Origin of the sequence: Paraburkholderia sediminicola, assembly GCF_902859805.1 — a bacterium.
Classification (GTDB): Bacteria; Pseudomonadota; Gammaproteobacteria; order Burkholderiales; family Burkholderiaceae; genus Paraburkholderia; species Paraburkholderia sediminicola.
Window position 1 is genome coordinate 1,665,093 of record NZ_CADIKC010000001.1, and the last position, 57,671, is coordinate 1,722,763.

Genomic DNA, 57,671 nt, shown 5'->3' on the forward strand with positions numbered 1-57,671 from the left:
GTCGTGGAAGCGGTCTGCGCCCGTGGTGGTTGCTTCGCGCGGCAGATTGTAGTTTTTGTTCGCCCAGTGAACCGTGACGATCTGATCGCGCTTCATGTCGCCCTTCAGGTCGAATGCCAGACCTTCGTTGCACGACCACTTTTCCGAACCTTCCGGCACCGGATCGACCTTCGCTTCCTTGGCCGGATTCGGTTTGCGCTTGATCAGGCGCTTCGGTTGCGGCTTCTTCGGCACGGCCTTGGCAGCCGGCGTGGTGGTGGTTTGTGCAGCGGCGTCCGTCGCAACGGTCAGCATCGTCGTGGACAAAGCGCCGATTACGGCGGCGATCAACAGCTTATTCATGGAGGAGAACCTTTCTATCTAGTTTCAGTTGAACAGTACGCGGGCTACCGGTCCTGGCAACCGCGAGGGTTGAACTGCACGCGCTTCGAAAGCGCACAGCGACCGCTATTTTCTCCTATTTAGCGCCACGAACTTCAAATTCTCTGGACCGGTGTAATTCGCACTCGGACGGATGATCTTGTTGTCGATCCGCTGCTCGATGATGTGCGCGCTCCAGCCTGCCGTACGGGCGATCACGAACAGCGGCGTGAACATCGCGGTGGGCACGCCCATCATGTGATACGAAACCGCGCTGAACCAGTCGAGATTTGGAAACATCTTTTTCACATCTGCCATCACTGTTTCAAGTCGCTCGGCGATATTGAACAGTTTCAGGTTGCCCGCTTCCTTCGACAGCTTCTTCGCGACTTCCTTGATGACCTTGTTGCGCGGGTCGGAGATCGTGTACACCGGGTGACCGAAACCGATCACCACTTCCTTGTTCTCGACGCGCTTGCGGATATCGGCTTCGGCCTCATCCGGTGTCTGATAGCGCGACTGGATCTCGAACGCGACTTCGTTGGCGCCGCCGTGCTTCGGGCCGCGCAGCGCGCCGATTGCACCGGTGATCGCCGAGTAGATGTCCGAGCCCGTGCCCGCGATCACGCGGCCGGTGAAGGTCGACGCGTTGAATTCATGCTCGGCATACAGGTTCAGCGACACATGCATTGCGTCGACCCATGCCTTCGACGGTTCCACACCGTGCAGCAGATGCAGGAAGTGGCCGCCGATCGAGTCGTCGTCGGTTTCGACTTCGATGCGCTTGCCGTTGTGCGAGTAGTGGTACCAGTACAGCAGCATCGAGCCGAGCGAGGCCATCAGCTTGTCGGCGATGTCGCGTGCGCCCGGCAGGTTGTGATCGTCTTTCTCGGGCAGCACGGTGCCGAGCACCGACACGCCGGTGCGCATCACATCCATCGGATGAGCGGCGGCCGGAATCCATTCCAGCGCGGCTTTGACGTTCGCGGGCAAACCGCGCAGCGCCTTGAGTTTGGTCTTGTAGGCGGTGAGTTCAGCCTGCGTCGGCAGCTTTTCGTGGACCAGCAGATAAGCAATCTCTTCGAATTCGCATGCCCCGGCGATGTCGAGAATGTCGTAGCCGCGGTAGTGCAGGTCGTTGCCGGTCTTGCCGACCGTGCAAAGCGCGGTGTTGCCAGCCGTCACGCCGGACAGGGCGACGGATTTCTTCGGTTTGAAGCCGCTTTTAGATTCGTTCTCGCCTTGTGCACCGGCGGTTTGCGTCGTCTCGCTCATCTCCCGCAATCTCCTTTGTGCCTGCTCATTGTTTCCGGTTGAACCACGCTTTCGACGTCTGTTTCCTGCTGTGCGAGACGCTGCTCTGATTCGCCTGCACGACGCCACGCGAGCGCGCCTACCGTCGCTGCCATGCCGGCTGCTGCATCGGCCATCGTGCTCATCATGCGGCTTGCCCGTTAGCGCCCACTTTCGTGAAGAGCGGCGCGGCGTCTTGCGGGACGGCGCGACCCGTGGATTGCGCGCGACGCAGCACCGACCAGTAATAGCGATAGCTCGCCCGGTCGTGCAGCGTGTCGTGATAGCGCGTCGGCCCCCATTGCGCCGATTGCGCAGCCAGCAGAATTTCGGTAGCAGTGACGATTTCTTCGTCGCGCGGAGCAAATGCAGCGACGATCGCTTCGATCTGCGCCGGATGGATACTCCACATGCGCGTGTAGCCACACTCGTTGCGGGCACGGGCGGCGTCGTTTGCAACCACGCTCATGTCGCGCACTTCGGTGCTGACGTTATGCGACGGCACCTTGCCGTACGCATGGCACGCCGCCGAAATCTCGAGTTTCGCGCGCCGTACCAGCGGATGATCGAACTGACCGGGCGAGCGCATGGCGGTATCGGGAATCGCGCCGTCGTGCGCGGAAACGAAGTCCATCAGACCGAAGCTCAGCGCTTCCACACCAGGCAGTGCGGCCAGATCGAACACGCGTGTCAACGCGCCGTGCGTTTCGACCAGCAATTGCACCGGCACCGGCTGCGCGATGCCGAGTTCACGCCGCGTAGCCTCGATGAACGCGACCATTTCGGCGGCATCGGGAACGTTGCGGATCTTCGGCAGGGTGATGTAAGCAGGCGCGCGCTTTGCAGCGCGCAGAATGAGACGGACGTCGTCACGCCAGTGCGCGTGGTCGAAGTCGTGAATCCGTACGCCGACACGGCCGAAGCGGTCATGCTCGCTGCCCAGCAGCGACGCGACCAGCTCCGCGTGTTCTGCTTCCCGGCCCACCTGCGCGCCGTCTTCGCAATCGAGCGTGATGTCGAACACCGGGCCGAGTTGCTGCTGCAATGCCAGTGATTTCAGCATCAGCTTCTCGCTGCCGGCGTAGTGATCGCAGGCAGGCAGCACAGCGGGCGGCACTTCGCCGTCAAACAGCACTTCGGCGGGGGTGAGGGCGCGCATCTTCGGCGTCAGGATTCTGGGTGGTCGGGTGGGTAAATCGGATTCGGACGCGCTCTGCTCGGCGATCAGCCAGCCATGACGCAAAGCGCGTTCGAATCAGAGGCGAATACTGGCACGACAAATTGCGAAGTGAACCGCAATTTCGTAGGACGTACCTGCATTCGCACGTAAAAAACCGGAACCCGCCGCTGTAATGCTTCGGAGTTCCGGTTCGTCTGCATCAGGCGCTTAGCCGAGCAGATGTTGAACGCCTTCGCGCTCTTCGAGCAGCTCGTTCAGCGTGCCGTCCATCTTTTCGCGCGAGAACGCGTCGATTGCCAGACCTTCAACGCGCTTGTACTCGCCGTTTTCGCAGGTAACCGGCACACCGTAGATGATGTCTTCCGGAATGCCGTACGAACCGTCCGACGGGATACCCATGGTGACCCACTTGCCGTTCGTGCCGAGCACCCAGTCACGCACGTGGTCGATTGCAGCGTTGGCTGCCGACGCTGCCGACGACAGGCCGCGCGCTTCGATAATCGCTGCGCCGCGCTTGCCGACGGTCGGGATGAACGTGTTGCGGTTCCATTCTTCGTCGTTGATCAGCTTGGTCAGGTCTTGACCTTCAGCCGTTGCAACGCGGAAGTCCGGGTACATGGTCGGCGAGTGGTTGCCCCACACAGCCAGCTTCTCGATCGAAGCGACCGGCTTGCCCGACTTGGCAGCCAGTTGCGACAGTGCACGGTTGTGGTCCAGACGCAGCATGGCGGTGAAGTTCTTCTTCGGCAGATCCGGCGCCGACTTCATGGCGATGTAAGCGTTGGTGTTGGCCGGGTTGCCGACCACCAGCACCTTCACGTCGCGGCTCGCGACTTCGTTCAGCGCCTTGCCCTGAACCGTGAAGATTTCGGCGTTTGCCGACAGCAGGTCTTTACGCTCCATGCCTTTCGAACGCGGACGTGCGCCGACCAGCAGGGCCACGTCTGCATCCTTGAATGCAACCTTCGGGTCGTCAGTGATCACGACGCCCGACAGCAGCGGGAATGCGCAATCATCCAGTTCCATCACGACGCCTTTGACGGCGCCTTGCGCTTGCGGCAGGTCGAGCAGTTGCAGGATAACCGGCTGGTCCTTACCGAGCAGATCGCCATTGGCGATGCGGAACAGTAGGGAGTAAGCGATTTGACCTGCGGCGCCGGTGACGGCAACGCGCTTTGCGGGCTTAGCCATTGAGAAATCTCCAGGACGATGCGTTAGACGCTAGGGAAAACGCCATTCTATATGCGCGTTCAGCGAAGCGTTGTGAAACACGGCGGAATTCACTGTTCGCGTACGGCCTCGGAATGTGCCGAGGCTGTGCGGCGCGCTGCGGCAAGACCGCCATGCCGGAAACCTGTACTACTAGCGGGGAGCGGGGCATGTTGGCGCCGGGTAGCCGCTGCACGATGCGGGCTCCTGCAAACAGCGCGTTTCGGCAAGCGTCTGACCAACGAATGGCGGCGAATCGAAACCTGGACTGCGTGGGAACAGCATGGCGCAGAGTGGCTGCCGGTGCGCTGCGGCGCTGTATTGCATCGTGCAAAACAGCCGCCGAAAAACCCGCAAACCCTTGCTCGACAAGGAGTGTAGGAGCCGTCAGACACAAAGTCAACATTATCTTATGTCTTATATAAGACATATCTGTTGCGGGGAAAACCCTAGACGCGGCCCGGCCCTTTATGATGAAATGCGCGGATGACTTCGAACCAGGCGAACACCGCGAATCCGAACGGCCATGGGGCCACGGGCGAGGGTGTATCCGCTGCCACGCCCGCTACGTCGCCCACTTTCAGCCCCTTGTATCAGCAGATCAAGGGCTTGATTACGCAGAGCCTCGAAACCGGCGAATGGAAACCTGGCGAGATCATTCCTAGTGAAGTCGAATTGGCGGCCAGATTCAAGGTCAGTCAGGGAACCGTGCGCAAAGCGATCGACGAGCTTGCCGCCGACAACCTGCTGGTGCGCCGCCAGGGCAAGGGTACGTTTGTTGCAACGCACAATGAAGACCGTGCCCAGTTTCGCTTCCTCAGATTACTGGCCGATGACGGCGCGGAACACCCGCACGTCAGCCGCCTGCTTGAATGTCGGCGTTTGCGCGCTTCGGCGGACATCGCCCGGCAACTCGATCTGAAACCCGCCGATCCGGTGGTGTTGATCAAGCGCTTGCTGCAGTTCGACGGTGAAGTCACCGTACTCGACGAAATCTGGTTGCCCGGCGCGGTGTTTCGCGGGCTCACGCTCGAGCGGCTGTCGGAGTATAAAGGTCCCCTCTACGCAATGTTCGAGACGGAATTCGGCACACGCATGATCCGCGCAACGGAGAAGATCCGGGCGGTCGCGGCTGATCCGGCGGTCGCCGATCTGCTGCATGTGCCGGCGGGTTTTCCGCTGCTTTCGGTCGAACGCGTCTCCTATACATATGGAGACCGGCCGGTTGAGGTGCGCCGTGGTTGGTATGTCACAACCGGGTATTACTATCAGAACGATCTGAGTTGAATCGGGACGAAAAAGGGCGTTGCGTCCCACACGCACGCCTGTTTGAAGGTGCCTTTATCGCGCACGCTGTAACGGACCGGGAGTGGTTTTCGCTGCAGCGCGATATAAAAAGGCGCTAAAATTGCGGATTAGTGTGACTACATAGTAGGGGTCTAGCATGGCTGAAGCCGTAAAAAAACCGAGGCCGGAATTCCGGAACATCGGTATCGGGCAGATTTTGACGGCATACCGTCTACCGCTAGCGGGGCGAGTGTCGATCTTGCACCGCTTGAGCGGTGGTCTGCTTTTTGTTTTTCTTCCGTTCCTGCTGTACCTCTTTGATCAGAGCCTGACTTCCGAACTCAGTTTCGAAGTCTTCAAGGGCTTCCTCTCCAACATCATCGTCAAGCTCATCACGCTCGTTCTCGCGTGGGCCTTCCTGTTCCACTTCTGCGCCGGTGTTCGTCACCTGTTCATGGATACGAGCCACGGCCTCACGACCAAAGAGAAGGGCAAGCAAACCTCCATCGTGGTGCTGGTCGTTTCGTCGCTTCTGACGATTGCTTTCGCGCTCAAACTCTTCGGAGCATTCTAAAAAAATGGCAGCTAATAACCGAATCGGTCCGAAGCGTCTCGTCGTCGGCGCACATTACGGCCTGCGCGACTGGCTCGCCCAGCGCATTACCGCCTGCATCATGGCCGTGTACACGGTGATCCTGCTCGCATGGTTCTTCGGCGCGCGCGATTTCTCGTATGACGGCTGGGCCTCGATCTTTGCAACGCAATGGATGAAGCTCGCCACGTTTGTCACGCTGCTGTCGCTGTTCTATCACGCGTGGGTTGGTATCCGCGACATCTGGATGGACTATGTGAAGCCCGTTGGCACGCGCCTGTTTCTTCAAGCGCTGACGATCGTCTGGCTGCTCGCATGTGCGGGCTACGCTGCGCAGATTCTCTGGAGAGTGTAAAAGAATGGCTGCAATCAAGAATTCTCTGCCGCGTCGCAAGTTTGACGTGGTTATCGTCGGCGCAGGCGGCTCGGGGATGCGCGCTTCGCTGCAACTCGCGCGCGCCGGTCTGTCGGTTTGCGTGCTGTCCAAGGTGTTCCCGACACGTTCGCACACGGTCGCTGCCCAAGGCGGCATCGGCGCCTCGCTCGGCAACATGAGCGAAGACAATTGGCACTACCACTTCTACGACACGATCAAGGGTTCCGACTGGCTCGGCGACCAGGACGCGATCGAGTTCATGTGCCGTGAAGCACCGAACGCCGTGTACGAGCTCGAACACTTCGGCATGCCGTTCGACCGCAACGCTGACGGCACGATTTATCAACGCCCGTTCGGCGGTCACACCGCCAACTACGGCGAAAAGCCGGTGCAACGCGCTTGCGCGGCCGCTGACCGTACCGGTCATGCACTGCTGCATACGCTGTACCAGCAAAACGTGGCTGCCAAGACGCAGTTCTTCGTCGAATGGATGGCGCTGGATCTGATCCGCGACGCCGACGGCGACGTGCTCGGCGTGACCGCGCTGGAAATGGAAACCGGCGACGTTTATATCCTCGAAGGCAAGACCACGCTGTTCGCTACGGGCGGCGCGGGCCGGATCTTCGCAGCATCTACGAACGCGTTCATCAACACCGGTGACGGCCTGGGCATGGCTGCGCGTTCGGGTATCGCACTGCAAGACATGGAATTCTGGCAATTCCACCCCACCGGCGTGGCCGGCGCGGGCGTGCTGATTACCGAAGGCGTGCGCGGTGAAGGCGGCATTCTGCGTAACTCGAACGGCGAGCGTTTCATGGAACGCTACGCGCCGACGCTGAAGGATCTGGCGCCGCGCGACTTCGTTTCGCGTTCGATGGACCAGGAAATCAAGGAAGGCCGTGGCGTGGGTCCGAACAAGGATCACGTGCTGCTCGACCTGTCGCACATCGGCGCTGAGACGATCATGAAGCGTCTGCCGTCGATCCGCGAAATCGCGATGAAGTTCGCGAACGTCGACTGTATTAAAGAGCCGATTCCGGTTGTGCCGACCATCCACTATCAGATGGGTGGCATCCCGACGAACATCAACGGCCAGGTCGTTGGCACGTCGCGTGATCACAAGGAAGTCGTCAACGGTTTCTACGCAGTAGGCGAATGCTCGTGCGTGTCGGTGCACGGTGCAAACCGTCTCGGCACGAACTCGCTGCTCGACCTGGTGGTGTTCGGCCGCGCGGCCGGCAACCACATCGTCAAGCACGTGAAGGACATCAAGGAACACAAGCCGCTGCCGGCCGACGCAGGCGACTTCTCGCTGGCGCGTCTGAACAAGCTGGACAAGTCCACGTCGGGCGAATACTCGCAAACCGTCGCGGCCGACATCCGTTCCACGATGCAGGCGCACGCCGGCGTGTTCCGTACATCGAAGCTGCTGGCCGAAGGTGTCGAGCGGATTCGCGAAGTGGCTGACCGTGTCGACAACATCTATCTGAAAGACAAGTCGAAGGTGTTCAACACGGCGCGTATCGAAGCGCTGGAAGTGGAGAACCTGATCGAAGTGGCCCGTGCCACGATGGTTTCCGCCGATGCCCGCAAGGAAAGCCGCGGTGCGCACGCGCAAAACGACTTCGAACATCGCGACGACGAAAACTGGCTGCGCCATACGCTGTGGTTCAGCGAAGGCGATCGCCTCGACTACAAGCCGGTTCAGATGCAACCGCTGACCGTCGAATCGGTGCCGCCGAAAGCGCGTACCTTCTAAGGCACAAGTCAAAGGAATTCAGAAATGGCCAAGCGTACATTTGAAATTTACCGCTACGATCCGGACAAGGACGCAGCGCCGCGCATGCAAACGTACGAGATCGAAATCGACTCGCACGAACGCATGCTGCTCGACGCGCTGCTCAAGCTGAAAGCGATGGACGAAACCTTGTCGTTCCGCCGTTCGTGCCGCGAAGGCGTGTGCGGTTCGGACGCGATGAACATCAACGGCAAGAATGGTCTGGCCTGCTTGCAGAACATGAATGACCTGCCGCAGAAGATCGTGCTGCGTCCGCTGCCGGGCTTGCCCGTCGTGCGCGACCTGATCTGCGATTTCACGCAGTTCTTCAACCAGTATCATTCGATCAAGCCGTACCTGATCAACGATACGCCGCCGCCGGAAAAGGAACGTCTGCAGTCGCCGGAAGAGCGCGACGAGCTTGACGGTCTGTACGAATGTATTCTGTGCGCTAGCTGCTCCACGTCGTGCCCGAGCTTCTGGTGGAATCCGGACAAGTTCGTCGGCCCGGCTGGCCTGTTGCAAGCCTATCGTTTCATCGCGGATAGCCGCGACGAAGCGACGGGTGAGCGCCTCGACAACCTGGAAGATCCGTACCGTTTGTTCCGTTGCCATACCATCATGAATTGCGTCGACGTCTGCCCGAAGGGTTTGAACCCGACCAAGGCGATTGGCAAGATCAAGGAATTGATGGTTCGCCGCGCAGTCTAGGATGAACGAAACATCGCATCAGTCCGACCCTCTCCGCCGCGCGCGCCTTCGCTGGCGTGCGCGGCGGGGCCTGCTGGAAAACGATCTGATCTTTGAACGTTTTTTCAGCCGATATGAGCATGACCTCAGCGATGCCGATGTAGGCGCTCTTACGCGCCTGCTCGAGCTGAGCGATAACGACCTGATGGACTTGCTGCTCGTTCGCAAGGAACCGGAAGGCGAACTTGCCGACCCGGATGTGATCCGGGTGCTGGAGCTGTTGCGGAATGCTTGAGCACCGCTAACGTCTTGAGCGCCGCTTGTCCGTTGTTCCCAGGCGTGCAAATTATCGAAACCCTGTTTCCATACTTCGATTGAGGATGTGCTATGACCCCGTCAGATGTTAAAGCCACGCTATCGTTCAGCGACAATTCGCCGAGCGTTGAAATGCCGATTTACAAGGGCACTCTCGGCCCGGACGTGATCGACATCCGCAAACTGTACGGCCAGACCGGCAAGTTCACGTACGACCCGGGCTTTATGTCGACGGCGGCGTGCAATTCGGCGATCACCTACATCGACGGCGACAAGGGCGAGCTGCTGTATCGCGGCTACCCGATCGACAACCTCGCGCAAAATGCCGACTTCCTCGAAACCTGCTATCTGCTGCTGAAGGGCGAACTGCCGAACGCGCAGCAGAAAGACGAGTTCGTGAACACCGTCACGAAGCACACGATGGTGCATGAGCAAATGCACTTCTTCTTCCGTGGCTTCCGTCGCGACGCGCACCCGATGGCGATTCTGGTCGCTGCAGTCGGCGCGCTGTCGGCGTTCTATCACGACTCGCTCGACATCAACAATCCGCGTCACCGTGAAGTGTCGGCCATTCGCATGATCGCGAAGCTGCCTACGCTCGTCGCGATGGCGTACAAGTACAGCATCGGTCAGCCGTTTGCGTACCCGAAGAACGACCTGTCGTACAGCGCGAACTTCATGCATATGATGTTCTCGAACCCGTGCGAAGAGTACAAGGTCAACGACGTGCTGGTGCGCGCACTGGACCGTATCCTGATCCTGCACGCTGACCACGAACAGAATGCGTCGACCTCGACGGTTCGTCTGGCGGGTTCGTCGGGCGCTAACCCGTTCGCATGTATCGCAGCGGGTATCGCTTGTCTGTGGGGCCCGGCGCACGGCGGTGCGAACGAAGCCGCACTGAATATGCTGGAAGAAATTGGCTCGGTCGACAACATTCCTGAGTTCATCAAGCAGGTGAAGGACAAGAACTCGGGCGTGAAGCTGATGGGCTTCGGTCACCGCGTCTACAAGAACTACGATCCGCGTGCCAAGCTGATGCGCGAAACCTGCCACGAAGTGCTGGAAGAGCTGGGCCTGCACGACGACCCGCTGTTCAAGCTGGCCATGGCGCTGGAAAAGATCGCGCTGGAAGACGAATACTTCGTGTCGCGCAAGCTGTACCCGAACGTCGACTTCTACTCGGGTATCGTTCAGCGCGCGCTCGGCATCCCGACGTCGATGTTCACGTGTATCTTCGCGATGGCGCGTACGGTCGGCTGGATTGCACAGTGGAACGAAATGATCGCCGATCCGGAACAGAAGATTGGCCGTCCGCGTCAGCTGTTCATCGGCGATACGCAACGTGAAGCGAAGCCGATTGCGCAACGCTAAGCGGTAGTCTTGCCGCGCGTTTCATCGCCCAAAGGGCCGTGAAATGCGTGAGACCGGATGAATGAAAAACGCCCCAACGGGTTGACCGTTGGGGCGTTTTCTTTTGACTGCGTGCAACTGCGTGTCGCAAATGGGGTTCGATTTCAATCGCTGAGGCCGAGTGCGCGCGTGGCTGCGCCTCCTGGTGCATGAAACGCCAGATCGCGGAAGCACCTGAGCGTGGCTGACGTTGCATCGCGCACGCCGTGCAATCCCTTGCCGGGTAACACCCATACAGGTATCGTCACTACCACCCAACTCCCTGTTTTTTATCGGTTTTTTGCATGATTCATGGGCCCTAAGCGGGGTTCTGCGTGGCATAATCGACCGACACAGTCAGCCCGCAGTCATTACTACCCCGCATACCATGGCACAGACTCTCTACGACAAATTGTGGAACACACACGTGGTCCACACGGAAGAAGACGGTACGACGATTCTCTATATCGACCGTCACCTGCTGCACGAAGTCACCAGCCCTCAGGCGTTCGAAGGCCTGAAGCTGGCTGAGCGTCCGGTGTGGCGTATCAGCGCGAATCTGGCAGTGTCGGACCACAACGTCCCCACCACGGATCGCAGCCACGGCATCGCCGATCCGGTCTCCAAGCTGCAAGTCGACACGCTCGACACGAACTGCGACGCCTATGGCATCACGCAGTTCAAGATGAACGATCTCCGTCAGGGCATCGTGCACATCATCGGGCCGGAGCAAGGCGCTACGCTGCCGGGCATGACCATTGTCTGCGGCGACTCGCACACGTCCACGCACGGCGCGTTCGGCGCGCTGGCGCACGGCATCGGCACCTCGGAAGTCGAACACGTGCTGGCCACGCAAACGCTCTTGCAGAAGAAGAGCAAGAACATGCTGGTGAAGGTCGAAGGTCCGTTGCCGCGCGGTTGTACCGCGAAAGACATCGTGCTCGCGATCATCGGCAAGATCGGCACGGCAGGCGGCACGGGCTATGCGATCGAATTCGGCGGTTCGACGATTCGCGCGCTGTCCATGGAAGGCCGTATGACGGTCTGCAACATGGCGATCGAAGCAGGCGCGCGCGCCGGCATGGTCGCTGTGGACGACACCACCATCGAATATCTGAAGGGCCGTCCGTTCTCGCCGGCAGGCGTCGAATGGGATCACGCGGTCGAGTACTGGAAGCAGTTCAAGTCGGACGAAGGCGCGCAGTTCGATCGAGTGGTCGAACTGAACGCTGCCGAAATCGTGCCGCAAGTCACGTGGGGCACGTCGCCGGAAATGGTCACCGCCGTGGACGGCCGCGTGCCGGATCCGGAGCGCGAAAAGGATCCGGTCAAGCGCGATGCAATGGAGCGCGCGCTGAAGTACATGGCGCTCGAACCGAATGCGCCGATCGAATCCATCAAGCCGGATAAAATCTTCATCGGGTCGTGCACCAACGCGCGCATTGAAGACATTCGCGCTGCCGCATACGTCGTGAAGAAGCTCGGCCGCCGCGTCGCGCCGAACATCCGTCTGGCCATGGTCGTGCCGGGTTCGGGTCTGGTAAAGGCGCAGGCGGAACGCGAAGGCCTCGACAAGGTCTTTACGGATGCCGGTTTCGAATGGCGTGAGCCCGGTTGCTCGATGTGTCTCGCCATGAACGCCGACCGGTTGGATCCGGGCGAGCGTTGCGCGTCCACGTCGAATCGTAATTTCGAAGGTCGTCAGGGCGCCGGTGGCCGTACCCACCTCGTGAGCCCCGCGATGGCTGCCGCAGCGGCTATCGAAGGGCATTTCGTCGATATTCGCAAGCTTGGATAAACACGCATGATGAAGAACATGAATCGCACCACTCTTTTGCGGCGTTTCGCACTTGGTACGTTGGCTGGGCTATTGCTCGGTCTGGCCGGCTGCAACACGGTGCACGGATTTGGCGAGGACATGTCGCACCTCGGCAATTCGATCAGCAATCACGCTGACAAATAAGCGGTTTTTGATTTTTGCCGGCGATGCGCCGGGCGGCTTTCCGGCCGTCACGCGCATCGCCCGGTCTTGAAACAGGCGCAAGCGTCATGGATAAATTCATCGTACACACCGGCGTCGTGGCGCCGCTCGATCGCGAGAACGTCGACACGGACGCGATCATTCCGAAGCAGTTCCTGAAGTCGATCAAGCGCACGGGCTTCGGCCCGAACGCGTTCGACGAATGGCGCTACCTGGACCACGGCGAGCCGGGTCAGGATAATTCGAAGCGTCCGCTGAATCCCGATTTCGTGCTGAATCAGCCGCGCTATCAGGGCGCTTCGGTGCTATTGGCGCGCAAGAACTTCGGTTGCGGCAGCTCGCGTGAGCACGCGCCGTGGGCGCTGCAGCAATATGGTTTCCGCGCGATCATTGCGTCGAGCTTCGCTGATATCTTCTACAACAACTGCTTCAAGAACGGCCTTCTGCCGATCGTGCTGACCGAACAGCAAGTCGACCACCTGTTCAACGAAACGTACGCATTCAATGGCTTCCAGTTGACCATCGACCTGGACGCGCAAGTCGTACGCACAACGGATGGCGCAGCCGCGTATCCGTTCGAAGTCGCGGGCTTCCGCAAGTACTGTCTGCTGAATGGCTTCGACGATATCGGCCTCACGCTGCGTCACGCTGACAAGATTCGCCAGTTCGAAGCCGAGCGGATCGCGAAGCAGCCGTGGCTGAATCACCGCATCGTCGGGTAAGGCCTGATAGGCCCGAGAGCCCGGTGGCTCGCTGATTCACGCTTAGAAAAGTCTCGAAGAAAATCATCAAGGAAACTCGCATGAAGATCGCAGTCTTGCCGGGCGACGGCATCGGTCCCGAAATCGTCAAGGAAGCCGTCAAGGTACTGAACGTACTCGGCGAAAAGTTCGAACTCGAAGAAGCGCCGGTTGGCGGCGCGGGTTACGAAGCGAAGGGCCATCCGCTGCCCGATTCGACGCTGGCGCTGGCGAAAGAAGCCGATGCGATCCTGTTCGGCGCCGTTGGCGACTGGAAATACGACTCACTCGAACGCGCGCTGCGCCCGGAGCAGGCGATTCTCGGTCTGCGCAAGCATCTGCAACTGTTCGCGAACTTCCGTCCGGCGATCTGCTATCCGCAACTCACGGGCGCTTCGTCGTTGAAGGAAGAGATCGTTTCGGGTCTCGACATTCTGATCGTGCGCGAACTGAACGGCGACATTTACTTCGGCGCGCCGCGCGGCGTGCGTTCATCGCCGGATGGACTGTTCGAAGGCGCAAAGGAAGGCTTTGACACGATGCGTTATTCGGAACCCGAAGTGCGCCGTATTGCGCACGTCGCGTTTCAGGCAGCGCAAAAACGTCAGAAGAAACTGACGAGCGTGGACAAGGCCAACGTGCTCGAAACCTCGCAGTTCTGGCGCGACGTGATGATCGACGTGTCGAAGGAATACGCGGACGTCGAGTTGTCGCATATGTACGTCGATAACGCGGCGATGCAGTTGGTGAAGGCGCCTAAGGCGTTCGACGTGGTTGTGACCGGCAACATGTTCGGCGACATTCTGTCGGATGAAGCCGCGATGCTGACGGGCTCGATCGGTATGCTGCCGTCTGCCTCGCTCGACAAGAACAACAAGGGCTTGTACGAGCCGTCGCACGGTTCCGCGCCGGATATCGCCGGTAAGGGCGTGGCGAATCCGCTGGCCACGATTCTGTCGGCCGCAATGATGCTGCGTTATTCGCTGAACAAGGCGGAGCAGGCGGATCGTATCGAAGGCGCGGTGAAGAAGGTGCTGGAACAGGGCCTTCGCACGGGCGATATCCTGACGCCGGGTTGCAAGCAGGTCGGCACCGTGGCGATGGGCGACGCAGTGGTTGCTGCGCTGTAAAGCTCGTTGAAACAGCAAGTGGTAACGGTGACAGTTAGGTCGTCAAACGGCCTTTAAAGCGCGAATTGGCCTCGAAACAGGCTGATTCGCGCGTAATACGGGCGATAGCGGCGTTCGACGACGTCGTCAGATTCCGGTTTTCGTGTATATTGTAGCGATGGCGCACACAGCTCAAATCTCCTCGATTTCCAAACTGCACGGCAAAACAGCCCGTGTGGTCGAGTTCGCCATTACCACCACCAAAACGATTACCCCGAAAACGATCACGAAACGCTGATCGTCCGTCGTGCCCGCTCATCTTCCCCGCGCGGTCACTGCGGGCAAAGATGCGGGGAAGTTTCCATTCGAAGGGTATGAAGTCATGAACGTAGGTCTCGTAGGTTGGCGCGGTATGGTCGGCAGCGTCCTGATGCAACGTATGCAGCAGGAAGGCGATTTCGACTTGATCGAACCGGTGTTTTTCAGCACCAGCAACGCGGGCGGCAACGCGCCGTCGTTCGCCAAAAACGAGACCAAGCTCAAAGATGCGACAAGCATCGACGACCTGAAGAAGTGCGAAGCGATCATCTCCTGCCAGGGCGGCGATTACACGAATGAGGTGTTCCCGAAGCTGCGCGCAGCGGGCTGGAACGGCTACTGGATCGACGCGGCTTCGTCGCTGCGCATGAAGGATGATGCGGTCATCATTCTCGATCCGGTCAACCTCGACGTGATCAAGAACGCGCTGGTCAAGGGCCAGAAGAATTTCATCGGCGGCAATTGCACAGTCAGCCTGATGCTGATGGCGCTGGGCGGCCTGTTCCGCGAAAACCTCGTCGACTGGATGACGGCCATGACGTATCAGGCCGCTTCGGGCGCGGGCGCGCAAAACATGCGCGAACTGCTGCAGCAAATGGGCACGCTGTACGGCGCGGCCAAGGAAGACCTGGCGGATCCGTCGTCGGCGATTCTCGACATCGACCGCCGTGTGCTGAGCGCAATGAACAGCGATCGCATGCCGACCGACAACTTCGGTGTGCCGCTCGCGGGCTCGCTGATTCCGTGGATCGACAAGGATCTCGGCAACGGCATGTCGAAGGAAGAGTGGAAGGGCGGCGCGGAAACCAACAAGATCCTGGGCAAGCCGGCAATGGGCACGCCGGGTTCGATCCCGGTAGATGGCCTCTGCGTGCGGATTGGCGCAATGCGCTGCCACTCGCAAGCGCTGACCATCAAGCTGAACAAGGACGTGCCGCTGGACGAAGTGAACAGCATCCTCGCGTCGGGCAACGACTGGGTCAAGGTTGTGCCGAACGAGCGCGAAGCTTCGATGCGCGATCTGTGCCCGGCCGTGGTGACGGGTACGCTGACGGTGCCGGTCGGCCGTGTGCGCAAACTGGCGATGGGCGGCGAATATCTGTCGGCCTTCACGGTCGGCGATCAGCTGCTGTGGGGCGCGGCAGAACCGCTGCGTCGCATGCTTCGCATTGTGCTCGACAAGTAAAGTAAACTACGCGCTCACGACGCGAAGAAAACTCAAAAAGCGTCGCGCTTGCGCGGCGCTTTTTTCATTGTGTGCTCCGATTATCTTGTCTCTTTTCAACCGCAAAAAAGGGCTGCGCGCTGACGCGCCTGGAGTCCCGATGAACCTTCGACTCTCTTCCCTTCGGGCTATGTCTATGCATCAAGGTATGGGCCGGCTGACGGCCGTGGCCGCTTTGGCGTTCGCGCTGGCGGGCGCCGGCGTGGGTAGCGCGGTGGCAGCGCCGGGCGACGCCGCGAGCGCGCCCGAGGGCGCTTCCGCTTCTTACGCCGCCGGGAGCCAATATACGGTGCGGCCCGGGCAGTCGCTGAACGACGTGGCGATTGCCGTCACGCAATCGCACGACAAAGGGACGCTCGCACGCGCTTCGCGCGCGCTGTTCGAGGCGAATCCGAATGCCTTCATGAGTCATGATCCGAGCCGGATGCGCGTCGGCGCGCTGTTGACGGTCCCGGCACTGGATGCGACCGGCGCTCCGGCGGCTTCTGCGCCGGTTGCGGGGTCTGCGTCTGCTGCGCCATCGGCTGCTACGGCTGCGCCGGCTTCCGCGCCCAATGCGGCGGCGGCTGGTGCTGCTGTCGGCGCCGCGAGCGCCGTGGCGCAGGTCAACGCCGCTGCAGCGAGCGCGGCAAGCGCTGCGGCTCAGGCTGCCATGCCTGCGGTTTCAGGGACGGCCAGCTCGACGGCTGAAGCAAGTCCGGCGACGCCGGGTAGCTCGGTAGCGGCCGGTGCGGCCCCCGTAGCAGGGTCGCAGGCCGTGCCGGCCAGCGGCGCACACGTCTGGTCGGGCGCGATCCAGCCCTCGGCCAGCGAAACTGCCGAAGGGACGTCGGCGGCTGCTTCAGCAGCAGCGACGGCCACCGCACAACCGGCATCGCAACCGCGTGCGCAAGTCTCCAGCTTGCAGCAGCTGCTTGCGCTGAAAAACCGCGTGCTGATGGAACTGCAGAAACATGGCATCGGTGGTACGCCGGCTGCGCCGGTCTCGCCTGCTGCAAACGGTGCGCAACCGGCCGCCGGCGTTTCGTCCGCGGCGGCCGTTTCCGGTCATGGCAGCGCGCCGATTTCCACGTCGACTGACACCGGTATCTCGCAGACGAATTTGAGCATCGCGGCGGCGATTGGCGCGGCGTTGGTCGTGTTGCTGGCTGCGCTGCGCCTGAGTCGACGTAAGCGCACCGCTGTTGCCACGACAGGCGGCTCGCTAGCGGAGGACGCAGCGGCGGCTTCAGCGCGAGCGGCTGCGTCGCAGGATGATTCGACGCGCGAAGAAGCGTCGGACGTAAGCGGCGAAGCGGCAGCAGGGCATACGGCGGCGTTCGCGCCGACTGACCACGAGAGCGCTGGGGATGAAGCGTCAGCGCGAGAAGTGGCGGAACGCGTGGCGGCAGAGCGCGAAGCGGAAATTCGCGCGGCGGCGGCGCGGGAAGCGGCGGTGCATGGGGCAGCAGAGCGAGAAACTGCAGAGCGCCAGGCGGCGGAACGTGCAGAAGCGGAACGTGCTGCGGAGGAAAAGGCAGAAGCCGAACGCGCAGCTGCGTCACAGGCTGCTGCTGAGCGCGCCGAAGCCGAACGCGCGCAGGCCGACCAAGCCGCGGCTGAGCGTGCGGCAGAAGATCACGACGCGGCACAACGCATCGCGGCAGAACATGAAGCCGCTGCCAACCAGCGTCATACAGGCTTGCCCGCACAAGACCACGACGCGTTCCAACACGCATCGCAGGAAATTCACCCGACGCCCGCGCCGTTCGAAGCTACGCAGCTGGCCCAGGACACCGAATCGATCGGCCAAAGCGGTTCTACAACCGAACCTCTTCCCTCGGCCCATCACGAAAACCTTGACGGGGCGACCACGGCTGCAAGCCTCGCAGCCGCCGCGGAGCTCGGTGCAGAAGCATTGCCGCTGACACCGCTTGAACCGGTCGACGAGAGCTTCCAGCAAGAGGTGCCTCCGCACCGCCTGCAATGGGACGACGAACCGGCATCGAGCGTGCCGGCCACACCGTTGGCAGGGCCGACGAATGAGCCGCTTGCAGAGTCGTGGAGTCATCAGGACACCCCGCCGCCGGTCATCGATTTCACGCGGCAGCAGGCCGAACCGCATACGACTTCGCCGTTCGGTCAGCCGCACGGCGAGACGTCGGCGCTCGATACTTCGGTGCCGGCAGTACCCCACGCCCAACAGGACGCGGCCCACGTCGAACCGACGCATCAACCGTTTAACGAGCTGCAACCGCCGTCATATCAGCACGCCCAACCCGCGACGCCCGATGGCGCACCGAATTTCGAACCGGTAGCACCGGTCGCGCCAGTTCAGCCCGCGCTATCCGTGCCGACCGAGTTCCCGCGCGATGCCCTCGATGCATTCAGCAGTCTGAACATGCCATTGCCGCCTCGCGTCGAATCGACCGACGACGCAGCGGTGAGCGTACCCGGATCGCTGGCGACACCGCCGGTTGCATCCCCGGAAACCACGGCACAACAAAGCGTAGCGCCGCACGATCCGGACGACTTCCCGCATGTCGCCGACGAAATCGCCGCCGGCACCGCAGGCCATGCAGCCGTCGCGGGCCTGGGCGCGGCCGGCTTCGGCGCGCTGAAGCTCGATTTCGACCTGGAGTTGCCGCCGAGCCCAGCTCAGCCGTTGCCGGTCTTCACGCGGGCGGATCTAAGCCGCATCGCCCGCAACAAGCTCGATCTGGCCGCCGAATATATCGACCTCGGCGATCTGTCCGGCGCGCGCACGCTCATCAACGAAGTGATCGAAGCGAACGATCCGGCCACGCGCACCGAGGCTCGCGCGCTGCTCTCGACGCTCGCGCCTTTGTCGTGAAGCGTATTGCGTTAGGCGTTCAGTACGACGGCTCGGCATTCTGCGGCTGGCAGTCGCAGCCGCACGGCAAGACTGTGCAGGACGAGCTCGAACGGGCGTTGCGCGAGTTCGCGCAAACGCCTGTGCAAACCGTTGTGGCTGGGCGCACGGATACCGGCGTGCACGGCCTCGGCCAGGTCGTGCATTTCGACACCGAACTCGATCGCACGGACTTTTCGTGGATTCGCGGCACCAACGCCTTCCTGCCGAAGACGATCGCCGTGCAATGGGCCAAGCCGATGCCCGACGAATTCCACGCACGTTTTTCGGCATTCGAACGGACCTATTACTACGTCCTGTACGTTCATCCATTCCGTTCGCCAATGCAGGACACGCGGGCCGGCTGGGTCTACACGCCGCTCGACGTCGACGCCATGCGGACGGCAACGGCCCATCTGATCGGCGAGCACGATTTTTCGGCGTTCCGTTCGTCGCAATGCCAGGCGAAAACGCCGGTCAAACATCTGTATCAGATCGACATTCGGCAACAGGGCGACTTCGTTCATTTCCGTTTTCGGGCGAACGCATTCCTGCATCACATGGTGCGTAACCTGATGGGCTGCCTCGTCGATATCGGCCGGGGACGCCATCCGGCCGAATGGATGGTCGAGGTGCTCGCCAGCCGCGATCGCGATTGTGCCGCGCCGACCTTCATGCCTGACGGCCTGTACCTGGCGCAGGTGGGCTATCCTGAGCATTTCGCCGTGCCCGCACCGCAGACCGGCAGCGTGCCGTGGAGTACGGTATGGACCGAGCAAGCACAAACATGAAATCAACTGAAAATCTGGCAACCGAAGCAAACGCCGGCGTGCAGCAGCATGCCGCGCCGCATCGCACGCGTATCAAGCTGTGCGGCCTGTCGAAGCCGGAAGACGTGTCGCTGGCGATCGACCTCGGCGCCGACGCGATCGGCCTCGTGTTCTATCCGCCGAGCCCGCGTTCGGTGAGTGTCGCGCAAGCCGTCGAGCTGGTGCATGACGTGCCGCCGTTCGTATCGGTAGTCGGCTTGTTCGTGAACGCAACGCCGGACTGGATTCGCGAAGTCGCCAGCAATGTCGGGCTGACGCTGCTGCAGTTCCACGGTGACGAAACCGCGGAGCAGTGCGAATCCCTCGCCAGCGTTGCGGGTTTGCCTTGGTTGCGCGCCTTGCGAGTCGCGGCGGATACTCAACCCGCAGATTTGGTAAAATCAGCGCTTAACTATTCAGCAGCCAGCGGCCTTCTGTTCGACACCCATGTCGAAGGCTATGGCGGCGGCGGGAAGGTTTTCGATTGGTCACTTATTCCAGCAGAGCTCGCGCGTCGGGCCGTTTTGAGTGGTGGGTTGAACGCGCAAAACGTCAGTGATGCGATCCATCGCGTGCGCCCGTACGCGGTCGATGTCTCGAGCGGCATCGAAGTGCCGGGCGCCAAGGGCGTGAAAGATCACGCCCGGATGGCGGCGTTCGTACGCGCAGTGCGCGCAGCGGACGCTGAATGATTCAGGCGGCGCGGTTTTCTCATATGAAAGCCGTGCGCCACACTGAGAAGAGTGATCACCATGTATAACTTGCCTGACGAAAGAGGCCATTTCGGCCCGTATGGCGGCGTGTTTGTCGCCGAAACGCTGGTTCACGCACTCGACGAGCTGCGTGCCGCGTATGAGAAATTTCAAAAAGACCCGGAATTCGTCGCCGAATACGAGCGCGAACTGAAGCATTTCGTGGGTCGTCCGTCCCCCATTTATCACGCGCAGCGCTGGAGCGAAATGCTCGGCGGCGCGCAGGTTTTCCTCAAACGTGAAGACCTGAATCACACCGGCGCTCACAAGATCAATAACGTGATCGGCCAGGCGCTGCTCGCAAAGCGCATGGGCAAGCCGCGCGTGATCGCGGAAACCGGCGCGGGCCAGCACGGCGTGGCGACCGCGACTATCGCGGCGCGCTTCGGCATGGAATGCGTGGTCTACATGGGTGAAGAAGACGTGCGCCGCCAGGCGGCCAACGTCTACCGGATGAAGCTGCTCGGCGCGACCGTCGTGCCTGTGACGTCCGGCTCGCGCACGTTGAAAGACGCGCTCAACGAAGCGATGCGCGACTGGGTCACCAACGTCGAAAATACGTTCTACATCATCGGCACGGTGGCGGGACCGCATCCGTATCCAATGATGGTGCGCGATTTCCAGCGCGTGATCGGCGACGAGTGCAAGGTGCAGATGCCCGAACTGGTGGGTCGCCAGCCGGACGCTGTGATTGCGTGCGTTGGCGGCGGTTCGAATGCGATGGGTATCTTTTACCCGTACATTGAGGACGCTTCGGTGCAACTGATCGGTGTCGAGCCAGCCGGCGACGGGATCGAAACCGGCCGGCACGCAGCTTCGCTGATCGCCGGCACTCCGGGTGTGCTGCACGGTAACCGCACGTATCTCCTGCAAGACGAAAACGGTCAGATCATCGAAACCCATTCGATCTCGGCTGGCCTGGACTACCCGGGCGTGGGTCCTGAGCATGCGTGGCTAAAAGACAGCAATCGCGCGCAATATGTCAGCATCACCGACGAAGAAGCGCTCAAGGCGTTCCACGATTGCTGTCGCATCGAAGGCATTATTCCTGCGCTGGAATCCAGTCATGCGCTGGCCTATGCCTCGAAACTCGCGCCGACGTTGCCGAAGGACAAGGTCCTTCTGGTCAATCTGTCGGGCCGGGGCGACAAGGACATGCATACGGTCGCTGAGCGATCGGGCATTCAGTTCTGAGCGCCGCGACGATGCGCGACGAGTTCGACGAGCCGCAACCGGCGCTTGAAACCAGCCCGGCCGCCGAAGTGGTGGCGGTCGAGGCACCTGCACTGCTTTTGCCGCAGGTGCCCGCCGGCATCCGGCTGTTGAACCGCGATTTTCTGACCGATGTAGCGAACATCCCCGACGGGTCGATCGACCTGATCCTGTGCGATCCGCCTTATGGGCTCGGCAAGGATTATGGCAACGACTCCGACATGCGCTCAGGCGAGGACTTCCTCAGCTGGACGCGTGGCTGGCTTGAGCTGGCTATTCCGAAACTCAAGCCGTCGGGTTCGCTGTATATCTTCTGCACGTGGCAGTACGCGCCGGAAATCTTCAGCTTTCTGAAGACAAAACTCACGATGATCAACGAAATCATCTGGGACCGGCGTGTGCCGAGCATGGGCGGAACCGTGCGCCGTTTTACCTCGGTGCATGACAACATCGGCTTTTTCGCGGTGTCGAAAGATTATTTTTTCGATCTCGATCCCGTCCGCATCCCGTACGATGCCGTCACGAAGAAGGCGCGTTCGCGTAAATTGTTCGAAGGCAGCAAGTGGCTGGAGCTTGGCTATAATCCGAAGGATGTCTGGTCGGTATCGCGGCTGCATCGGCAACACGCCGAACGCGTCGATCATCCGACCCAGAAGCCTCTGGAAATTGTCGAGCGGATGGTGCTGGCAAGTTGTCCGAAGGGCGGGCGCGTGCTCGACCCGTTCATGGGCAGCGGCACCACCGCAGTCGCTTGCGCCCGGCAGCAGCGCGAATTCGTCGGCTATGAGATCAATGAAAGTTACTGCGCGATAGCGCGCGAACGCGTTAGCGCGGCCGCGTCGGCGCCCACTGCTGCTCGCAAAACCCGCAAGAGTGCGGCCAAAGCCGAGCGGCAAACCGAGGCGCAATGAGCGCGCAGTAGCTTAAAAATCCGAGAATATTCCATGTCCCGTATCAAGAACACGTTTGCCGCGTTGTCCGCCCAGGGTAAGAAAGGCCTGATTCCGTTCATGACCGCTGGCGACCCGGATCCGGCGCGCACGGTCGAGTTCATGCACGCGCTCGCCGCCGGCGGCGCCGATGTGATCGAACTCGGCGTGCCGTTTTCCGACCCGATGGCCGATGGCCCGGTGATCCAGCAATCGTCCGAACGCGCGCTGGCGCATGGCGTGTCGCTGCGCCACGTGCTGGCCGACGTGAAGCGCTTCCGCGAAACCGACGACAAGACGCCGGTGGTGCTGATGGGCTACGCCAATCCGATTGAACGCATGGGCACCGACGCGTTTGCCAAGGCGGCGAAAGAAGCCGGTGTGGACGGCGTGCTGGTTGTCGACTACCCGCCGGAAGAATGTGTCAACTTCGCTGAACAGATGCGATCTTCTGGCATCGATCCGATCTTTTTGCTCGCGCCCACCTCCACGGATGAGCGCATCGCGGAAGTCGGCAAAATCGCCAGCGGTTACGTCTATTATGTGTCGCTGAAAGGCGTGACCGGCGCGGCAAATCTGGACGTTTCCAGCATCGCGAGTAAAATCCCGGCCATCAAGTCGCGCGTACCCCTGCCGGTGGGCGTCGGTTTCGGCATCCGTGATGCGCAGACGGCGCGTTCGGTGGCGGAAGTTTCCGATGCCGTCGTGATCGGCAGCCGTATCGTGCAATTGCTCGAACAAGCGGCGCCCGAAGCCGCCGCCGAGACGCTTACGCGCTTCATTGCCGAAGTGCGCGAGGCGCTCGATAGCGTCGCGACTGCCCGATAACAGTTATTTTTTGTCTCCTGTAGTGTGAGCGGCGGGTTCGTCCCGCCGTTTGCGCAACCAGTTGACCCAGAGGGATTCAATATGAGCTGGCTCGATAAGCTGCTGCCGCCGAAAATCAAACAAACCGACCCGAAGAACCGCAAGGGGATTCCGGAAGGCCTGTGGATCAAGTGCCCGTCGTGCGAAGCCGTGCTGTACCGCAATGACGTCGAGGCCAATCTGCACGTTTGCCCGAAGTGCGACCATCACATGCGCATCGGCGCGCGTGAGCGGCTCGACGGCCTGCTCGATCCGGAAGGCCGCTACGAAATCGGCCAGGAAATCGTTCCGGTCGACGCGCTCAAGTTCAAAGACAGCCGCAAGTACCCGGACCGCCTGAAAGAGGCGATGGACGACACCGACGAAACCGACGCGATGGTCGTGATGGGCGGCGCCATCCACACGCTGCCGGTGGTGGTCGCGTGTTTCGAGTTCTCATTCATGGGCGGCTCGATGGGTTCGGTGGTCGGCGAGCGTTTCGCGCGCGGCGCGCAGAACGCGCTCGAACAGAAAGTACCGTTTATCTGCTTCACCGCTTCGGGCGGCGCACGGATGCAGGAAAGCCTGCTTTCGCTGATGCAAATGGCGAAGACCACGGCCATGCTGACCAAGCTCGCCGAAGCCAAGCTGCCGTTCATTTCCGTGCTGACCGATCCGACCATGGGCGGGGTGTCGGCGAGTTTCGCGTTCCTGGGCGACGTAGTGATCGCCGAGCCGAAGGCGCTGATCGGCTTTGCCGGCCCGCGCGTGATCGAACAAACCGTGCGTGAAAAACTGCCGGAAGGCTTCCAGCGCGCCGAGTTCCTGCTGACGAAGGGTGCGGTCGACATGATCGTCGACCGTCGCAAGCTGCGCGAAGAAATCGCGCAATTGATGGCGCTCCTGAGCCATCAGCCGGCGGACGCAGTCGCGTAAGCCACAACGCGGTTCGATTCAGCGCCGTGCCTGTTCAGGCACGGCCGCCATCAAGAAAAAGCAGTAAAAAAACCAGCGCGCCGCGAGAGTCATCAAGCGGCGCGCTGTCATTTCCGGGATAATCACGATCTCGCAACGCAGCAAAGATTCGCTCGATGACCACATTCCCCACCCTCGACGCGTGGCTCACGCACCTTGAATCCGCGCATCCTGTCGGCATCGACATGGGATTGGGACGCATCTCGCAGGTACGTGACGCGATGCAGTTGTCGTTCGCTTGCCCGATCATTACGGTCGGCGGTACGAACGGCAAGGGTTCGACCTGCGCTATCCTCGAATCGATTTTGCTGCGCGCGGGCTTTACGGTTGGCTGCCACACGTCGCCGCATCTGTTGACCTTCAACGAACGGGCACGCGTGAACGGCGAAATGGCGAGCGATGCAGACTTGATGCCGCATTTCGAAGCCGTCGAAGCCGCGCGCCTGAGCCTTGCCGAACCGATCACACTGACTTACTTCGAATTCACGACGCTCGCGATCATGAGCCTGTTCGCTTCGCGCGGACTGGACGCGGTGATCTTCGAAGTCGGCCTGGGTGGCCGCCTCGACGCGGTCAACATCCTCGATACAGACTGCGCGATCATCACGAGCATCGATATCGATCACACCGAGTATCTCGGCGACACGCGCGAGAAAATCGCCTTCGAAAAAGCCGGCATTTTCCGCCCGGGTAAGCCGGCGATCTGCGCTGACCCGGTGCCGCCGCAATCCCTGATCGATCACGCCGAAAAGATCGGCGCCGAACTGTGGCTGTTTGGCCGCGATTTCCGCTACGAAGGACAGGCAGGCAGCGAGCGCCAGCAATGGAGCTATGTGGGCCCGACGATGCGCCGTTCCGCGCTCGCTTATCCGGCGTTGCGCGGCGCGAATCAGTTGATCAACACGTCGGCGGCACTGGCTGGGCTTGAAGCGCTGCGTGATCGTTTGCCGGTGTCGGCGCAGGACATCCGGCTCGGTCTGGCTAACGTCGAATTGCCAGGGCGTTTCCAGGTGCTGCCCGGCAAGCCGGCCATCGTGCTCGATGTCGGTCACAATCCGCACGCTGCGGCAGTGCTCTCGCAAAACCTCGGCAACATGGGCTTTTTCCCGTACACCTACGCCGTATTCGGCGCGATGCGCGACAAGGACATTGCCGGCGTACTGACGCACCTGAAAGGCGAAATCGACCACTGGTGCGTGACCGATCTGCCGACTCCGCGTGCGGCTTCGGCGGAAGAACTCGAAGCGACTTTGCGCGAGCAGGGTGTGAGCGACGGTAATGACAGCAGCGTGACGTGCTACGCAACACCAGCAGAGGCTTTCCAAGACGCGCTAAAACGAGCGTCAGAGAATGATAGAATCGTGGTTTTCGGCAGTTTCTATACGGTAGCAGGCGTCATGGCCTACCGTAAATCGCAGCAACACTGAACGGGCGCCAGGCTCGAACCAAGCGATTCATGGGAATTTTCTCGTTCGGCAAGAAAGACGACGCGCCCAATCGGCGCGCCGCAAACACCAGTTCCACCCGGGCCGCCCGTGGCGAGCGCGTGGAGCGGCGAACCCGCCGCACGGAGCGCACCGTGGATGCCGATGCGATGCTGCTCGACCCTACGTTGCCTGAAAAGCAGCGTGCGCGGCGCAGACTCGTCGGCGCGGTCGCGCTGGTCGTTGCAGCGGTGGTGATCCTGCCCATGGTGCTGGATTCGCATCCAAAGCCCGTCACGGACGACATCTCCATCGACATTCCGAGCCGCCCTGCGCCGAAGGTCGCCACCAAGACCGAAGAAGACACGCAGGCCGGTGTAGCACCGGATAACCCAGCGCCTGACGCGGCACTCGCCGCATCCGGCCTTGCGCCGACAACGGCAGCCACGCAAGGCCAGTCCGGCGCTGCCAAACAGCAAAGCGCGGCTACGAGCATAGCGCCAGCGGCCAAACCGGCTGCGAAGCCGCAAGCGCCCGCCGCCGTTGCCGCCAATACCGCACCTGCAGCGCCTGTAGCACAAACGCCTGCCAAACCGGCCAAAGCACCCGCCACGCAAAGCGCGGCGAACACGTCGGCCCCGAGCGAAGACGGCGCGAATACGACCGCCGCCAGCGCAGACGCCAATTCCGGTACGCCGGCATCGCCGCCGGGCAGCCGTTTTGCCGTCCAGCTAGGCGCATTTGCGAACGACGCCAACGCCCGTACCTGGGCCACCAAGTTGAAAGCGGCCGGTGTGCCCGCATATACCGAACATCGGAAGCAGGCCGACGGCTCCACGCTCACGCTATTGCGTGCTGGTCCGTTCGCCGACCGTGCCGCGGCTAGCGCCGCGATTGCGAAGGTTCGTGAGGCCGGCTTGACGTCGGGCGCGAACAGCGGCGCTGCACAGTAAGCGAGCGATGTTCACTGCCTTCGACTACGCTGTAATGGCGGTGATCGGTTTGTCGGCCTTGCGCGGTACATGGCGCGGCTTTTTGTCCGAGATATTCGGGCTGATCGGCTGGATCGCGGCGTTTTTCATTGCTTGCCGCTTTGTTGGTTATGTCGTGCCGTTTATCCCTGCCACGTGGCCGGGGGGCGCACTGACCCAGTGGCTTCTGGCGTTCGCGCTGGTGGCGATCGGCGTGGTGCTGGTCGCAAGCGTGCTGAACGCCCTGCTGAGCCGCATCGTGCAGGCAAGCGGCTTGAGCGGCGTGGACCGCTCGCTCGGTTTGATGTTCGGCCTCGTGCGCGGGGTCGTTCTGGTGCTGATTCTGGTCGCCCTTGCAGGCTTGACCGAACTGCCCCAACAGGAATTCTGGCGCAACGCCTTGCTTCGGCCCTACGCGGTCGAGGGCGTGCACGTAATGAAACCGCTGCTTCCCGAGACGCTCGCTGCCTACGTCCGCGTGTGACGATCAGGTGAACGGTTAGAGGAGAGCAGCAGGACTCCGGCGCAATCCGGTGCCTCTACGTAGTCGCGTACCCTCGCGCAGCATCGCAGGCACCGGCCGCCGTTACGAATTTCGTACCTTTGAAGGACATGCCATGTGCGGCATCGTAGGCGTAGTTTCCCATTCTCCGGTCAATCAGCTGATCTATGACAGCCTGCTGCTTCTGCAGCACCGCGGTCAGGACGCCGCCGGCATCGCGACAGCGAACGGCAGCAACTTCCACATGCACAAGGCTAACGGCATGGTGCGCGACGTGTTCCGCACGCGCAACATGCGCAGCCTGCCCGGCACCACCGGTATCGGCCAGGTCCGTTACCCCACCGCCGGTTCTGCATCGAGCGAAGAAGAAGCCCAGCCGTTCTACGTGAACGCGCCGTTCGGCATTATCCTCGCGCACAACGGCAATCTGACCAATTGGCAGCAATTGAAAGATGAGATGTTCCGCATCGATCGCCGCCACATCAACACCAACTCCGACACTGAAGTGATGCTCAACGTGCTCGCGCACGAATTGCAGCTCTCCAGTTCGAGTCTGCAACTCGATCCGGCTGCGCTGTTCAAGGCGGTGTCGGGCGTGCATCGCCGGGTGCGGGGTTCGTACGCGATCGTGTCGCTGATTGCCGGCTACGGCTTGCTCGGCTTCCGTGACCCGTTCGGCATTCGCCCGCTGTGCCTCGGCAAGCAGGAAACGCCGGAAGGCGTCGAGTGGATCCTGGCGTCGGAATCGGTTGCGATCGAAGGTATCGGTTTCGAATTTGTGCGCGACATTGCGCCGGGCGAAGCCATTTTCATCGACCTGGAAGGCAATCTGCACTCGCAGCAATGCGCGACGAATCCGAGCCTGAACCCGTGCATTTTCGAACTCGTGTACCTCGCGCGTCCGGACTCGGTGCTCGACGGCGTGCCGGTCTACAACGTGCGTCTGCGCATGGGCGATTACCTCGCCGAGAAGATCAAGCGCGAATTGCCCGACGTTCCAATCGACGTCGTGATGCCGATTCCCGATTCGTCCCGTCCGGCCGCGATGCAGGTCGCGAAGAAGCTGGGCGTGGAGTATCGCGAAGGCTTCTTCAAGAACCGTTACGTAGGCCGCACCTTTATCATGCCGGGCCAGGCGATGCGCAAGAAGTCCGTGCGTCAGAAGCTGAACGCCATGGGCATCGAGTTCAAGGGCAAGAACGTGCTGATCGTCGACGATTCGATCGTGCGCGGCACCACCTCGCATGAAATCGTGCAGATGGCGCGCGATGCCGGCGCGAACAAGGTGATCTTCGCTTCGGCGGCGCCGCCGGTGAAGTACCCGAACGTCTACGGTATCGATATGCCTACGCGCGGCGAACTCGTCGCGCATGGCCGTACGGACGATGAAGTCGCCCGCATGATCGGCGCGGACTATCTCGTTTATCAGGACGTCGACGCCCTTAAGCAAGCCGTGCGCGATATCAACCCGGCGCTGAAGGAATTCGAAGCCTCGTGCTTCGACGGTAACTACGTCACCGGTGATGTCACCACCGAATACCTCGACCGCATCGAAACCGCGCGTCTCGCACCGTCCTCGCAATCGGATCGCGACGCCGCGAGCGAAGCGGCCGAGGGCGGCCCGTCGCGTTCGCAACTGCATCTGCAGTTGTCGGTCGGTTGAGTGATAGCGCTTGCGTCGTGGCCCGCTGCACGCCACGCCGCGAGCGTGTTAGCATGATGGCTTGCGTCGATTTGATCTCAGCTTGCGGACGCGGGGCAACCCAAAACAGCTAAAGCGAATGGTGGAAAAGCCGCAGTCATCCGCCTCCGCTCCAGCTTTCCCCCGCACATGAAGCCCGCTTATGCCGACGCAAAAGCGGGCTTTTTTGTTGCTGCCGTTCGGCGTTGTCGTGCTCGTTTAACGTGAGCCGTAGACGCCGAATCCAGCCATGGAACATTGGAAACCAGAACCAACATGGACGACTCCCTGAACTTCGACACGCTGGCAGTCCGATCGGGCACAGCGCGCAGCGACTTCAACGAACATTCGGAAGCGATTTTCCTGACCTCGAGCTTCGTCTTCGCGAGTGCCGCGGACGCCGCCGAAAAATTCAAGAATTCCGAAGACAACTACACCTACTCGCGCTTCACGAACCCGACCGTCTCGATGTTCCAGGATCGTCTGGCCGCGCTTGAAGGCGGCGAAGCGTGCATGGCCACGGCTTCGGGGATGGCCGCGATCATGTCGGTGGTGATGTCGACCTTGCAGGCCGGCGACCATCTGGTCAGCTCGCAGGCGCTGTTCGGTTCGACGCTCGGCATGTTCTCGCAGATCTTCAGCAAGTTCGGCATCACGACGACTTTCGTCGATCCGACCGATCTGGACGCATGGAAAAACGCCGTGCGTCCGGAAACGAAGATGTTCTTCCTCGAAACGCCGTCGAACCCGCTGACCGAGGTCGCCGATATCGAAGCGATCAGCAAAATCGCGAAGGCGGCCAATGCGATCTTCGTGGTCGACAACTGCTTCTGTAGCCCGGCGTTGCAACAACCGTTGAAGCTTGGCGCCGACGTCGTAATGCATTCGGCCACCAAGTTCCTCGACGGCCAGGGGCGTGTGCTCGGCGGCGCGCTGGTCGGCTCGAAGCAGTTCATCATGGAAAAGGTGTTTCCGTTCGTGCGCAGCGCCGGGCCGACCTTGTCCGCGTTCAACGCATGGGTGCTGCTGAAGGGCATGGAAACGTTGTCGCTGCGTGTTGAAAAGCAGTCGGCGAATGCGCTCGAAATCGCGCGCTGGCTGGAAGCGCATCCGGCCGTGAATCGCGTGTTCTACCCGGGGCTCGAATCGCATCCGCAGCACGCGCTGGCGATGCGTCAGCAGAAGGCGGGCGGTGCGATCCTGTCGTTCGAACTGAAGGGCGATACGCCTGAGCAGATGCGCGCGAATGCCTGGCGCGTGATCGACAGCACGAAGATCTGCTCGATCACCGGCAACCTCGGCGATACGCGTACCACTATCACGCATCCGGCAACGACCACGCACGGTCGTGTGACGCCGGAAGCGCGCGCGGCGGCGGGGATCAGCGAAGGCTTGATCCGTCTCGCAGTGGGTCTGGAAAACGCCGGCGATATCCGCGGCGATCTGGAGCGCGGTCTGGCGGGTTAATAGCGTCAGGCGAGCGCAGCAGGAAAGAAGCAGGAAACGCGAGCCGCCTTTTCAGGCGGCTCGCATAAAGCACAAACTCAATGGCGCAACGCGCGCCATTGACCGGGCGCGAGCCCGAAACGCCGCGTGAATGCGTGCGTGTAAGCGCTCTGATCGCCGAAGCCGATTTCCAGCGCGATATCGCTGAGCGACAGCCGCGGATCGGACAGCAAGCCAAGCGAGGTATCGAGCCGCAGACGCTGCAAATAGCGATGCGGCGTTTCGCCGAAAGCGTCGATAAAAAGCTGATGAAAGCGCCGCATGCCGAAGCCGCAATGGGTAGCCAGGTCGGCGACACGCAGCGTTTCTGAGAGATGAGCGCGCAGCCAGCGGTCGATGCGCGCGAAGTCGAGGCCGGCACCAGATGCCTGCGCCCCGGCCATCGTGCCGGTATCGGCCACCAACGCAGCGCCCAGCCGTGCGGCTGCGTCCCAGTGAAAACGCCGGGTATCCAGATCGTCGCCTTGCGCACCGCCTGTAGCGTGCGCCGCAATCCGATGCACGAGTTGCGTGAGTGAGGTATCCACCGTCACGGCCCGCGCACGGTCGAACAGGCGCTCCGGCACGGCCAGCGAAGCGGCCGGCAGATCCAGCACTAACTGCCGGTTCTCGCCGACGCCCGCATAGTCGTGCCGTGCGCCCGCCGGGATGAGCCAGGCGGAGCCGGCATCGATCTGATGCGCGACGCCGTCTACCGCCATCACCATCGCGCCGTCGAGCCCGAGCACGACCTGGTGAAAGTCGTGCACGTCCGACGCTTCGATTGCGCCGTAGCGGCGCAACGAAACGCTAGGAGCGGTGACGGCGGCGTGACTCATCGGTAAAGCCTGATTACAAAATACAAAACAGCGCAGCGAAAAACTTAGACGCCGAGCAGTTCGACTTCGAACACGAGCGTTGCATTCGGCGGAATCACGCCGCCTGCGCCGCGCACGCCATAGCCGAGTTGCGGCGGAATCGTCAGCTTGCGCGTGCCGCCGACCTTCATGCCTTGCACGCCTTCGTCCCAGCCCTTGATGACCATGCCGCCGCCCAGCACGAACGCGAACGGGTCGTTGCGGTCTTTGCTCGAGTCGAACTTCTGGCCGTCGGTGAGCCAGCCCGTGTAGTGCACGCTGACGGTCTTGCCGGCCACCGCTTCGGCGCCAGTGCCTTCAACGATGTCTTCGTATTTCAGGCCGGATTCGGTAGTCACAGTCGACATGTGTCGCTCCTTAGATCAAAAACGTAAAAACCGACATTGTAGGCGTGTTGGGCTCGCATCGCCGAGGATTGCCGTGTGGCATGTGGTTTGCGTTCAGGTTAGCCATCCGGCCAGGCTGGTTGCGCTGGACGGCATGCCTATAATGGGGCTTCTTCTGACATTTGATGCACCGCCTGAGAGGGTTCGATCGTGACAACGCCTTCCACCGGGACCGCCGGCGCAACGCCGGTTCCTTCCGGCTTCGCCGTATCCGAACGCACCGCACGTCTGTGCGCGGAGACCGCGCTGTTTATGCGCGATCACGTGCTGTCGCTGGTGTCGCACGACCTCCGTGGTCCGCTGAACGCCATCCATAGCTGGGCGTATGTGCTCGAACGCAAGCTCGATGCCAACGACCCCAATTCGCAACGCGCCGTCACCGGCATTCGTAACGGCGTGGAACAGCAGGTGAAGCTGCTGGAGACGATTGTCGACGCAACGCGCGCCGAGACCAAATCGCTGGCACTTGCTTTTGCGCCGTTTTCGCTGCACCCGCTACTGGATGAAACCGTTGACGAAGTCCGTTCCGGGCTGGCGCGCACACGCGGTGTCGAGGTGACGGTCGAGTCGCACCTCGCTACCGAGCAGCTCAACGGTGACCGTGAGCGCCTGGCTGCCGCGCTGTGGCTGATGCTCGCGTTTGCTGTCGAGGCGAGCACAGAGGGCGCCACGGTCACGCTGGCTGCACGTGCGGACGCCACCAGGTGGTACGCCACCGTCACCTTCAATCAAGACGTTGCTGCACTGAACGATCCGGCGGCGCCGCATTTGCTGGAAGCCTTTGCCCGCAAACAGGCGTGCGAACCGCGCGAAGCGAAGCGGATCGCGTGGGTGTTCGCGCTGTGCAAGCGCGTTGCGGAAGCGCACGGCGGCAATTTCGAGCAAAGCGACGCACCTGAGAGCGAAGCGGTGACGCTCGCGCTGCACGTGCCGCTGAGTGCAACGACAGCAACGTGAGCCGCGGCTGTCGGCGTGCGCTCCTGCACGCGATTAACTTTCAATTTGCTTGCGCCATCTATACTGACAGCTTTTGTTGCCGGAGCCCTTCGCTTTGATCCAGGTTGTCGCCCTTATCGGTGCATTGTTTCTCGTTGCCCTCAACGGTTTTTTCGTCGCCGCCGAATTCGGCCTGGTGAAGCTGCGCCAAACGCGTGTGCAAAGCCTCGCGGCCAAACACGGCATGCGTGGGCGCCTGCTGGCGAAGGTGCACGGGCGGCTCGACGCGTATCTGTCCGCTTGCCAACTGGGCATTACGCTGGCTTCGCTTGGGCTCGGCTGGATCGGTGAGCCGGCGTTCGCGGAACTGCTGACGCCGGTTTTCAGTCTGCTCGGCGTCGAGTCGGAGAAGCTGATTCACGGCATCTCGCTGTTCTTCGCGTTCTCGTGTATTTCGTTCCTGCACATCGTGGTGGGCGAGTTGGCGCCGAAGTCGCTGGCGATTCGCGAGGCGGAAAAGGTTTCGTTGTGGGCCGCCACGCCGCTGTACGGTTTCTACTGGGCGATGTATCCGGCGATCTGGGTGCTCAACACGAGCGCCAACGCAGTGTTGAAGTTGGCGGGTCTCGACGCGGACCACGGCCACGACTCGCATTACTCAACCGACGAACTCAAACTGATCCTGCGTGGCCGCCGTGCCAACGTCGCAACTGAACTCGGTGCGCCGGATGGCGCATACAGTCAGGACGAATGGAACACGATTGCGCATTCGCTGGATTTTTCGCGCATGACCGTCTCGGATCTGATGCGCCCTTCCTATGAAATGGTCGGCCTGCGGCGCGATCTGCCGTTGCGCGAAAACATGCAGGTCGTGGCGCGGCACCGCTTCAGCCGCTATCCGTTGTTCGAAGACGCGTCCGGCGAGCGCGTGGCCGGCATGATCCATTTGAAGGATTTGTTGCTGGCGCGGCACGCGGGCAGCACGCTCGACGACCTCTCCAAATATGCGCGCCCCGTGCAGTACGTGAAGCCGGACATGCCGGCGCTCGAACTGTTTCGTCGCTTCCGCAAGGGCGCGCCGCACTTCGCACTGGTCGGTCACAAGAACTCGAAGCCGATCGGCTTTCTGACGCTGGACAATCTGCTCGGCGCGCTGGTTGGGCAGATCCACGACGAATTCCGCCAGGGCGACGCCGACTGGACGCGTATGGACGACGGCACGCTGATGGGCAAAGGCAGTTTGCCGGTGGTGTCGCTGGAACGCGCGCTCGGAATCGACATCGACGAGGGCAAGGCCGAATCGGTCGGCGGCCTCGTGATTCAGGCGCTCAACGATCTGCCTACCGAAGGGCAGCGGGTCGAGTTCGATCGCTTCGACGTGGTGGTCAAGAAAATGAAGGGACCGCGCATCGTGCTCGTGCGCGTTTATCCGAAGACCTACGACGACGAAGGCGGTTGAGCGGCGTCTATGCTGAATCCGTCCCAGGTCCACTAAAGCATCGCTCGAGTAAAATCGTCGCCCATACCACTCGGGGGCGACATGGGATATTTGCTGGTGCTGTGCGTCGGCTTGCTGGCGGGCACGTTGAGCGGCGTGATCGGCACGGGCTCGTCGATGATGCTAATGCCCGTTCTCGTGATGCTGTTCGGTCCGCAGCAGGCGGTGCCGATCATGGCGATCGCCGCGATCATGGGCAACTTCGGCAAGATCCTGGCGTGGTGGCGCGAGATCGACTGGCGGGCTTGCGGCGCTTATTGCGCGACGGCGGTTCCGGGCGCGGCGCTGGGCGTGCGGACACTTCTTGCGTTGCCGCCGCATGCGGTCGAACTTGCATTGGGACTGTTCTTTGTCGCGATGGTGCCGACGCGGCGCTGGCTCGCGCGACGCGCTATCAAATTCACTCTGTGGCAGCTTTCGCTGATCGGCGGTGTGGTGGGTTTTCTCACCGGCATCGTCGTTTCCACCGGGCCGATTACGGTGCCCGTGTTTATGTCGTATGGCCTGGTTAAAGGCGCGTTTCTGGCAACTGAAGCCGCTGGGTCACTGGCTGTCTACGGTACCAAAGTTGCAGTGTTCAATCATTTCGGCGCATTGCCATTACATGTGGTGATCGACGGTTTGATCACCGGCTCGGCACTCATGATCGGATCCTTTTCCGCGCGGCTGATTGTGGTTCGAATGAGCCCTGCGGTTTTCAAACTTGTCGTTGACGGGTTGATGTTGTCTTCAGGCGTTTCGTTGCTGTGGGCGGCAGGGCGGTAGGGTCTTTTTGCGAAAACGCACGGCCCATCATCCCACCGACGCCTGAAACACCCTCAGGTAATTCCCTCCAAGAATTGCCCCGACTTCCACTTGCGAGAATCCGGCCTGCAACAGCGCGCTGGCCAGATCGGGCAACTGCTCGTAGCTCCTGAATACCGGGGGCGAAATGAACCCGAGCATATCCGTCCCCAGGCCGACATGTTCCACTCCCACGACATCCGCCATGCGTTTGACGCCTTCAGCCATCGCATGCAAATCGTGAAACGTCCCTGAGCTCGGCCACACACCAATTATACCACCCGTGCCGGCGATCACCCGCGCATGGTCCGGCGTGATGAGCCGGCTTCGCGCACCCGGATGCGTGGCCAATGCCGAATGCGAAAGCACCAGCGGTTTGGTCGACGTATCTGCCGCGCGCTTCACCAGATCGTAGGTGCCGTGCGCTACATCCACGACGATTCCCAACGCGTTGCAGCGCTGTACTACCTGCGCGCCGATGTCCGTGAGGCCGCCATGCACCGGCGGCTCGGTCTGGATATCGCCGAGTTCGTTTACGCGATAGTGCGTCAGTTGCAGATGCCGCAATTGATGCTTCGTGTACGCCTCATCGACACGATCCACCTGGCCTTCGAGAAAATCCGCGCCTTCGGCGGAGATGATCGCGCACGGACCCTGCGGACCCAATGCCGTCAGCGAGGCAGTGTTCGTCACCACTCGAATCTGCTCGCGCTCGACCAACTGATGGGCGCGCAGGAATTCGGTCTGGCCGAGCGCATACAGTTCGCCCGGCTGTGGCTCGCGCCATGCTTCGAAACGCTTGCGGTTGTCCGCCACGCGCGTGACCGTCGTATCGGTGACGATCGCGAGGCAAATGACGTTCATGCCGCCGGCGCGCATCGGCGCGGACAGTGGGATGAAAGGACGGTTTGCGCCGATCACCGGATTGCGCGACACGATCACGCGGCCGCCGTGGCTGTGCATGTCGATAGTGAGCGCGCCGGCGGGCGCTTGCCATCTCGGTGCGGTTTCGGATTGCGTTGTTTGCGCCGTTTCGTCATGCGCCTCGGTATAGCCGGCAAAGTGCCCGGGCGCACAAGCCGTCAAGCCCAGCGCCGCACCTGAGGCGAGAAACGCGCGCCGGCTAAATCGCCGCTGTGACGCTTGTGGACTCTGATCCACCGGCACTGCATCGACTAACCGATACCGCCAGCCCGCGGGATCGTCGAGCAGACAAACCAGCCGGCCCCGCAAGGCGAGGGCCTCTGCCTGTGGCGCGAGCGGCGCGGCCATCTGCACCTCGATCGACGTCAGCGGATTGCGCGGCACGCAACCCCCGCAACACGGTTCGTCGGCGCTCAGCAAGAAGTAGTCGACCGCGTCGGCCTGCGGGTCCAGCGGGATCATCCAGCCCGATATGTCGATGGCCGTGCCGTGCAGCCTGTCGGCATCTCCGGTTCTGATAGTCGACCAGTCGATCTGCATCGGTGCTCCTCACGGGTGCGTTTATTTGCGCGTAGATGTTACCCGGCTTTTATCTGGCGTCAGCGTTCCGACCATGCTTTCGACGAGCTTCAAGGCCTCCGCTTTCAGGGCGGCGGGATCGTCTGCGCCATCGAGCAATTGCGCTGCTTCGCACACCATGCTGCCGATCATGCGAGCCGCGAGGTACGCCCTGGTTTTTTCCTTACCGGTGGTCTGGTTCGTCAGCGCATCAATGAGCAGACCGTAGACGTGCGCTTCTTCGATCTCGCGGCACCGTGCCTGGCCGAGCACGGCGGGCGCGGTTTCGATGACGAGTTGCCGATACGCAGGTTCGGTGCAGACCTCCAGAAATTCGCGAATGCCCGCGCTCATCCGTTTGGCTGGCGGCGCGGCCGCGGCGGCGGATCTGACCTTCGAGGCAGCGTCCGCCTGAAGAGACTCGACCAGGGCGTCGAACAGTTCGGCTTTGTCGGCAAAGTGGTGATAGAAAGCGCCGCGGGTCACGCGCGCACTACGTGCGATGGCCTCTATCCCGACTTGCTGGTAGCCCTCTGAGGTGAACAACTCGCCCGCAGCAGCGATGAGCGCCTGACGGGTCGCGTCCGCATATTCCTCGCGACGGGATTTTGGGGTTGGACCTGCGGTCGGCATGGAGTGCGTTTTTATCTCTTGATTTTTCACATTCTGATTGTAGTATACATACACGGTGTATGTGAAAATCTCGTTGTATGTTAAATCGGACTTCGGCTGCGGCCTGAATACACGGGCAAACAACACCGTCGGTAAGCAACCCATTCAGGAGCAAACTCACATGACGTCAGCAGAAAAATACCTTCCCCCGACTGCGGAGCAGTTAGCCAATGCCCGGATAGCCGTGCAACGCTTCGCCTCGGAGTGGCAACACCCCGTCGCCGATAATCTGGAAGCGCTCATGCACGAGGACACACGAAACCTGATCCCACCCATGACTGAACCGGCCGACAGGAAAGGCGTCATCGAACATTTCCGTCAGGTCCTGACCCAACTGCCGGACCTGAAAGTCGACGTTCTTCAATGGGCGCCTACGGGCGACGCCGTCATGATCGAATGGCAGGCGTCGGCCACCGTAGCCGGGCAGCCGCTGAAGTGGTTGGGTGTCGACCGCTTCAACCTGCGCGGCGACCGGATGTACAAAGGGCAGGTGTATTGGGACACGCGGCGAGTGGCGGAACAGGTGGCCGAGGCAGTCCAACGCGCGCAGCAAGGCGGCTCAGCGGGATGATGAATCGCCTTGAATAAGTCGATAAAAAAGGCGGCTAAAGCGTGTGCGCGTTAGCCGCCTTCAACTTTCGAAAAATTGCAGATCAACTGCGTGGCACGCCGTCCTCCACCAGCACCGCGATAGGCATCGCGCTCAACGCATCGCGCAGATAAAGCAAACCGTTTTCGTCGACCTTGGGGGCCGCCGGACTCAGCCAGTCGAACGACGCCCGTCCGGCCAGATCCGCAGGCATTTCGATCGCGGTATCGCCCCATTTGGCCGGATCGACCATTGACAAACCGCTGCCATCGTCTTCTTCGCCGAGCAACCCGGCAGCAAGCCGGCTTGCCACGACCACAGCCCACGCATTCCCATGCCGCCGTGCAAACGCGATTACACTCGACGCATGCGCACCGCGCACTGCAAGCGGCAGATACGTGCCTTGACTCAACAACTCCGGCAAATGCGCGCGCAAAGCCAGCACGCGCTGCACTACCGCGAGCTTGACCCGGCCATCGTGCCAGTTCGCCAGAAACTCCGAAGGCGGAGTTTGTGCGAGCCATGCCTCGCGTTTGGCAAAATCGACGGGCCGGCGATTGTCGGGATCGACCAGACTGAAGTCCCACAACTCAGTACCCTGATAAAGATCGGGAATCCCAGGCGACGTCAGCCGCAACACGGTCTGCTGCAAACTGTTGAGCGCACCGGCGCGTCCAATCCGCGCCACGAACGCGGACAACTCGCGTAGGAAACCGTTGCGCCGCTGCGGCGCCAGGATATCGAACAGGAAATCGCGGCAGCCGGCCTCATAGGCTTCGTCGGGTGCGAGCCAGTTGGTCTGCAGCTTCGCTTCCCGCAGCGCCTTCAATTGCCATTGCGCGACGCGCTCAGCCAGTTCCTTGACGCCCGCTTCATCGTCCGGCTTTAGATCCGGTGGCCAGCTGCCCACCAAGGTCTGATACAGCATCGCCTCGGCGGCGGGGCCTGGTGACCAATCGTAGCTTGTGTCGTGGCTCACGCTGCTGATCGGCTTACCGTCGAGCGCACGTCGATGCGGCGCGTTCAAGGTCGACCACGCACGCAAGGTCGCGCTCCAGTCGTGGGAAATTTCGCTCAACACTGCAAGACGCGCACGCATGTCTTCGCCACGCTTGTGGTCGTGCGTGGCCGTGGCGAGCATCGCGTGAGGAAAGCGCTGCGAACGTTCGAGATTCGCTGCATGAAATTGCGCGACCGACAAAGCAAACTCACCCGGGTCCGAGCCGACTTCGTTGCGCGATAGCAAGCGTCCATAGCGATAGCACGCTGTATCTTCAATCGCCTTTGCGGCGACCGGTGCGGTCAATTGCGAGAACAGCGTCTGCGCGGTGCGCCGCGCGGAACCTGCGTGACTTGGCGGGGCGCCATTCTGACCCTGCTGTTGCGATTGCGCATTGCCGCGCACGTTCGGCGCTTCCTCAGCGCTGCCACCAAGCCACGCGTTCACGCGGTCGAGCACCACATAGTCCGCACGCGACAGCGTCTCGCGCGCGCCTGCCAGCGCCTGTTCGAAATACACGTTATCGGCAGCGCTGCGCAGCCCGTTCTGTGGATAGACCCGATACACCGGAAAATGCACGACCAGTTCGGCCAGCACACGCCGCAGCGCGGTGAAGGTGAAATCGCGCGTGGTCAGCGAATCACGGGCAATGCGGTGCAGCGCGCGTGCCGCGCGGTCCAGTTCCGCCGAGAGGTTTTCCGCGAGAATCTTGCGGCGCGCGGCGAGCGCTTCGTCGGTGAAGCGCGGGCTGCGGCCGGTGAGTTCGGCCCACGTCTCTCCGAGCGGTTCGGCGCCGGCCGGATCATGCAGCAGTGCGCCCACGTCGTTCATGAAATCGTAGCCGGTTGTGCCGTCCACGGGCCAGTCGTCACGCAACGGCTCGCCACGGCCGAGAATTTTTTCGACGACCACATACGGCGCGGTGTCACGCAATTCAGTGAGGCGCTGCCGCAGACGTTGACAGTACTCGCGCGGTTCAGCGAGACCGTCCACGTGGTCGATCCGCAAACCATCCACCACGCCTTCCTGATACAAACGAAAAATCAGCGCGTGCACGGCCTCGAACACTTCGGGCCGCTCCACGCGTACGCCGGCCAGCGTCGAAATGTCGAAAAAACGCCGCCAGTTCACTTCATCCGAAGCGGTGCGCCACCACGCAAGACGGAAGTGCTGCCGTTCGATCAGCCGATGCAAACGGTCACGCGTCACCGGGTCTGCGGGCGAATACGATTCCAGCACCAATTCGATCGCCGAGCCGCCGTTTTGCGCGACGAACTCGCGCAGCATGTCGCGTCCTTCGGCGGCACGCGGTTGATCGGCAGGCTGCGTCGTCAGGCCATGGAAGCGTTCGGCCAGCGCGCTGAGATCGGCGCGATCGGCGCTTTGCAAAATCGCCGGGTAGTCGATTGGGCACACCGGAAACACATGCGGCCCGTAGCCGATATAAAAGCGCCCGCTGTCGGCCGCAAAATGCAGCGCGATCCGGCCGGCCGCGAGTTCCTCGCCGTACGGCGCACCGAGTGTGGGCGCCAGTACCTTGCCGCGCAAGGCCGGATCGGGCGAATGCCAGTCGACGTCGAAATGGCGTGCGTACGCGCTGTGCCGGCCCCATTCGAGGATATCGAGCCACCACGCGTTGCTCGAGCCGCCGACGCCCATATGGTTCGGCACCACGTCGACGATCAGCCCCATGTTGTGCGCGCGCAGTTTATCGGCGAGGCGTTTCAAGCCCGCTTCGCCCCCGCATTCAGCGTTGACCTGGGTGTAGTCGACGGTATCGTAGCCATGCATCGAACCCGGCTCCGCGGTGGTGACGGGCGACGCATAAACGTGGCTGATGCCGAGCGCGGCAAAGTAGTCGACATGCTTTGCGGCATCGTCGAAGGTAAAGCCTCGGTGGAACTGGAGGCGAAGCGTGGAGCGCGGGACGGTCATGGCGTATCAGGCTCCGAAGAAACGTTGGAAGCAGCAGGAACGGTGGCGCCGCGGCGCGCACGGTCGACCGCCAGCAGGCGATCGCTGAAGGTGCCGTCCTCGAACAATGCGTCGATGGGCAGGATCACGCGGCGGCGCCAGTTCGGATGCTCGTCGATCGAGCCGGGCAGATTCGGCTGCTCGACCAGTGCGAGCAGATCTTCGAGCGGGAAAGTGACGAGCGGCCCGGGTGTGGCGGCCACGAAGGCGAGCGCTTCATCCACGGGCGCCTTGTCGGGCGGCGGCGCCTGCACGTTGGGCGCGGCGACGCCGGCCTGCTGGAACGCGCGCCATAACAGCGCGCGATCGGCGGCGCGTTCTTCCTGTGCCACTTCCTCCGCGTCGCGGCCATCGGCGCGCGCCATCGTCTGACCGATCCGGTTGCGCCACGTGATGTCACTGCCACGCCACCAGCCCGCCACGGTCGGCAGATCATGGGTCGTGGTGGTGCCGACAGCGTTGCGGTCCCACGCCTGCGGCGGCTTGAAACCTTTGCCGCCTTCCGCACCTTCGAACCACAGCACGCGAATGCCGGCCAGACCGTGTTCGTCGAGCCGCTCGCGGAAACCGTGCGGGACAGTGCCGAGATCTTCGCCGATTACGATCGCGCGATGCCGCCACGATTCGAGCGCGATCAGCCGCAGCAGGTCTTCGAGCGGATAGCGCAGATAGGCGCCGTTACGCGCGCTCTCGCCTTCGGGCACGAGCCACAGGCGTCGCAAGCCGAGAATGTGGTCGATGCGGATGCCGCCCGCATGCGCGAACGCCGCGCGCAGCATGTCGATGAATGCAGAGAAGCCCTGCGTGCGCATCGCGCGTGGCGAGAAGGTAGTGAGCCCCCACGCCTGGCCGGCCTGGTTGAACAGATCGGGCGGTGCGCCCACCGATATGCCTTGCAGCATGTCGTCGCGGTAAGACCACGCATGGCTGCCGGCGCTATCGCACCCGACAGCGAGGTCGGCGATCAGGCCGACGGCCATCCCGGCGTCGCTCGCTGCATGCTGCGCGTGCGACAAACCCTTGGCGGCGAGCCATTGCAGAAACAGATGAAAGTCGACTTCATGCCGATGCGTTTCGGCAAAGGCTTCGACTTCCGGACTGCGCGGATCGCGCAACGCCTCGGGCCAGTTGCGCCAGTGGCCATTGCCGTCTCCTTGCGCCAACTGCACCGCCTGCAGCGCTTCGAAACGCGCGTGGTCTTCGAGCGCACGGCCGGCACGCTCACAAAAGCCGTGAAATTCGAGCGCTCGCGGCGTGTCATGCGCGCGTTCCTGGGTGCAGAAGTTTTCGTACAGCGCGCGCAAAACCTTCAGCTTCAGCACCACCGCGTTTGGCCAGTCGATCAGCGGCAAGTCTTCGAGCGCCGGCCATGCTTCGGTGGCTTGCGCCGCCTCGAGTGCGGCGCGCGCGGCATCGGCGCCGAACACCGCGGCGGGGTCGATATGCGTGACATTCAGCCACAAACGCGACGACGGCGAATACGGACTGAAGCGATTCGGCTCGGCGCTGAACATCGCGTGCGTCGGACTGACGGCGAGCGCGTGCGCGCCACGCTTCGCGCTCTCAATCGCCATTTGCGCGAGGGCCGTGTAGTCGCCGATGCCGCCATCGCCGGTGCGGCGCAAGCCGTATAACTGCGCGGCGATACCCCACAAGGGCGGCGGTTGCGTCGTGGCGCCGTCGTGTAGCGTGCGCCATGCATCGGCGACTGTATAGCAGCGTGACGGTGCGACGGCCAACGTCACGCGTTGCTCGTTGATCACCAGCGTGTGATAGCCGGGTTCGTCGATCGGCGCGAGCAACGCTTCCTCGCCTTTCGGCGTTGTGAAGCGGCCGTCGATGATCGAGCCGCTTTCCAGTTCGATCCGGTAGTGACTGCCGGATTTGATCGCCGCGACCGGCAGCGCAATGCCGCGTTCGACCTCCGCGGTCATCAGCGGCGGCAGTTTTCGGCCGGACAGTTCGGCTTCGAGCGCGGCCGCGCTGTGCCGGATCTGCGTGGCGTTGCCGCACGGCAAGCCCATCCGTTCAAGGAGCACGGCGAGCGTGCTCTCCGGCACATGTTGCGTCGTATGGTGCGCGTCCCGCCACTCGACTTCGAAGCCGGCGCGCATGGCAAGGGTCACGATCGTATCGTTTGGACGGCGGGTGGCACTCACGCGTGGCGCTCCTGTTGACCTGCGATGCGGGCATCGTGGCCGATGGCATAGTCGCTGACGTCGCCGGTCACCCACGCGACAAACGCGTATGACGGCAACAGCTTGGCGTCGATCTGCTCGCGCACGCGCGGCGGCGTTTCGAAAATCACTTTGCCGGCAGGCGGATCGGGGAACGCCACGTTCTCCTTCGAGAGATTCAACGCAATCGACAAGGTTTCGCCGTCAGCGAGTTTCCAGCGCGCGATCAGCGCATTGGCGTCGCCACCGTTTGCGGCGGTCAACACGGTCGAGCCGCACGCTTTGGCATGTTTCAGACGCGGCGTGATCAACTTCGCCCGCACGGCGAGCGCGGATTTGTAGAAGTGCATCCAGTCGAGGCGGTCTTTTGCATTGTCATCCGCGGCGGGGCTTTGAACAGGCTCGGGCGGCGACGAGGCCGCAAAGGTCTTTACGTCGTTCGGATCGGGAATCTGCGCGCGACGCTTTTCGTCGCTGAACGCCGAAAAGCGTGCGAATTCGCGCCGACGCCCTTCGCGCACGGCGTCGGCGAGCTCGCCGGTGTAGTCGGTGAAAAACAGGAACGGCTGCGTCGAACCGTATTCCTCGTCCATGAACAGCATAGGGATATGCGGCGACAGCAGCAGCAAACCGGTGGCGGCGCGCAAGGCATCGTCCGACGTCAGCTTACGCAGGCGCTCGCCGAATGCGCGATTGCCGATCTGATCGTGATTCTGCAAAAACATCACGAACGAGGTGGGCGACAGATGCCGGCTTGCTTCGCCACGCGGCGCACCGTCGTGAATCGGCGACGGGTCGCCCTGATACGCGAAACCTTCCGAGAGCACGCGTGCAAGGCGACGGATCGGCTGATCTTCGTACGCGTGGTAATAGCCTTCCGTTTCACCTGTCAGCAGAACGTGCAGCGTGTTGTGCGCGTCGTCGTTCCACTGTGCGTCGAAATGCGTGTCCAGCAGGCTCGCGCTGTTGTGCTCGTTTTCCAGCACGAGATGCACGTGCCGCCCGTGCTGCACTTTCGCGCGGATATGGTCGGACAATTCGCGCAACCACGTGTGATTGTCGATGGCATGCACCGCATCGAAACGCAGGCCGTCGAGACGGTATTCGTTGATCCAGTAGATAGCGTTGTCGATGAAGAAGTCGCTCACTTCACTGCGTTCGAAATCGATCGCAGGACCCCACGGCGTGTGTGTGCCTTCGCGGAAAAACGAGCGGGCGTATTGGTGCAGATAATTGCCGTCCGGTCCGAAGTGGTTATAGACCACGTCGAGAAACACCATCAGGCCGAGACCGTGCGCGGCGTCGATCAGTGCTTTCAGTTCTTCAGGGCGGCCGTACGCGGAGTCGGGCGCATACGGCAGCACGCCGTCGTAACCCCAATTGTGCCGGCCGGGAAAATCGTTCAATGGCATGAGTTCGATGGCCGTCACGCCAAGTGAGACAAGCGCGGGCAGACGTTTCTGCACGCCCGCATAGCCGCCCATCGTGCCGACGTGCAACTCGTACAACACCGTTTCTTCCCACGGGCGACCGTGCCAGTTCGTATGTTCCCAGCGGTACGCGCGCGGGTCGATCACTTCGCTCGGGCCATGCACGTCTTGCGGCTGGAAGCGTGACGCAGGATCGGGCACCGCATGCTCGCCATCGAGCCGGAAGCGATACAGCGTGCCCGCGCCGCTCTCGACGGTCGTTTCGAACCAGCCGTTGCCGGCTGGCGTCATGTCGTGCGCGCCTTGGGCCGGTCCGTTTTCGATCTCTACCTGCACCGTCTTGCACGAAGGCGCCCAGAATCGGAACCGCGTGCGCGGCTTCGCACCCGTCGCGCCCAGCAACTGTGCGCTGAACGGCAGGCAATGCGCGTGATGATGCGCATGAGGATCAATCGGACTTTCGGACATGATTCATCACCATTCGATATGACTTTCGCCTACGTGGTCGGCGAAGTGTCGCTGCTCGGCGGATGCATACCCGGATCGGGCGGCAGCGCAGTCAACAGCCGCGGTCCGTGCTGCGCGCCGGCTTTCCAGCCCGCCTGCCAATCCGCTTCTCCGATAGGCTGCGCCGCCAGCATGACGAGACTGTGCGCGGCCACTTCGACCTCCGGCACGGCCAACCGATGCGGCGCGCTTTCCGGCTCAGCCGTATCTAGCAGCACATGCCATTCCAGGTGTGGCGCGGGCGGAGTGAAGCGCCGTGTTTCGTCCGCAGCATTGAGCATCATCAACAATACTTCCGTTTCGTCATTCAAGCCTGGACCCGCGCGCCGCAGCGTGAACGTGCGGCCTTCAGGGTCCTGCCAGGCTTCGATAGTGAGCGGATCGCCGTGTTCATCGAACCAGCCGACATCGAACAGGCCCGGCAACACTTCGCGATCGCCGAACAGAAAGCGCGTTTCGCGCAGCAGCGGATGCTGTTTGCGCAGCGCGATCACGCGCGCGACGAACGCGGTCATCTGACGGCCGTCGGGCGACTCCGCGCGCTCCCAGTCAAGCCATGATAGTTCGTTATCCTGGCAGTACGCATTGTTGTTGCCGTTCTGCGTACGCAGCGATTCGTCGCCTGCCAGCACCATGGGTGTGCCGAGCGCCATCAGCAACGTGGCGATCAGCGAGCGGGCCACGCGTTTGCGGGTTTCGAGGAGAACCGGATCGTCGGTCGGACCCTCTACGCCCCAATTGCGACTGCAGTTTTCGTTGTGGCCGTCGTTGTTATCTTCGCGATTGGCCTCGTTGTGCTTGTGCTCATACGCGGTGGTATCGGCTAGCGTAAAACCGTCATGCGACGTGACAAAGTTGACCGATGCCCACGGTTTTCTGAAGCGCCGGTTGAACAGATCGGCGGAACCGGTGAGGCGCGCGGCAAGATCAGGGCGCAAGCCCGCGTCACCGCGCCAGAAGCGGCGCACCGTGTCGCGGAAACGGTCGTTCCATTCGGCAAATCCTGGCGGATGGTTGCCGAGTTGATAACCGCCAGGGCCGATGTCCCAAGGCTCGGAAATCAGCTTGCGTTGCGACAGGATCGGGTCCTGGCGCAATGCGTCGAAGAAACCGGAGCCGGGATCGAAACCGTGCTGCTCGCGGCCGAGCGTCACGCCGAGATCGAAACGGAAGCCGTCGATATTGAACTTTGTCGACCAGTAGCGCAGCGAATCCATCACCATCTGCAGCACGCGCGGATGCGGCAGGTTCACGGTATTGCCGCAGCCGGTGTCGTTGATGTGGTGGCGTTCGTCGCCTGGGATCAGGCGGTAGTAGCTCGCGTTGTCGAGGCCGCGCCATGAGACGGTCGGCCCCATCTCGTTGCCTTCGCAGGTGTGGTTGTAGACCACGTCGAGAATCACCTCAATGCCGGCCGCATGCAACTGACGCACGGCGATACGCATTTCATCGAGTCGATGCGAACTCAGATACGACGGCTCCGGCGCAAAAAATGCCGCGGTGTTGTAACCCCAGTAATTGCGCAGGCCGCGCTCTACCAGAAAGCGATCGTTCAGAAACGCATGCACGGGCAGCAATTCGACGGCGGTCACACCGAGCTTCAGTAAATGCTCGATGAATTCCGGCGACGCGAGCGCCGCAAACGTGCCACGTTCGTGCTGGCGCAAATCGGGGCGCAACATCGACACGCCACGCACATGCGCCTCGTAGATGACGGTTTCGCCCCACGGCACATTCGGGCGCTTGTCGTGAGACCAGTCGAAGGCTTCGTCGATCACCACGCACTTCGGCATGGCCGGCGCCGAATCGCGCCGGTCGATGGACAGGTCGGCGCGATTCGAATGCACGCGGTAACCGAATAACGCGTCGGACCAGCGAAACTGCCCGACCAGTTTGCGTGCATATGGATCGAGCAATAGTTTGTGCGGATTGAAGCGATGCCCATGCTGCGGCTGATACGGCCCATGTGCGCGAAAGCCGTACGCCGTGCCGGGGTGCGCATTGGGCAAATAGCCGTGCCAGATTTCGTCGGTGCATTCGGGCAGCGTGAAGCGCCTGATTTCCTTGCGACCGGTGGGATCGAACAGGCAAAGCTCGATTTTCTGCGCATTTGCCGAGAACACTGCAAAGTTGACGCCGAGGCCATCCCAGCTGGCGCCGAGCGGATAGGGCGAGCCGGGCAAAAGCCGGTCGGGCATTGCATGCGACATGATTCCCCTTCCTTGTTCTGTTTTATGAACGCTATCGTGGGACTTCATGCAACGGGCGCGCAGCCTGGCCGCCGCGCGCCCGTCTTACAACACTTCCATCAATCTGCGCGCAAAACGATCGTTGCCAAAGGTGGCAGCGTCAGCGCAGCGGAATGCGGCCAGCCGTGGCTCGAGACATTGTCGGTATGGATCAGCCCGCCATTGCCCATATTCGAGCCGCCGTACACGCCGGCATCCGTATTCAGCACTTCTGTCCAGCGGCCGCCGCGCGGCATCCCCATCCGGTAGCCGACCCGCGGCACCGGCGTCATATTGCAGACCACCACCAGTTCGCGGCCCTCGCCATCGGTGCGGCGGTAGGCGTACACGCTGTTGCCGTTGTCGTCGCCGACCAGCCATTGAAAACCGCCCGGCTCGCTGTCGAGCCGATGCAGCGCAGGCTCCTCGCTGTACAGGTGGTTCAGGTCGCGCACGAGCTTCTGCACGCCGTGATGGTTCGGATCGTCGAGCAGATGCCAATGTGGCGAAGTGTCGTGGTTGAATTCGGCCAGCTGGCCGAATTCGCCGCCCATGAACAGCAACTTCTTGCCCGGATGCGTCCACATGAAGCCGAAGTACGCGCGCAGGTTGGCGAATTTCTGCCATCTGTCGCCAGGCATCTTGCCGAGCAGCGAGCCTTTGCCGTGCACCACCTCGTCGTGCGAGAGCGGCAGCACGAAGCGCTCCGAATACGCGTACACCATCCCGAAGGTCATCATGTGGTGATGGTATTGGCGGTAGACCGGGTCCTCTTCCATGTAGTGCAGCGTGTCGTGCATCCAGCCCATGTTCCACTTGAACTGGAAGCCGAGGCCGCCGTCTTCGAGGCGTGCGGTCACGCCCGGCCACGCGGTCGATTCCTCGGCGATCGTGATCGCGCCCGGCACGCCGGGCACGAAGCCGACTTCATGATTCAGCCGCTTCAGAAATGCGATCGATTCGAGATTCTCGCGCCCGCCGTAGATATTCGGTACCCACTCTCCAGCGTTACGCGAATAGTCGCGGTACAGCATCGAGGCGACCGCGTCCACGCGCAGGCCGTCGACGTGATAGCGCTTCAACCATGCGAGGCCCGACGCTACCAGGAACGCGCTCACCTCGTTGCGGCCGAGGTTGTAGATCATCGTGTTCCAGTCCTGGTGATAGCCTTCGCGCGGATCGGCGTGCTCGTAGAGTGGCGTGCCGTCAAAGTCGATCAGGCCATGTGCGTCGTTCGGAAAGTGCGCCGGTACCCAGTCGAGCAGCACGCCGAGGCCGGCCGCGTGCGCCTTGTCGACGAACAGGGCGAACTGCTCGGGCTTGCCGAAGCGTGCCGATGGCGCGAACTGTCCGAGCGGCTGATAGCCCCACGAACCGCCGAACGGATGCTCGGCAATCGGCATGAATTCCACGTGCGTGAAGCCCATGCTTTTCACGTACGGAATCAGCCGCTCGGCGAGTTCTTCCCAGGTGAGCCCGCGCTGGCCCTCTTCAGCGACGCGCAGCCACGATTCGGCATGCACTTCGTAGATCGAGATCGGCGCGCGCGGAGTCTGTTTGGCGGCGCGCGACTGAATCCAGTCGTGGTCGGTCCATTCAAACTGCTCGATTTCGTCGACATGCGCGACCACCGACGCGGTGCCCGGCGGCAATTCGGTCTGCATCGCGCACGGATCGGCCTTCAGTGGCAGCGGATGACCGTCGCGCGACAGCAACTCATATTTGTAGCGCGTGCCCGGGCCGACGCGCGGCACAAACAATTCCCACACGCCTGCCTGATGACGCAGCCGCATCGGATGACGGCGACCGTCCCACGAATTGAAGTCGCCGACCACCGAGACACGCCGCGCATTCGGCGCCCAGACGGCGAAGCGCACGCCCGGCACGCCGTCCACTTCCATCGGGCGCGAGCCGAGGCATTCGAGCACGGCGTACGGATCGCCGCCGGCGAGACGGCCCAACGGCTCATCGCCGAGAACGGGGCCGAATGAATACGTGTCCTCGATTTCCTGCACGGTGCCATGCCAGTCGATGCGCAGGCGGTAGGGCGCGGCAGACGTGACGCGGCCGGCAAACAACCCCGGCCTGAGTTGCTCGAGTTCGCCGAGCGTTGCGCCGTTGGCGCGTGAAATCACGGTGACGTGCCTGGCGTTCGGCAACAGCGCGCGCACCACCTGACCCGCGTCCGTCCGATGCATGCCGAGCTGCGAGAAAGGATCGGGGTGACGCGCTTCAACGAGCGCGTCGATATCGAGTGGTTGGAGGCCTGCGGCCGGATCATGCTCACTCATAGTCGCCCTCGGCCGGATTAGGCGATGCGGCGGCGTCTGGCGCCTGGGTTGATGGATCGTGCTGCGCATTGCCGGTGTCACCAAGCAGGCGGCTGGTGAGCGCGGCGAGGCCGCGCACCGGCAAACTGAGCCACGTTGGACGGTTAGCCGCTTCGTAACGGATTTCGTAAGCGGCCTTCTCGATCAGGAACAGATCGAGCAAGGCCTGTTCGGCTTCGGGCGCCACGAGCGGCGTCGGCGAATCCGCGATGGCGGCGCGGTATTCCTTCAGGAACGTTTCGGTGGCATGCGCGCGGAACCGCTCGAAGAGCGCGCGCTTGCGATCGGCGGTTTGCTGTGGCGCGCTTTCCATTGTGGACTGCGCCGCGGCGCTCGCATACGACAGCGAACGCAACAAGCCGGCCACATCGCGCAACGGGCTCGACTTCTGACGCCGTTCCTCAAGCGTGCGCGCGGGTTCGCCTTCGAAGTCGATCAGATACGCGTCGCCCTGCGCAACCAGCACCTGACCCAGATGGAAGTCGCCGTGAATGCGGGTACGCAGCGCGCCCGCCTCGCCCGTCACCAACTTGTTCACCGCAGCGACCAGCGCGGCGCGGCGATCGATCAGGCTTTGCGCCAATGCCTGGGTATCCGGATCGCTCATCTGCTCGATGCGTGGTGCGAGCAGATCGAGCGCGCTGGCGAGCATGGTTTGCGTGCCGGCAACCCACGCCTTCACCTGTTCGGCGCTGGCGAGTTCTGGCGCGAATGCCGGGTCGTCGGAAGGTGACGCAAGCGCCATGTGCAGTTCGCCGAGCCGCTTGCCGATGGTGCCGGCCAACGCGCTGTAGCCTTCCATGAGGATCGTTTCGTTGTCGCGGTCCGGCGATTGCCCGTCCGTATCGACGGCGATCGCGAGTTCGTCCACCGAGCGGCGCAGGTAGTCCAGCGACCAGTTCCAGGCGTCGCCCTGATTGTCGATATAGCCTTGCAAGATAGCGAGTGTATGCGGCACGCCTTCGGGATCGATGCGCACCACTTCACCATACAGCGGCGCGGTGTTCGCGTAGCCGAGCTGGGTCAAATAGCGGCTGATTTCCGCTTCCGGATGAACGCCGCTCACCAGACGCCGCACCAGTTTCAACACGGCGGCATCGGCGATGATCAGCGAGCTGTTGCTTTGCTCGGCCGCCAGCCAGCGGATCTCGGGCCGTTCACCGAGATCGTCGAGTTCGGAGAAACGCTCGGTAGGGAGGAACTTGATCTCGCTCTTCTGTACCGTCGGCACGACCGCGCGTTCGCGTAGCTTGCGCATCACGCCATGCGCGAAGATAGGCAGGGCGAACGCGTCTGTCAGATGACCGACGTTGCGGCCGCGGCGTACGCGCGCGAGCGCCAGTTGCATGAACAGCGGCGTAGTGGTTTCGCCGCCCCATGTGATTGCGATCGGCACGACGTAGCGTTCGGTATGGTCGCCCACGTCGGCTTCGATTTCGGTGAACGCGAAGCCGCCGTTCGGGATCGTTGTCAACGCGGCGAGGTGCACCGCATGCATCTTCTGATCCTTCGAGGCAAACCAGCGGCGCCGGCTCAGCCAGGACGGCAGCACTTCGGATTCGAGCAGGCGCACGTTCTCCGGTGTCGGGCCGACCTGTCCTTCGCGGATCACGATCGTGACGAATTCGGGTAGCGGTTCGGAATGCGCTTGCGCCCACGTCGGACGCTGCCCGCTGTCGCACAGCATGAACCACAGGAAACCATACGGCGGGAAGGTCAGCAGATAAGTGAGCTGGCCGATTGCCGGGAACACGGAGTCCGCGGTCATTTCGATCGGCACCGCGCCGTTGAATTCCGATAGATCGAGTTCGACTGCCTGCGGCGCGCGCGACAGGTTCGCCACGCACAGGATTGGCGGCTCGCCTGGTAATTCGCGCAGATACGCAAGGATCTTGCGGTTTTCCGGCTTCAGGAAACGGATCGTGCCACGTCCGAAAGTTTGTTTCGCACGACGCGTGGCGAGCATGCGCCGAGTCCAGTTCAACAGCGAATGCGGATCGCGGCTTTGCGCTTCGACATTGACGGCGTCGAAGCCGTACAACGAACCCATCACCGGCGGCAGCACCAGTTGTTCGGGATCGGCGCGCGAGAATCCGCCGTTGCGATCCGACGACCATTGCATCGGCGTGCGCACGCCGTCGCGGTCGCCGAGGTGGATGTTGTCGCCCATGCCGAGTTCGTCGCCGTAATAGATCACGGGCGTGCCGGGCATCGACAGCAGCAGCGAATTGATCAGTTCGATGCGGCGGCGATCGCGCTCCATCAGCGGCGCGAGGCGGCGGCGAATGCCGAGGTTCAGGCGCGCGCGGCGATCGCTTGCATAGGTGTTCCACAGATAATCGCGCTCGGAATCCGTGACCATTTCGAGCGTCAGTTCATCGTGATTGCGCAGGAAAATCGCCCACTGGTTCGTTTCCGCGAGGTCCGGCGTCTGCCGCATGATGTCGGTGATCGGGAAGCGATCTTCGCTCGCAATCGACATATAGATGCGCGGCATCAGCGGGAAGTGGAACGCCATGTGGCATTCGTCTTCGTCGCCGAAATATTCCTTCACGTCTTCCGGCCACTGGTTCGCTTCGGCGAGCAGCATCCGGTTCGGATACTCGGCGTCGATCGTTGCGCGGATCTTCTTCAGCACCGCGTGCGTTTCCGGCAGGTTCTCGTTGTTGGTGCCTTCGCGTTCGACCAGATACGGCACCGCGTCGAGCCGCAGCCCGTCGATACCCATGTCGAGCCAGAACCGCATTACCTGCAACACTTCCTTCAGTACGGCCGGATTGTCGAAGTTCAGATCGGGCTGGTGCGAGTAGAAGCGATGCCAGTAATAAGCGCCCGCGACCGGGTCATGCGTCCAGTTCGACGGTTCAGAATCGATGAAGATGATCCGCGTTTCCGTGTATTTCTGATCGGTCTCGGACCACACGTAGTAGTTGCGATGATTCGACCCCGGCTTCGCGCGACGGGCGCGCTGAAACCACGGATGTTGATCAGACGTGTGGTTGATCACCAGTTCCGTAATCACGCGGATGCCGCGTGCGTGCGCTTCCTGAATGAAACGCTTCACGTCCGATAGTTGGCCGTAGTCCGGATGCACATTGCGGTAATCGGCGATGTCGTAGCCGTCGTCGCGCCGTGGCGACGGATAGAACGGCAGCAGCCAGATCGCGTTCACACCGAGTTCGGCGATGTAGTCGAGCTTCGCGATCAGGCCCGGAAAATCGCCGACGCCATCGTTGTTCGCGTCGAAGAACGACTTGATGTGCACCTGATAAATGATCGCGTCCTTGTACCAGAGCGGATCGTCGCTCAAGGCCGCGGGCTTGCCGCGCCGATGCGAGCGCGCTTTGGCGGCGCTGCCGGTGGCCGCGCTCGTATTGGTTAGCGACGTGCTTTGGGCCGGATCTTCACGCTTCATGTCGCACCTTCCGTAGGGGTTGGGTTGCCAGCGTCGTCTGCGTGATAGTCGCTGTCGGCATCATCGGGGCGTTCAGCGGGCAGGCCGCCGAGCGGCGCGATGCGCCAGATCGAAAACGGTTGGCCTGAACCGAGCTGGACGTGCTGCCAGCGGCCGTGCCATTCGAAACGCGCACCGGTCATCTGATCGGTTACTTCCAGCGCGCCATGGTCGTGCAGATTCCAGTGGTTGAAAGTGTCCCACGACAATTCGATATCCGCGCCCTGTTCGTTGAACGGATCGAGATTGATCGCGACGAGGATTACGTTGTCGCGCGCTTCGGTCGCTTTTTCAAAGAACAGGATGTTGTCGTTGTGCGCGGAGAGGAACGTGAGGCCGAGATGCGTTTGCAGCGCCGGGTTCGCACGGCGAATCCGGTTCAACGCAGTAATCTCGCCGACGATGTTGCCGGGCCGGTTCCAGTCCCACGCGCGTAATTGATACTTTTCGGAGTCGAGATATTCCTCGCTATTCGGCAACGCAGCGGCCTCGCACAATTCGAAACCGCTATACACGCCCCACAAACCGGCGAGCGTGGAGGCCAGCGCGGCCCGAATCAGAAAGCCCGAACGCCCCGACGACTGCAAATGCCGCGGGTTGATGTCCGGCGTGTTGACGAAGAAATTCGGCCGGTAGAAATCGCGCGCGGTGGTTCGCGTGAGTTCGGTCATGTACTCGATAAAGTCGCGCTTCGATTCGCGCCACGTGAAATACGTGTACGACTGCGAGAAGCCGATCTTGCCGAGGCGGTTCATCATGCGTGGCCGCGTGAAGGCTTCGGCGAGGAAGATCGTGTCGGGATAGCGCGAGCGCACATCGTCGATCACCCATTCCCAGAACGGCAGCGGCTTGGTGTGTGGATTGTCCACACGGAAAATGTGCACACCCGCCTGGATCCAGAACAGGAAGACGTCGCGCAGCGCGAGCCACAAATCGGGTTTGGCGTCGTGCGCATAGAAGTCGGGATTGACGATGTCCTGGTATTTCTTCGGCGGATTTTCCGCGTAACGCAGCGTGCCGTCGGGGCGCCACGCAAACCACGTCGGATGCTCCTTCAGCCATGGGTGATCCGGCGAGCACTGGATCGCGAAGTCGAGCGCGATTTCGAGGCCGTGCGCGTGCGCGGCGGCCAGCATCTGCTTGAAGTCGTCGAGCGTGCCGAGTTCGGGATGCACGGCGGTGTGCCCGCCTTCGGCCCCACCGATTGCGTACGGGCTGCCGACATCGCCCGGTTGCGCGGTCAGCGTATTGTTGCGGCCCTTGCGATTGGCGACGCCGATCGGATGGATCGGCGGGAAGTACAGCACGTCGAAACCCATGTCGCGGATGCGCGGCAGTTTCGTGACGACGTCGGCGAAGGTGCCGTGACGCGATTCGTCGTCGCTCATCGAGCGCGGGAAGATTTCGTACCAGCTTGCAAAGCCTGCCGCCGTGCGTTCGGCGTCGATCTTGTAGACGATCGGATCGCGGCTCAGGAACGGGCGGTGGCGCGCGGCGGTCATCGCCTTCGCGGTGGTCGGGGCGAGCAGCAGCGCGAGCTTCGTTTCGGCGTCTCCCTTCGTGAAGAGCTTGACGATATGTTCGAGTGGTTCAGTCACCGCTCCTTCGACGGTTTCCACTTCGGCGAGCACGAGGGCGAACAGATGCGTGGCTTCGTCGAGTTCGAGCTCGACGGTTTGGCCTGCTTTCAGCTTCTTCTGAATATGCTCGACCAGCGAGGCAAAGTCGTCGCGCCACGCGATCACGGTGAACTCGTGACGGCCCATGCGCTCGAGCGGAATGCGCGCTTTCCAGATATCGAGGCCGGCCGGCTGTGCGGGGCTCATCGGCACTTCGTGCCAGGCGGTTTCGTCGGCGGCGCGCCAGACGACGGCGGCGGCGATCTTGTCGTGACCTTCCGCGAAGATTGCGGCGGTGATTTCGGCGCGCTCGCCCACCGTGCGCTTGGCGGGGAAGCGTCCGTTATCGACCGAGGGCGTCACGCTCTCGATTGCGACGCGCGGCGCGCTGATCGCTTCGAGCACGGTCTTGCGGCCGCTGCGCTTGCTGTTCGACTTGTCGATCGGCGGCGCGAGACGGATCGGCTGATCGGCGGCCGCGCGGAACAGGCGGACTGCACCGGGTGTGAGGGTGAACGGCGCCAATGCGGAGGACGTGGCATTTCCGGTCGCGTCAAGCGGGACGAAGCGCGTGAAGTTGCCCGGTACGCCCGTGAGGAAGCGGGCTGGATCGACGCGCACCGGCGCACCGAGTTCGGGATTGATGGCGATCAGGATCGCTTCGCCGGCATCGCGCAGATCGGGCGCGTCGGCGCGCAACAAGACGGCCGCGGGCGCGCCGGGTCCGCTTAGCGGGCGCAATTCGCCGTTGGCGTGCAGCGTTTTCGTGTTGCGCACCACGTCGTTCACATGGCTGATCTGTTCCGAGAGATCGAATCGCTTCGAGCGGCTGGCCAGCGCAAACTGCGCGGCGTCGCCGCGTGTCTGCGACATGGGCTCGGTAATGCCGTACTCGAAGCCCATCGGCATCATCCAGCCGGGGCCGGTCGAGGCCGACGCGAACAGCGCGCGCCGGTAGGCCCGCTCGACGATGACGGCGTCGTGCGCATCGCTCAGATCGGCGGCGAGGCGGGTGCCGTAAGGCGCTTCGGGAAAGGCAATGGGAGCGGCGATGCGGGCGAGCGCGGCATGCTCTTCCACCATCCAGCTGGCGCGAAAGTCCCACCAGCGCACCGACGAAAACACACTGTCGAAGCCCGCGCCTGCGAGGCCGAGCAGATCGCCACGCGCGAGACCCGGCGTCGCGGCGAGGAAACGCACCTCAGGATGCTTCGCGCGAACCGCATCGCCGAGTTGCCGCCAAACGGCGGCGGGCACGCGATGCGGCGAATCGAACCGGAAACCGCCGACACCGGCATCGGCCAACGCCAGCAGTTTCTGCGTCCACCAGCCGACTAGCGCAGCACTGCTGGTGGCGTCGTTGAAGTTGGCATACGCGACGTTGTCCTCGTGATGCACATGGCGCGGATCGAGCCGCGCCTCTTCAGACTCGAATGGGTGGAACCAGCCGGCATGTTCGGCGTACAGCGCGCCATCGGCGGCCATCCGGTCGATCACCAGATCGACCAGCAAGGTCAGACCGTTCTGGCGGGCGGCCTGCGCGAGCGTACGGATTGCCGCCGTGGCAGGTTGCGGGGTCTCGAATACCGGATGCAGCCGGTCGTGGTTGCCGACCACCTGTGCGTGACCCGCGCGGCCCGGTTCGAACAGGCCGCCGATCAGCGCGTGATCGAAGCCCAGTCCGGCTGCGTGAGCGAACTGCGTGGGCCATGCATCGAGCGGCCCAACGAGAAGTGAATGGAAAAAGTAAATCCGCGGTGCATACCCGTTTGGGGATTCCATCGGTCGTTTCCAGATTCGTCCTGCTGCGGTGTGGATGCAATTGACATGCGATCACAGCGCTCATTGGGCTTCCAGAGCCGGATACCGCGCGATGCGTGAAGCGAGGGCGCGTACTGGTCAATGTAGTGCAAAGATCGTCACGCCGCTGGCCAGTAGCGGGTGCTTTGACGCCAGGCGTCGATAGCACGAGGCCGGCCAGAACTATTCGCAAGACGCAGCAAACGTTGTGCCAGTGCGTTCTGGACTGGTGAGCAAGGGTGGGGAAGCGCGCGCCCTAGGGGAAGGCGCGACGGCCGGCCGGGTGTGGTGGGAGCGTGGCGCCGGGTGGCTTGCGTGTAAAACGGACGGGCGTCGCCCGCGTTTTACACGGGGTTGCGTGACGCGAGCGCTGGGGCTGCCGGTGCCGCAAATGGCGAAGTGGCAGCCGGCGGGACAAGCGTCGTGAGGGAAACGGCTTTCAAGGAAGCACGGCCGGTCAGGATCCGAGCAAGCCCGCTGCGATGTTCACGCACAAGCCGAGCACAGCGACATTGAAGTAGAACGACAGGATCGACTGCGCGAGCGCGGCGCGGCGAATCGACCGCGAGCGCAGCACCACGTCCGAGGTTTGCGAGGCCACGGCGATGGTGAACGAGAAGTACAGGAAATCCCAGTAGTTCGGCTGCAGCTTGTGGTCGGGAAACAGCAGAGGGGTCTCCGGCGCATCCGGATCGTAGTAAAGCCGCGCGTAGTGCGACGTAAAAATGGTCGGGATCATGAACCAGGCGCCGAACATCGTGAGGCCGGTCAGCAGATAGTGCCATGCAGTCGAGCTGCCGGCCGTACCCTTCGCCGAGGCCAGTTCGAGCACGATTGCGGCAATACTGGCGACCGTCGCCACGCAGATCACGACCAGCACCACGCCCGCGTTTTCATCGTCGCGCCGAGCGAATTCGCGGACACGGCTTTCGTCGGCTGCAGCCATGTGCACCCATATGAGCACGAGGTAGATCCACACTGCGGCATCCCAGCCGGCCAGGACACGCACCATGGGGCGTACGTGTTCCGGGAGCACCAGCGCGGCCACGAGGCCGACGGCGAGGCCGATCAGCATGCGGGGTCGATTGCGAAGAACCTGCGGATAATATTTTGGGAGCATGAGATCAAGGGTGAAGGGCCGTCAGTGTCGCGGATTCTACTCGCGCTTCGGGCACCATTTGTCGAATGGGGGAATCACAGGCTATAGTCTTTCGCAACGGCCTTGCGCGCCGCTTTCAGTTGAAAGGCGATTGGCAGGCGGCGGGTTTTTCGCCGCTCGTGTCGCGCAGTCAGGCCGTTTTCGCAAGCTTGTCATCAGCACAACACAATGTGGCTTGCATCGGCATCATGCAGTCACACAAGACCGCTTAAGCGGCGCCAGACCAGGTTTGGGGTAGAGAAATCGACGCAGCGCGCCAACGGCATCACGCCACGGCGGCGTTGTCTGTTGAGAACAACTCACGATCAACTCACCATCTGGAGCCCCCATGACAGATGTTCCTGAGAATAAAGATGCGCACCATGACGTGACGTATCTCGCCAGGTTTCCGTCGTCGACATCATCTTCACTGCACGCATCGTTTTCGGCCTCACGCAGAGCCTGGGTGCTAGGGGCATGCGCGACGGCCGCGGCGCTCGCGTTTGCCG

At 62.2% G+C, this 57,671-nt stretch carries 46 protein-coding genes (2 of these 46 cut by a window edge); 29 read left to right on the forward strand and 17 right to left on the reverse strand.

The window, feature by feature from the left end:
- From R8871_RS07400 to R8871_RS07415, 4 genes are all read right to left on the reverse strand, one after another.
- A protein-coding gene (locus tag R8871_RS07400) for a hypothetical protein (protein WP_175049721.1) crosses the window boundary here: on the reverse strand, window positions 1-342 show its 5' portion. The gene continues 159 nt to the left of window position 1, outside the view; the window shows 342 of its 501 coding nt (coding positions 1-342); it begins with the start codon at window positions 340-342; its stop codon lies off the left edge, out of view.
- Between the two features lie 105 nt (window positions 343-447).
- Window positions 448-1,635 carry a bifunctional 2-methylcitrate synthase/citrate synthase gene (prpC, locus tag R8871_RS07405; protein ID WP_175049722.1) on the reverse strand — a complete coding sequence of 396 codons (1,188 nt, stop codon included), beginning with the start codon at window positions 1,633-1,635 and terminating at the stop codon, window positions 448-450.
- Between the two features lie 163 nt (window positions 1,636-1,798).
- Window positions 1,799-2,812 (reverse strand): HpcH/HpaI aldolase/citrate lyase family protein, encoded by a 1,014-nt coding sequence (locus R8871_RS07410; protein ID WP_175049723.1) that lies wholly within the window; start codon window positions 2,810-2,812, stop codon window positions 1,799-1,801.
- A gap of 228 nt (window positions 2,813-3,040) precedes the next feature.
- Complete coding sequence (locus R8871_RS07415) at window positions 3,041-4,024, reverse strand: malate dehydrogenase (RefSeq protein ID WP_074289036.1); 984 nt, start codon at window positions 4,022-4,024, stop codon at window positions 3,041-3,043.
- 504 nt (window positions 4,025-4,528) lie between these two features.
- Here R8871_RS07415 and R8871_RS07420 point away from each other — a divergent pair.
- The 24 genes from R8871_RS07420 to R8871_RS07535 all read left to right on the forward strand — a co-directional run bounded on the left by R8871_RS07420 (window position 4,529) and on the right by R8871_RS07535 (window position 30,263).
- Complete coding sequence (locus R8871_RS07420; RefSeq protein ID WP_054034789.1) at window positions 4,529-5,329, forward strand: GntR family transcriptional regulator; 801 nt, start codon at window positions 4,529-4,531, stop codon at window positions 5,327-5,329.
- A 157-nt stretch (window positions 5,330-5,486) separates the two neighbouring features.
- Window positions 5,487-5,903 carry a succinate dehydrogenase, cytochrome b556 subunit gene (gene sdhC, locus R8871_RS07425; protein WP_054034790.1) on the forward strand — a complete coding sequence of 139 codons (417 nt, stop codon included), beginning with the start codon at window positions 5,487-5,489 and terminating at the stop codon, window positions 5,901-5,903.
- Between the two features lie 4 nt (window positions 5,904-5,907).
- A complete protein-coding gene (gene sdhD, locus R8871_RS07430) occupies window positions 5,908-6,276 on the forward strand; it encodes a succinate dehydrogenase, hydrophobic membrane anchor protein (protein ID WP_054034791.1) in 369 nt (122 codons plus the stop codon).
- A 4-nt stretch (window positions 6,277-6,280) separates the two neighbouring features.
- Window positions 6,281-8,056 (forward strand): succinate dehydrogenase flavoprotein subunit, encoded by a 1,776-nt coding sequence (sdhA, locus tag R8871_RS07435; RefSeq protein ID WP_175049724.1) that lies wholly within the window; start codon window positions 6,281-6,283, stop codon window positions 8,054-8,056.
- Between the two features lie 24 nt (window positions 8,057-8,080).
- Complete coding sequence (locus R8871_RS07440) at window positions 8,081-8,785, forward strand: succinate dehydrogenase iron-sulfur subunit (RefSeq protein WP_054034792.1); 705 nt, start codon at window positions 8,081-8,083, stop codon at window positions 8,783-8,785.
- 1 nt (window position 8,786) lies between these two features.
- Complete coding sequence (locus R8871_RS07445; protein WP_097397112.1) at window positions 8,787-9,059, forward strand: FAD assembly factor SdhE; 273 nt, start codon at window positions 8,787-8,789, stop codon at window positions 9,057-9,059.
- A 92-nt stretch (window positions 9,060-9,151) separates the two neighbouring features.
- Entirely contained in the window at window positions 9,152-10,453 is a 1,302-nt protein-coding gene (gene gltA / locus R8871_RS07450; RefSeq protein ID WP_028196113.1) for a citrate synthase, read from the forward strand.
- Window positions 10,454-10,859: 406 nt separating this feature from the next.
- Window positions 10,860-12,269, forward strand: a complete 1,410-nt coding sequence (gene leuC, locus R8871_RS07455) for a 3-isopropylmalate dehydratase large subunit (protein WP_154557951.1) — start codon at window positions 10,860-10,862, stop codon at window positions 12,267-12,269.
- A 6-nt stretch (window positions 12,270-12,275) separates the two neighbouring features.
- On the forward strand, window positions 12,276-12,434 hold the full coding sequence (locus R8871_RS07460) for an entericidin A/B family lipoprotein (protein WP_028196115.1): 159 nt from the start codon (window positions 12,276-12,278) through the stop codon (window positions 12,432-12,434).
- Between the two features lie 86 nt (window positions 12,435-12,520).
- Complete coding sequence (gene leuD / locus R8871_RS07465; protein ID WP_175049725.1) at window positions 12,521-13,174, forward strand: 3-isopropylmalate dehydratase small subunit; 654 nt, start codon at window positions 12,521-12,523, stop codon at window positions 13,172-13,174.
- Between the two features lie 80 nt (window positions 13,175-13,254).
- Entirely contained in the window at window positions 13,255-14,322 is a 1,068-nt protein-coding gene (gene leuB / locus R8871_RS07470; RefSeq protein WP_175049726.1) for a 3-isopropylmalate dehydrogenase, read from the forward strand.
- A 361-nt stretch (window positions 14,323-14,683) separates the two neighbouring features.
- Window positions 14,684-15,805 (forward strand): aspartate-semialdehyde dehydrogenase, encoded by a 1,122-nt coding sequence (gene asd, locus R8871_RS07475; protein ID WP_175049727.1) that lies wholly within the window; start codon window positions 14,684-14,686, stop codon window positions 15,803-15,805.
- Window positions 15,806-15,974: 169 nt separating this feature from the next.
- Entirely contained in the window at window positions 15,975-18,677 is a 2,703-nt protein-coding gene (locus tag R8871_RS07480; RefSeq protein WP_407673126.1) for a FimV/HubP family polar landmark protein, read from the forward strand.
- A complete protein-coding gene (gene truA, locus R8871_RS07485; RefSeq protein WP_175049729.1) occupies window positions 18,674-19,486 on the forward strand; it encodes a tRNA pseudouridine(38-40) synthase TruA in 813 nt (270 codons plus the stop codon). Before R8871_RS07480 ends, truA begins: the two co-directional genes overlap by 4 nt.
- Window positions 19,483-20,196: a phosphoribosylanthranilate isomerase gene (locus R8871_RS07490; protein ID WP_175049730.1), complete on the forward strand. Its 714-nt coding sequence runs from the start codon at window positions 19,483-19,485 to the stop codon at window positions 20,194-20,196. Before truA ends, R8871_RS07490 begins: the two co-directional genes overlap by 4 nt.
- 60 nt (window positions 20,197-20,256) lie before the next feature.
- Window positions 20,257-21,450, forward strand: a complete 1,194-nt coding sequence (gene trpB / locus R8871_RS07495; RefSeq protein WP_175049731.1) for a tryptophan synthase subunit beta — start codon at window positions 20,257-20,259, stop codon at window positions 21,448-21,450.
- A gap of 11 nt (window positions 21,451-21,461) precedes the next feature.
- Window positions 21,462-22,379 (forward strand): DNA-methyltransferase, encoded by a 918-nt coding sequence (locus R8871_RS07500; protein ID WP_175049732.1) that lies wholly within the window; start codon window positions 21,462-21,464, stop codon window positions 22,377-22,379.
- 33 nt (window positions 22,380-22,412) lie between these two features.
- Window positions 22,413-23,225 carry a tryptophan synthase subunit alpha gene (gene trpA / locus R8871_RS07505; protein WP_175049733.1) on the forward strand — a complete coding sequence of 271 codons (813 nt, stop codon included), beginning with the start codon at window positions 22,413-22,415 and terminating at the stop codon, window positions 23,223-23,225.
- Between the two features lie 81 nt (window positions 23,226-23,306).
- Window positions 23,307-24,179, forward strand: a complete 873-nt coding sequence (accD, locus tag R8871_RS07510) for an acetyl-CoA carboxylase, carboxyltransferase subunit beta (protein ID WP_074289018.1) — start codon at window positions 23,307-23,309, stop codon at window positions 24,177-24,179.
- A 155-nt stretch (window positions 24,180-24,334) separates the two neighbouring features.
- The gene (folC, locus tag R8871_RS07515) at window positions 24,335-25,645 is read left to right on the forward strand and encodes a bifunctional tetrahydrofolate synthase/dihydrofolate synthase (RefSeq protein ID WP_175049734.1); all 1,311 of its coding nucleotides are present in this window, start codon (window positions 24,335-24,337) and stop codon (window positions 25,643-25,645) included.
- Between the two features lie 29 nt (window positions 25,646-25,674).
- Entirely contained in the window at window positions 25,675-26,595 is a 921-nt protein-coding gene (locus R8871_RS07520; RefSeq protein ID WP_175049735.1) for an SPOR domain-containing protein, read from the forward strand.
- Between the two features lie 7 nt (window positions 26,596-26,602).
- Window positions 26,603-27,097, forward strand: coding sequence for a CvpA family protein (locus tag R8871_RS07525; RefSeq protein ID WP_093634947.1), 495 nt, complete (start codon window positions 26,603-26,605; stop codon window positions 27,095-27,097).
- Between the two features lie 133 nt (window positions 27,098-27,230).
- Window positions 27,231-28,778: an amidophosphoribosyltransferase gene (purF, locus tag R8871_RS07530; protein WP_175049736.1), complete on the forward strand. Its 1,548-nt coding sequence runs from the start codon at window positions 27,231-27,233 to the stop codon at window positions 28,776-28,778.
- Between the two features lie 294 nt (window positions 28,779-29,072).
- Window positions 29,073-30,263: an O-succinylhomoserine sulfhydrylase gene (locus R8871_RS07535; RefSeq protein WP_175049737.1), complete on the forward strand. Its 1,191-nt coding sequence runs from the start codon at window positions 29,073-29,075 to the stop codon at window positions 30,261-30,263.
- A gap of 77 nt (window positions 30,264-30,340) precedes the next feature.
- On the opposite strand, the gene R8871_RS07540 is transcribed toward R8871_RS07535, so the two are convergent.
- Entirely contained in the window at window positions 30,341-31,120 is a 780-nt protein-coding gene (locus R8871_RS07540; RefSeq protein ID WP_175049738.1) for an AraC family transcriptional regulator, read from the reverse strand.
- A gap of 44 nt (window positions 31,121-31,164) precedes the next feature.
- A complete protein-coding gene (locus tag R8871_RS07545) occupies window positions 31,165-31,506 on the reverse strand; it encodes an FKBP-type peptidyl-prolyl cis-trans isomerase (RefSeq protein WP_027803023.1) in 342 nt (113 codons plus the stop codon).
- Between the two features lie 189 nt (window positions 31,507-31,695).
- On the opposite strand from R8871_RS07545, the gene R8871_RS07550 reads away from it, so the two are divergent.
- The gene (locus R8871_RS07550) at window positions 31,696-32,502 is read left to right on the forward strand and encodes a sensor histidine kinase (protein WP_175049739.1); all 807 of its coding nucleotides are present in this window, start codon (window positions 31,696-31,698) and stop codon (window positions 32,500-32,502) included.
- 94 nt (window positions 32,503-32,596) lie between these two features.
- A complete protein-coding gene (locus tag R8871_RS07555; protein ID WP_054034925.1) occupies window positions 32,597-33,940 on the forward strand; it encodes a hemolysin family protein in 1,344 nt (447 codons plus the stop codon).
- 32 nt (window positions 33,941-33,972) lie between these two features.
- Here the strand turns inward: R8871_RS07555 and R8871_RS38415 are convergent, their stop codons facing one another.
- On the reverse strand, window positions 33,973-34,173 hold the full coding sequence (locus R8871_RS38415; protein ID WP_246287497.1) for a hypothetical protein: 201 nt from the start codon (window positions 34,171-34,173) through the stop codon (window positions 33,973-33,975).
- Here R8871_RS38415 and R8871_RS07560 point away from each other — a divergent pair.
- Window positions 34,097-34,744 (forward strand): sulfite exporter TauE/SafE family protein, encoded by a 648-nt coding sequence (locus tag R8871_RS07560; protein WP_246287490.1) that lies wholly within the window; start codon window positions 34,097-34,099, stop codon window positions 34,742-34,744. The two genes, R8871_RS38415 and R8871_RS07560, sit on opposite strands and share 77 nt — an antisense overlap.
- A 27-nt stretch (window positions 34,745-34,771) precedes the next feature.
- Here R8871_RS07560 and R8871_RS07565 read toward each other — a convergent pair whose 3' ends face one another.
- A complete protein-coding gene (locus tag R8871_RS07565; protein ID WP_175049741.1) occupies window positions 34,772-36,226 on the reverse strand; it encodes a dipeptidase in 1,455 nt (484 codons plus the stop codon).
- Between the two features lie 21 nt (window positions 36,227-36,247).
- Entirely contained in the window at window positions 36,248-37,021 is a 774-nt protein-coding gene (locus R8871_RS07570; RefSeq protein ID WP_175049742.1) for a TetR/AcrR family transcriptional regulator, read from the reverse strand.
- Between the two features lie 16 nt (window positions 37,022-37,037).
- Here R8871_RS07570 and R8871_RS07575 point away from each other — a divergent pair, with 16 nt between their 5' ends.
- The gene (locus tag R8871_RS07575) at window positions 37,038-37,487 is read left to right on the forward strand and encodes a nuclear transport factor 2 family protein (protein ID WP_175049743.1); all 450 of its coding nucleotides are present in this window, start codon (window positions 37,038-37,040) and stop codon (window positions 37,485-37,487) included.
- An 82-nt stretch (window positions 37,488-37,569) separates the two neighbouring features.
- Here R8871_RS07575 and treY read toward each other — a convergent pair whose 3' ends face one another.
- The 8 genes from treY to R8871_RS07615 all read right to left on the reverse strand — a co-directional run bounded on the left by treY (window position 37,570) and on the right by R8871_RS07615 (window position 57,144).
- The gene (gene treY, locus R8871_RS07580) at window positions 37,570-40,440 is read right to left on the reverse strand and encodes a malto-oligosyltrehalose synthase (RefSeq protein WP_175049744.1); all 2,871 of its coding nucleotides are present in this window, start codon (window positions 40,438-40,440) and stop codon (window positions 37,570-37,572) included.
- Window positions 40,437-42,593, reverse strand: coding sequence for a 4-alpha-glucanotransferase (gene malQ / locus R8871_RS07585; RefSeq protein ID WP_175050032.1), 2,157 nt, complete (start codon window positions 42,591-42,593; stop codon window positions 40,437-40,439). Before malQ ends, treY begins: the two co-directional genes overlap by 4 nt.
- Window positions 42,594-42,634: 41 nt before the next feature.
- Complete coding sequence (gene treZ, locus R8871_RS07590) at window positions 42,635-44,554, reverse strand: malto-oligosyltrehalose trehalohydrolase (protein ID WP_175049745.1); 1,920 nt, start codon at window positions 44,552-44,554, stop codon at window positions 42,635-42,637.
- Window positions 44,555-44,583: 29 nt separating this feature from the next.
- The gene (gene glgX / locus R8871_RS07595) at window positions 44,584-46,803 is read right to left on the reverse strand and encodes a glycogen debranching protein GlgX (RefSeq protein ID WP_175049746.1); all 2,220 of its coding nucleotides are present in this window, start codon (window positions 46,801-46,803) and stop codon (window positions 44,584-44,586) included.
- Between the two features lie 98 nt (window positions 46,804-46,901).
- On the reverse strand, window positions 46,902-49,112 hold the full coding sequence (gene glgB / locus R8871_RS07600; protein WP_175049747.1) for a 1,4-alpha-glucan branching protein GlgB: 2,211 nt from the start codon (window positions 49,110-49,112) through the stop codon (window positions 46,902-46,904).
- Window positions 49,105-52,566, reverse strand: a complete 3,462-nt coding sequence (treS, locus tag R8871_RS07605) for a maltose alpha-D-glucosyltransferase (RefSeq protein ID WP_175049748.1) — start codon at window positions 52,564-52,566, stop codon at window positions 49,105-49,107. Before treS ends, glgB begins: the two co-directional genes overlap by 8 nt.
- On the reverse strand, window positions 52,563-56,006 hold the full coding sequence (locus R8871_RS07610; protein ID WP_175049749.1) for an alpha-1,4-glucan--maltose-1-phosphate maltosyltransferase: 3,444 nt from the start codon (window positions 56,004-56,006) through the stop codon (window positions 52,563-52,565). The genes treS and R8871_RS07610 overlap by 4 nt, the downstream gene beginning before the upstream one ends.
- A gap of 475 nt (window positions 56,007-56,481) precedes the next feature.
- The gene (locus R8871_RS07615; protein ID WP_175049750.1) at window positions 56,482-57,144 is read right to left on the reverse strand and encodes a DUF1345 domain-containing protein; all 663 of its coding nucleotides are present in this window, start codon (window positions 57,142-57,144) and stop codon (window positions 56,482-56,484) included.
- 367 nt (window positions 57,145-57,511) lie between these two features.
- On the opposite strand from R8871_RS07615, the gene R8871_RS07620 reads away from it, so the two are divergent.
- Window positions 57,512-57,671: the 5' end (the start) of a sugar dehydrogenase complex small subunit gene (locus tag R8871_RS07620; RefSeq protein WP_175049751.1), read on the forward strand. The gene runs 455 nt beyond the window's last position; only the first 160 of its 615 coding nucleotides appear in the window; the start codon lies at window positions 57,512-57,514; the stop codon falls past the right edge of the window.

What these genes read in the sequence shown, in the direction of transcription:
- prpC (WP_175049722.1), bottom strand. Translation starts at nt 1,635, where the DNA reads ATGAGCGAGACGACGCAAACCGCCGGTGCACAAGGCGAGAACGAATCT.
- R8871_RS07410 (WP_175049723.1), bottom strand. Translation starts at nt 2,812, where the DNA reads ATGCGCGCCCTCACCCCCGCCGAAGTGCTGTTTGACGGCGAAGTGCCG.
- R8871_RS07415 (WP_074289036.1), bottom strand. Translation starts at nt 4,024, where the DNA reads ATGGCTAAGCCCGCAAAGCGCGTTGCCGTCACCGGCGCCGCAGGTCAA.
- R8871_RS07420 (WP_054034789.1), top strand. Translation starts at nt 4,529, where the DNA reads ATGACTTCGAACCAGGCGAACACCGCGAATCCGAACGGCCATGGGGCC.
- sdhC (WP_054034790.1), top strand. Translation starts at nt 5,487, where the DNA reads ATGGCTGAAGCCGTAAAAAAACCGAGGCCGGAATTCCGGAACATCGGT.
- sdhD (WP_054034791.1), top strand. Translation starts at nt 5,908, where the DNA reads ATGGCAGCTAATAACCGAATCGGTCCGAAGCGTCTCGTCGTCGGCGCA.
- sdhA (WP_175049724.1), top strand. Translation starts at nt 6,281, where the DNA reads ATGGCTGCAATCAAGAATTCTCTGCCGCGTCGCAAGTTTGACGTGGTT.
- R8871_RS07440 (WP_054034792.1), top strand. Translation starts at nt 8,081, where the DNA reads ATGGCCAAGCGTACATTTGAAATTTACCGCTACGATCCGGACAAGGAC.
- R8871_RS07445 (WP_097397112.1), top strand. Translation starts at nt 8,787, where the DNA reads ATGAACGAAACATCGCATCAGTCCGACCCTCTCCGCCGCGCGCGCCTT.
- gltA (WP_028196113.1), top strand. Translation starts at nt 9,152, where the DNA reads ATGACCCCGTCAGATGTTAAAGCCACGCTATCGTTCAGCGACAATTCG.
- leuC (WP_154557951.1), top strand. Translation starts at nt 10,860, where the DNA reads ATGGCACAGACTCTCTACGACAAATTGTGGAACACACACGTGGTCCAC.
- R8871_RS07460 (WP_028196115.1), top strand. Translation starts at nt 12,276, where the DNA reads ATGATGAAGAACATGAATCGCACCACTCTTTTGCGGCGTTTCGCACTT.
- leuD (WP_175049725.1), top strand. Translation starts at nt 12,521, where the DNA reads ATGGATAAATTCATCGTACACACCGGCGTCGTGGCGCCGCTCGATCGC.
- leuB (WP_175049726.1), top strand. Translation starts at nt 13,255, where the DNA reads ATGAAGATCGCAGTCTTGCCGGGCGACGGCATCGGTCCCGAAATCGTC.
- asd (WP_175049727.1), top strand. Translation starts at nt 14,684, where the DNA reads ATGAACGTAGGTCTCGTAGGTTGGCGCGGTATGGTCGGCAGCGTCCTG.
- R8871_RS07480 (WP_407673126.1), top strand. Translation starts at nt 15,975, where the DNA reads ATGTCTATGCATCAAGGTATGGGCCGGCTGACGGCCGTGGCCGCTTTG.
- R8871_RS07490 (WP_175049730.1), top strand. Translation starts at nt 19,483, where the DNA reads ATGAAATCAACTGAAAATCTGGCAACCGAAGCAAACGCCGGCGTGCAG.
- trpB (WP_175049731.1), top strand. Translation starts at nt 20,257, where the DNA reads ATGTATAACTTGCCTGACGAAAGAGGCCATTTCGGCCCGTATGGCGGC.
- R8871_RS07500 (WP_175049732.1), top strand. Translation starts at nt 21,462, where the DNA reads ATGCGCGACGAGTTCGACGAGCCGCAACCGGCGCTTGAAACCAGCCCG.
- trpA (WP_175049733.1), top strand. Translation starts at nt 22,413, where the DNA reads ATGTCCCGTATCAAGAACACGTTTGCCGCGTTGTCCGCCCAGGGTAAG.
- accD (WP_074289018.1), top strand. Translation starts at nt 23,307, where the DNA reads ATGAGCTGGCTCGATAAGCTGCTGCCGCCGAAAATCAAACAAACCGAC.
- folC (WP_175049734.1), top strand. Translation starts at nt 24,335, where the DNA reads ATGACCACATTCCCCACCCTCGACGCGTGGCTCACGCACCTTGAATCC.
- R8871_RS07520 (WP_175049735.1), top strand. Translation starts at nt 25,675, where the DNA reads ATGGGAATTTTCTCGTTCGGCAAGAAAGACGACGCGCCCAATCGGCGC.
- R8871_RS07525 (WP_093634947.1), top strand. Translation starts at nt 26,603, where the DNA reads ATGTTCACTGCCTTCGACTACGCTGTAATGGCGGTGATCGGTTTGTCG.
- purF (WP_175049736.1), top strand. Translation starts at nt 27,231, where the DNA reads ATGTGCGGCATCGTAGGCGTAGTTTCCCATTCTCCGGTCAATCAGCTG.
- R8871_RS07535 (WP_175049737.1), top strand. Translation starts at nt 29,073, where the DNA reads ATGGACGACTCCCTGAACTTCGACACGCTGGCAGTCCGATCGGGCACA.
- R8871_RS07540 (WP_175049738.1), bottom strand. Translation starts at nt 31,120, where the DNA reads ATGAGTCACGCCGCCGTCACCGCTCCTAGCGTTTCGTTGCGCCGCTAC.
- R8871_RS07545 (WP_027803023.1), bottom strand. Translation starts at nt 31,506, where the DNA reads ATGTCGACTGTGACTACCGAATCCGGCCTGAAATACGAAGACATCGTT.
- R8871_RS07560 (WP_246287490.1), top strand. Translation starts at nt 34,097, where the DNA reads ATGATGCTAATGCCCGTTCTCGTGATGCTGTTCGGTCCGCAGCAGGCG.
- R8871_RS38415 (WP_246287497.1), bottom strand. Translation starts at nt 34,173, where the DNA reads ATGATCGCGGCGATCGCCATGATCGGCACCGCCTGCTGCGGACCGAAC.
- R8871_RS07565 (WP_175049741.1), bottom strand. Translation starts at nt 36,226, where the DNA reads ATGCAGATCGACTGGTCGACTATCAGAACCGGAGATGCCGACAGGCTG.
- R8871_RS07570 (WP_175049742.1), bottom strand. Translation starts at nt 37,021, where the DNA reads ATGGGTTGCTTACCGACGGTGTTGTTTGCCCGTGTATTCAGGCCGCAG.
- R8871_RS07575 (WP_175049743.1), top strand. Translation starts at nt 37,038, where the DNA reads ATGACGTCAGCAGAAAAATACCTTCCCCCGACTGCGGAGCAGTTAGCC.
- treY (WP_175049744.1), bottom strand. Translation starts at nt 40,440, where the DNA reads ATGACCGTCCCGCGCTCCACGCTTCGCCTCCAGTTCCACCGAGGCTTT.
- malQ (WP_175050032.1), bottom strand. Translation starts at nt 42,593, where the DNA reads ATGCGCGCCGGCTTCGAAGTCGAGTGGCGGGACGCGCACCATACGACG.
- treZ (WP_175049745.1), bottom strand. Translation starts at nt 44,554, where the DNA reads ATGTCCGAAAGTCCGATTGATCCTCATGCGCATCATCACGCGCATTGC.
- glgX (WP_175049746.1), bottom strand. Translation starts at nt 46,803, where the DNA reads ATGTCGCATGCAATGCCCGACCGGCTTTTGCCCGGCTCGCCCTATCCG.
- glgB (WP_175049747.1), bottom strand. Translation starts at nt 49,112, where the DNA reads ATGAGTGAGCATGATCCGGCCGCAGGCCTCCAACCACTCGATATCGAC.
- treS (WP_175049748.1), bottom strand. Translation starts at nt 52,566, where the DNA reads ATGAAGCGTGAAGATCCGGCCCAAAGCACGTCGCTAACCAATACGAGC.
- R8871_RS07610 (WP_175049749.1), bottom strand. Translation starts at nt 56,006, where the DNA reads ATGGAATCCCCAAACGGGTATGCACCGCGGATTTACTTTTTCCATTCA.
- R8871_RS07615 (WP_175049750.1), bottom strand. Translation starts at nt 57,144, where the DNA reads ATGCTCCCAAAATATTATCCGCAGGTTCTTCGCAATCGACCCCGCATG.